Origin of the sequence: Psychrobacter sp. TWR1-1-1 (assembly GCF_049895865.1) — a bacterium.
GTDB lineage: Bacteria > Pseudomonadota > Gammaproteobacteria > Pseudomonadales > Moraxellaceae > Psychrobacter > Psychrobacter immobilis_A.
The window spans coordinates 173,015-230,685 of sequence record NZ_JAFCTE010000005.1 but is presented as its reverse complement, the minus strand read 5'-3'; the positions used below and the strand labels follow the sequence as shown (position 1 = coordinate 230,685).

Here is a 57,671-nt window from a genome sequence, read left to right as displayed (position 1 = left end):
TAGTGGTCAGAATTTTGCACAGTTTCTAGATGATTTAGTAGATAAATTGTTTTTCACAGTTATTACTGTGAACGATGAGCTCAATGCTTTTAAAGTATTTGAGACGCTCAACGCGCGAGGTGTTCGTCTTTCTTCTACTGACCTATTAAAAAATTATTTATTCTCTTTAGCTAGTGCTGACGAATTGCATGATACTCAAATAAAACACTTAGAAGAGCGGTGGGAAAGCATTGTTACGTTATTAGGAAACGAGAGTTTTCCTGAATTCTTAAGAGTCTATTGGAATAGTAGACATAAACTCATACGCAAAACAGATTTATTCAAAACGATTCGTAAACATATTAAAAGTAAAGAGGACGCGTTTAAGCTGGTTAAAGAAATTGAGTTGTCGGCTGACGCTTATACTGCCTTAAAGGATATACAAGATGTTCGATGGTCGGAAGAATCAAAGTATTTGAAACAATTAAGTATGTACAGGGTTAAACAACCTTTCTCGGTACTACTTGCAAGCTATGAAAATTTTTTTGAAAGTGATAGAAAAGGATTTTTATCAATCGTACGTGCGATAAGCATATTGTCATTCCGTTATAATGTAATTTGCAATAATCCACCTAATGAACAAGAGCGATTTTACAACAAAATAGCAGTAAGAATTGAATGCAAAGAGTTAAGCTCTGCAAGCTTAGTAATTAAAGCGTTAGATGAAATCTATCCAAAAGATGAGGTTTTTAAAAGTGCATTTGCGGCCAAGCAACTAAAAACTACAGACAATCGCAATAAAAAAATTGTTCGTCACATTCTATGTGAAATTGAAAAAAATGTTAGTGGAGTTGGTAGAGATGAAAATGATGATAAATTTAATATCGAACATATCTTACCTGAGAATCCCGATGACTCTTGGGAGGATATTGACGATACTAAGATTGACTCGATGACTTATCGATTAGGTAATATGACTCTGCTGGAAACTAGTAATAATCGTGAGGCATCCAATAAGTCATATCAAGAAAAATTAATGATTTATTCTAGAAGTAGTCTAACTATGACTCAAAATTTACCGAAAAATTATACTAAATGGAATTTAAATAGCATTGACAGCCGTCAGAAAAAGCTAGCAAACCTTGCCACTAGTATTTGGAAGATATCAGAATTATCTTAAAACTGTAATAGATATTAAAAATAATCTTATTCAAATAAGATCGACTATTCCAAGTATTTCTAAAGCCTCAAACCAAGTTTGAGGTTAAGCTGCACCCAACTACTCCCCCAAAACCCCATCCAACTCTTCAATCAACTTATGAATACGCACCGCATTTTTGCCCAAATCGCTCCCACCAACCCGTGACTTGCTACGAATATCTACTAGACGTTCACTACTGTTATCCGTAATACGCACGACGACATCATCTTTAAAACCGAACCAAGCAGTCGTATCGGTCGCTTCAATGACACCTTTGTCAGCATCGATATTGACAAGCTCCCAACCTAAATTATCGATGGCTTGTTTGGTTGCCTCAATCAACTGAGATTTTGACTGGCTATAGCGCAATGTTTGTAATTCAGGGTAGGCGGCGCGCTGCTGCGTTGCAGTCTCTACACCTGCATACTCAACTGGGTTTGGTGCATTAGCGCGCAGTGGGGCAATGGCCACAAATTCAGGTGGATTCACTAGGTCGGTTGAAATATCGTGAATGGGCGGTACGTTTTTGGCGGTATTCATCATGCTTAGTGGAATAGCAATGGCAATGATAGCAAGCGCTGCTGATGTTAATACGCTACCAAGGCTAGCCGTGTCTCGTTTAAATAAAAGCTGTATGCCTAATAGTACCAATGCTGCGATACCAGCAAATACACCAAACTTAAACCCTGCAAACGCAGTCGCTAAATCGACTAAGCCAAACTTGTACAGCGGACCTGCGAGCGTGACTAGCAAAATAGAGATTAAACTTATCAGCCCAACGAATATTTTCATTCAATTTCTCCATCATAATTTAGTACTGATTAATCGCTACGCAAACGGGCTTATTAACGACTCATTTCATTTATTAACCACTTATTTCAATAGCCAAACATGCTCCGAGACTGTTAGCTCAGGTGCCGATCCTATAGAAGTAGGTTCACTCGTCAGTTCGCTGATATGATAGTTATCGCCATAATATTGCTGTATTTTCTCGCTACTGATAGAGAACGGCGGTCCCGCTTTTTTGCTTTGGTCATAAGTGAGAGTGATGATAAATTGTGGTGCATGACCACTTATTTTACATATATGCTCGCTATACTTCGTACGCATATTTTCTGGCAGCGCAATCAATGCGGCTTTATCATACACCGCCTTTACAGATCCGATATCCTCAGATAACAGTGCAAAAATATCAGCAACCCATAAGGTAATGGTTTGTCCTGACAACTGACCTTGATAGTATTTAATGGCTGGATTGTCTGTATGCTGGTGCACAGTAGGGGAGATATTCTGCTCAGCAAAAAATGCTTGTACCGCTGTTTCCACCAATTCAACGCCTACAACGTCGTAGCCTTGCGCTGCCAGCCAAGCCATATCAATCGATTTACCGCAAAGAGGAACAAAGACACGGCTACCAGCTGGCACGTTTAACTGCTCAAAGCACCTCATTAATAATGGATTCACCGCAGACTGATTAAAGCCAATGCGTTTCTCTTGCCAGCGGCTGTGCCAAAATTCAGCGTTCATACCTTCGCCTTTATTCGTTGAGGGTTATATTTGAGTTGTTTCTATCATAACTGTTTGAGTGAGAATGCTAAAGATGTTAAAAAGCCAAACGCTAATACAATAAGCGTTTGGCTATAATGAAATACCAAGATGTTTTTTTATTCTAAATAAAAATTATCTTCATTTTGTCGTTTAGCTCACCATATATTGACTAAACTCTTTACGCAATTTGGCAAGCTTTGGCGGTATGGCAAAGTTACAATACCCTTGTCCTGGATTCTTATTAAAGAAATCCTGATGGGTCTCTTCTGCTTGATAAAACTCAACAGCTGGATGTACTTCAGTGACCACATTGACGCCCATATCGCGCAGTTTGTTGATAGTGCGGTCAATCGTTGGTTTCTGATTTTCTTCGGTATAAAAAACCACGCTGCGGTACTGGCTGCCGACGTCATTGCCTTGACGATCCATTGTGGTGGGATCATGGGTGGCAAAGAAAACATCAAGTATCACTTCTAACGGGACGATAGAGTCATCAAACTCGATTTTGATGACTTCAACGTGCCCTGTATTGCCACTACAGACCGCTTCGTAGTTGGCAGAAACAGCGTCACCGCCCATGTAGCCTGAGACGACAGATTGCACACCTTTTACGGATAAAAATACCGATTCAGTGCACCAAAAACAGCCGCCACCCAAAATAATGGTTTGCATAATCTTTCCTATTTTTATAAATATAAAATGCGAGCCAAGTGTTTTTTACTTAGCAATACGTATTTAGCTTAGCAGGGCATCTGACCGCGATAAGTAACAAACAGTAATGTTATAATGGGCTTTTGCTACGTCGTGCCGCTTTCAGCTAATAATGACAAGCAAGACCATCAATTATTTCCTAATTTAAGTTCTATCATCACAAAATGAGTCGCACCATGAGTCAATCTAAGCCTGCTATTGTTAAACACGACACCCTATTTGACAAACCGTTTACCACGCCACTCGATAAAGCGGCTCGCTTCTCCTTTGATGAGCAAGTGGTGGCTTGTTTCCCTGATATGATTCGTCGCAGTGTGCCCGGTTATGGTCAGGTGCTAGCGATGTTACCCATATTTGCCCGACGCCATTGTAAGTATCGTCAACAGAGCGATAATGGTCAGCGCGTCAGTCGAGTGTATGATTTGGGCTGTTCACTTGGCGCAGCAAGCATGACGTTGGCGGGTGAGTTTGAGCCGCAAGATTTGCAGATTAAGGCGATTGATATCTCACCAGCGATGAAGACCGAAGCGACCACGCTACTGAGTGAAAATTATCCTGAGCATGACATCGAAGTGATTACCGCTGATATTCGCGATGTCGAGCTTGAGCCGTGCGATATGGTGATTTTGAACTTAACCTTACAGTTTTTGCCCGCTGCCGATAGAGTCGCAGTATTAGAGAAAATTTATGCAGCGTTAAGTGAAGGCGGGATACTGGTATTAACTGAAAAAACCCATGCTTTTGATGAGCAATATGATGCATGGTTGGTTGAGCGTTATTACGACTTCAAGCGTGCCAATGGTTATAGCGAGATGGAAATCAGCGGCAAACGTAATGCGTTAGAAAACGTATTAATTACTGATACCTTAGACGAGCATCATGCGCGCCTGAGTGATGTTGGATTCGAGCGTCATCTCACGTGGTTTCAGTTTTTAAACTTCGTCTCTATTGTGGCGTTTAAATAATCCTTATTTTTAACACAGTTGTTTTTTGATCAATACGGTAACCTGCTTCTATGCTTAACAACACTATCACCCACGCCGAACGCGCATTATATTTAACCTTGTTTGAGTTAGCCCAGCAACAGCCGAGTGTTTATGAATGGCTGACGCGCTTGCCAACATGGTTAAATGATATCAAGGACAAAGCCAACTACGCGCATGCACCTGCTTATCAAGCCTCGGTAGCACGCTTGCCAACATTAACCGTCAATAATGTCGATCTAAACAGTGATGTCCTGACGATTGAGGCAAATCTTAGTGAGTCTCAGCGCAAACAAACAATGGCATTATTAAAACAGCTGATGCCTTGGCGCAAAGGGCCTTTTCAAATTGGTGGTCAGCTCGAAACTCAAATTGATAGTGGTCAGAATGAAGACCAACAAGCCGCGCCAATATTGATTGATACCGAATGGCACAGTGATTGGAAGTGGCAACGAGTCGCACCGCATTTGGGTAATTTAAAAGGTCGTCGCGTATTAGATGTAGGCGGTGGCTCTGGCTATCACGGCTGGCGTATGGCTGGCGCTGGCGCGGATACGGTCATTATCATTGATCCGTCTTGCTTGTTTTATCATCAGTTTATGGCGATTCGTCATTTTGTCGGGGCTGCTGATAGCTATAAAACGCATTATATCCCCGTACCACTTGAAGCATTGCCCGAGCACAGTCAGCTGTTTGATACTGTATTTAGCATGGGGGTGCTCTATCATCGCCAATCGCCGTTTGAGCATTTACAACAGCTTAAAGGGCAGTTGGTCAAAGGCGGTGAATTGGTGCTTGAAACCTTGGTTATCGAAGGTGATGCCAATACCGTACTGGTGCCCCATGACCGCTATGCCCAGATGAATAACGTGTATTTTTTACCATCAGTCGCGGCATTGATAGGCTGGCTAGAAAAAGCAGGATTCTCAGACGTACGTTGTATCGATGTGGCAACGACTTCTATCGATGAGCAGCGCAAAACAGAATGGATGACTTATCATTCGCTAGCCGACTTCTTAGATCCTAATGATTCTAGCAAAACGCTTGAAGGCTATCCTGCGCCGATGCGTGCGACTTTGATTGCCAAAAAGTAGCGCGTGCGTACTGTATCACTCATAGGGAATATGGACAGTGAAAAAATTAACGATTTTGCTCAGCGCTATGATGGGCTTGCTGCCATTGACGTCCATATCAGCTCATGCTGCCTATGGTACGCCATTTGAAGGGTGGGGCTTTGTGCAGGATGATTGGCAAGTGGTTTGTGATAATACATTGACTTGTCGCGCAGCAGGTTATGCAGAGGAGGATCAGTTAGATACTTCTGCCTCAATATTGCTCACAGTATTACCTAAAGTTTCTTTACCAAGTGCCACAGTACAGTTTTTACCAGAGGTTCCAAAGCAGAATAATACCGAGGCTGAGCTTTGGTTAAATGGTAAGAACTATGGCGAGATACAGGCAGATGCGGACGGTTACGCCTATGATTTAACCACCAAGCAAACTCAGCAACTTCTGAGTCATTCGCGTCAAAATACTAAGATAGAGATAAGAGCGGGTGGTAAAAATTGGTCTATTAGCGACAAAGGTATGAGTGCCGTGCTGCTAAAACTTGATGAGGTACAAGGCAGAGTGGGCACGCCAATAGCATTGGTAAGTCAAAACCACACAAGTAAGCAAATACCGAAATCCGCTAAGCCAAAGCCAATCATCAAAAAGGCATTCTCGTATTCAGAAAAAGAAAATAAGACACTATCTGCATCAAAACAGGCGTACTTTCAGGTCAATATAAACAAGTGGATCGATATTGATGCCAAGGAGCTTATAGGCTCTGAAGATGATATGGGAGACTGTGAGCTGATTAATCCAAAAACCGAAGTGTACCAACGAATGCAAGAGTATGGTTCTGATAGACTGGATTGGACGTTTACACCCGTAGATGCCACCCATACGCTTGCTAGCCATCTGTGCTGGCAAGGCGCATATAATGAGAGTTCGGGTTATTGGCTTATTAATCATGACAAACCAAGCAAGCCAAAACTGATCACTACGGCAGGCAATGACTATTCTGATGGCGAGATTTGGGCTGTGCATAAAGATCGAGGGGTTGGTGATTGCTGGAATCATGCGATATGGGTTTGGAATGGTCAAACATTTGCCAAATCGGGAGATTCCAGCTCAGGAATGTGCCGAGGCTTTGCCGGTGGTGCGTGGGATTTACCAACTTACGTGAGTGAAGTCGTAAAAAATGATAGCAAGGCTCAGTGAGTGATATTCTGATAGGAATGATTGACACACTATAAAGTGAAGCCGTCATGAGCCATGCATTTTTTAATTGATTATTTAACCGTCTATTTACAGTGATAGGCGAGTTATTTATTACCTATCATTGACAGTGAAGACACGGCTTAATTATATAAAAATTATATCAACCACCTTTTAAAAGCGACTTCCAACAATAGCTTGAGTAAGAAGCCCACAAACCCTGCGCCTAGTGCTAAGAAAATCCAAAATGTGCCCGCGCGCCCAGCTTGAGATTCTTTAGAGATATCCCACATAATAAAAAATAAGAAGGCGATGAATATGGGTAGTAAAACATACAATCCCCAACTGGTAACTGTACTGGCAGCAATAGCAAACATGGCATAATCCTATAAAGTAGTAACGCCGTCTTTATTTATTTCTATTATTTTATGGATCTTTTAATAATAATTGCCTTCAAAATGAAGTATCACCATTCATGATATAAGCAGTAATCCATAAAATAAGTCAGAAAAAAGCAGGCAGCAATACAAACCGTTATTATAACGCGGAAGCGAGCAGGTATAAACTGCTGCTAAGTAGGAGACAACAGTAACGCTACAATTTGCAGGGCTGACTGATCGGTAACAGCGCTAAATGCTGATCTATTTAAAATATTTTAATCTGACTTATCGTGAATTAAAGCACAGGCAACGCGTCTGTTAGGACGTGTCTTCAATTAAATCGATTAACCTCTAAATGGGCTAAAAATGGCTAAATTTTGCCAAACATCGTCAAATAGCTTATCAATATCTCGATATTATTTGCATTACTTTCCTTGTTTAGCGGCAATTTATCTCCTTTTTATCACCATTTTTACAATGAGGACACGACCTAGTCACCTAAATTATCAGTGTTAACTGTCATAACCGTAAGATTTTAGTGCTAATTTTGGTGCACATAGTGCAATGCAGGGCAAAGATTGTTATATTTACAGGTTACTTATCTTTTTTGTATTATTTTATCCCCTGCAATGTCGGTCGCTATTATAATAGGCAGTTATTGGCTGCTCGCATTCGCCACATTTTATACCGTTTTTGTTGTTTATTTAACTGAGTTCAAATCCTTATGTCACAAGCCCAAATTGATACACTTGCATCACTATTTAACGATGCGATTCAAACCCTACAAGCAGATGGCACGTTACCAAGCGATTGGCAAAATAATAGCCAAATCACCCGTACTAAAGACTTAAGCCATGGTGATTTTGCCAGTAATATTGCGCTGACAGCGGCCAAAGCTGCTAAGGTCAATCCACGACAGCTTGCCGAAAAAATCGTCAATGCGCTGCCTGAAAACCAAGACATTCGCCAAGTAGAAATCGCAGGTCCAGGCTTTATTAACGTGTTCTTAAATGCGGAAGCCAAGTTTGCGGTATTAGATGATATCTTTGCCTTGCAAGATCGCTTTGGTTTAAGCGATCAGTTTGACGGGCAAAAAATTCAGGTTGAGTTTGTCTCTGCCAATCCAACGTCAAGTTTGCACGTTGGGCATGGTCGCGGTGCAGCGTTCGGTATGAGCGTGGCAAACTTGCTGGAAGCGATTGGTTATGACGTCACGCGTGAGTATTATGTCAACGATGCGGGTCGGCAGATGGATATCTTGGCGACCAGTACCTATTTGCGTTATCTGGAAACCAACGGTGAGGAAATAATCTTCCCAGTCAATGGCTATCAAGGTGATTATGTCAGTGACATCGCCCAAACGTTAAAAGCGCAACACGGTGATCATTACGTTCATAGCTTTGCAGCAATCGCCAAAGATGTGCCAGCAGATGCTGAGTTTGAGATTAATGCGGACGGCGAAAAAACACTGCTATCAGGTGACAAAGAAGCGCATATTGATGGCTTGATTGCCAACAGTAAAGCCTTGCTTGGTGAAGGTTATGAGCTGTTTTTAAATGCGGCATTGAGCAGTATTTTAGCCGATATCAAAGATGACTTAAATGACTTTGGTGTGCGCTACGAGTGCTGGTTTAGCGAACGGTCTATTGATAGCGATATTGAGCCAGTCTTGCAAACCTTAGATGAAAAAGGCTATCTATACGAAAAAGACGGTAATATTTGGTTTAAATCAACCGATTTTGGTGATGAAAAAGACCGTGTTGTGCGCCGTGCCAATGGTCAATCTACTTATTTTGCCTCTGATATTGCGTATCACAAAAATAAATTTGATCGCGGTTTTGATAAAGTGGTCAATGTTTGGGGTGCCGATCACCATGGTTATGTGCCACGCGTAAAAGCCGCTTTATTGGCGCTTGGTATTGATGCTGAGCGTTTAGATGTGGTGCTTGTGCAATTTGTTGCACTATGGCGTGGCAGTGAAAAAGTGCAAATGTCCTCGCGTTCAGGTCAATTTGTCACCCTGCGTGATTTACGTGCCGAAGTTGGTAACGACGCCGCGCGTTTTTATTATGTCGCCCGTAAGCCTGAAGTGCACATTGATTTTGATTTGGCGCTGGCTAAATCACAAAGCAAAGACAATCAAGTGTATTACATTCAATACGCGCATGCTCGTGTTTGCCGAGTATTAGAAAAGCTACAAAACAGTGGTCTTGTGGTAGACGATGCGATTGGTTTAGAACATCAAAACTTACTTAGCGCACCAAACGAAGACGAGCTGATTAAATTATTAGCAGGATATCCAGCGACATTATTACGCGCCGCGACGGGTTATGAGCCACATGTCTTGACCAACTATCTTAAAGAGTTGGCAGCGCTATTTCATGGTTGGTATGACAGCAATCGCATTTTGCCAGTGAGTTTGACCTCAGGTGAGACACCAAGCTTGGATGAGATGGAATTGATGCAAGCCCGTTTGCGTTTGTCTAAAGCCGTACGTCAAGTATTGGTCAATGGTCTTAGTTTGTTAGGGTTGTCGGCACCATCTAGCATGTAGTTTTTTTCTATTATATAGTAACTTTCTAACATGTAGTATGAGTATAGATGACTGCCAGCCATAATTTGATGATAGTTAGATTCAGTAGGGAGAACCAGATCCATGCTAGCCAAAAAACCTAAAGGTGCGACTGAAAAACGCAAAACAAGTAGCGTATCAGGCTTATTGTGGATGTTTGTTGGGGCTGTATTGACCCTTATGATAGGGGTATTTATATACTTGTCACCATTATTTGATTTCAGTCCCTCTGACAGCACCGCTGGTAATGATCCTGATCGTCAGGTACAGCCACGTGTCGACACTGATACTGATAATGGTGATTATGAGTTCTATGATATTTTGCCCAATCAGGAGATGGCGACTATTCCTGATGAAGATATTGCTGAGACAGGCAATGATCGCATAGGGGATATCAGTGCCTTTGAGCCTGATGTAGTGGTGACTCAACCTGAAGATGGTTCAGCCAGTCGCAATGATGATACTGGTAACTTTGGTATCTCTGAAAACACAGTGATTGCGCCCAGTCGTGGTAATAGCGCTGCTACCAGTAATAGCGGCGATGACATTGTGATCGTTGAAGAAGACGCGACCTATGATGGATCGACGCCTGCTAGTAGCAATAATACGTCCACCAATAATGCAGGCTCAGGTACTGCTAGCGTTCAGGCTGCAAAACCTGCGGCAACTTACATTTTGCAGATCAACAGCTTCGGTGATGCGGATGAAGCAGATCGCCGCCGTGCTCAAGTGTTGATGGCAGGTGTAGACGCTCGCGTGGTCAAGAATACGACGGGTAATGGTATGCCAATCTATCAAGTTATTTCTCGCCCGATGAATAACCGCCAAGCAGTAACCACTGCTCAGCAGCGCCTACAGAATAACGGTATTGACTCCATTATTGTTGAACAGCGTCGTTAAGTTGCGCTGTTTAATGACAGTTATAGTTCTTTATGAATAATAAAAAAAGCGTCGCAATGACGTTTTTTTTATCTCTGATTTTTAGCAAAGTTATTTTTCTGTTGGTTTATTACCTTTCATCAAAAATTTTATAAAGAGCATGGCTATGACAGTCTCTCATTTAGCAACACCGCTTACTGGCTTTATTAAAGCATTTTTCCAAAAGTATTTTATTGATGCGTTTACTGGTATGGCTTTAGGGCTATTTGTCACATTGATTGCTGGTCTAATCATCTCGCAAATCGGTGGCTGGTTAGATTTGCCCGCATTGGTTGCGGTGGGCAAGCTTGCCTCAGTACTAATGGGTGCGGGTATCGGAGTAGGTATCGCCTATTACCTTAAAGCACCGACGCTCGTCATGCTCAGCTGCTTGGTGGCGGGTATGCTTGGCGCACACTCTGAAGCATTAATGGCAGGGACGTTATTTACGCCCCAAGTAGGCGGACCTGCGACCTTTGCCGCCTTACCGGGCAATCCGATAGGGGCGTATTTGACCTCGGTATTTGCTTATCGTGCTGGTACTTGGGTCGCTGGCAAAACCAAGCTCGATATTCTATTGGTTCCTTTATTGGTATGCGCGGTAGCATTAGCAGTTTGCGCCCTATTGAATCCACCTATCGTCGCTGCGGTCGCTGCCATTGGTCAAGGTATTCAAGCGGCCACTGAGTTACAGCCTCTGTTAATGGGTATTGTGATTGCAGTGGTGGTGGGTATTTTATTGACATTGCCAACGTCCAGCGCTGCTATTTGTATCGCAATTGGGCTTGGTGGCGTAGCAGGCGGGGCAGCAGTGGTAGGCTGTGCGGCACACATGATTGGTTTTGCCGTTGCAAGCTTTAAAGACAACGGCGTCAGTGGCGTAATATCTCAAGGTCTGGGCACCAGTATGCTACAGATTCCTAATGTATTAAAAAAACCGCTGGTGTTGTTGCCTGCTGTGATTGCCAGCGCCATCGTTGGTCCTATTGCGACAGTAGGTTTTGGACTGGCATGTACAGCAACGGGTGCGGGTATGGGTACCGCCGGATTGGTCGGCGTATTTGGAGTGATTGAAGCGTCACAAGAAATCATGAGTAGTACTCAGTTATGGACAGCGATTATTTTGTTGATGTTTGTATTACCTGCCCTAATTGCAGGGGTGGTCGCTCATGTGATGCGCCGCGTGGGCTGGCTGGTTGATGGTGATATGAAATTGCCTTAAATTAGAGATAAAGGACGCAAATCGTCCTAACTGTCCATAATAAAAAAGCCCAGCTATTAAATAACTGGGCTTTTTTATGGTAATTTTTAAAGGTGCTTAAAACTAGCGGCGTACATCTTTAGGGGCATCACCATTGGGCCAGTCTTTGTCTTTGTTGGCTTTGATAGGTCGCGGCAGATGGGTAAAGTAAGCGGCAATATCGACCGCTTCTTGGTCACTAAGCGAGTTACCTTGACCAAAGGGCATTTTGCCTTTGATAAAGGCCGCTGCTGTATAAGTTCGCGCCATACCTGCACCATCGTTGAAGGACTTGTCTCCAGCTACTGCTGGATAGATATAAGTGCCATCGTCATTATATTGACCTTCGCCATTTTCACCATGGCAAACGCTACATTTTTCAGCAAACAGCTTTTTGCCATTGTCCGTATTTGGCTCTAAAGTTTTGTCTACCTTAACAAAACCGCGACCTTCAGGCGAGACGCCATAAGGCAAGCCCTGTGATAGCCAGCTCATATAAGACACCATCGCATTCATATCATCTGAACCTAGGTCAAGTGCTTTGCCATTCATTGAGCGTTCAAAACAGCCATTGATGCGCTCTTGTATTGAATTAACGCGACCAGCACGTGACCGATAAATAGGATAAATGCCCGGCATGCCATTCCAAGGCGCTGCGTAAGCCTCTGAGCCGTTACCCAAGTGACAGCTGGTACAGTTCAACTGGTTGCCGACATTGTCAGGCATCTCTTTATAAGTATGATTGGCGATTTGTAAGCCGCGACGTACTGCTGCGCCAAACTCATCATCTGGAATAGTGGATTCATCTGGCATGCTAACGGTCAGTTTGGCGCTTGGATTTGCAGCCATCTCGTCTTTAATTTCTGCGGCACGTGCCTCAAGTGACTTAACACGGGCTAATGCTTCAGCTTCTTCGACACGGTCGACAGCCTTAGTATCTGATTCACTACAGCCTGACAGGCTAACTGCACCAATAGCAAAGATAGCAGCCAGTAAAACGGAGGAAGAGGGTTTGACCCTTAAAAGTATTTTCATTGGAATATCCTTATTATCAAAAATAATATGTAATAATATATTTTTATGATAATTTAGCTGTCAAAATGACAGAAGTAATCTTAATTTTTGTGCAAAAAATCTGAATGAGTCATCAATCTGTAAGTTGCTAGAAACATAATTGTACCAAATATTAAATACTTAAAGTATATAAATAGATAAAGTGTTTTGGCTTTAGAGTGATATGAATTAATTTCATACCGTATGAAGAACGATATTGAAAGACAGTATTGAAATTCTATCGATCAAAAAAGCGCTTAAATATTATCAATATTTAAGCGCTTTTTTGTGGGCAAATACTCTTAGAATATATTATTTTGGTGTGCTTGGTTTTTTATGGCGGCGTGGTTTGAGCTTACGAGAGAGCGTATGGACATCGTTCAATATTTGACTGTATGTCGCTGGAAAGACACGCTGTACCGCGTCGATTATTTTGGCATCATTGCCAATCAGACAGCGCGGTTGATTGGTCGCGGCAGCCTGCAAAATAATCAAAGCGGCATGGCTTGCATCAAATTTCAGGAATTTATTAAAGCTCTTAATGGCTTTGGGGCCAGTACGCATGCCAATATCATTGATACTATCATTGCCACGGGCACTATTGGCAATATTGGTTTTAATTCCGCCGGGATGAATGCAGGTCGCTGACACACCGCAGCGCTGAATATCTAGCTCTTGACGTAAGCTTTCGGTAAAGCCGCGTACAGCAAATTTACTGGCGTTATACGCAGATTGTGATGGCTGCGCGGTTAAGCCAAACAGGCTTGAGATATTAATGATGTGACCATGCTCGTTAAATTGGCGCGATCTGTTTTTTTTGCTGCCATTCGTCGATTCGCTTTGTTTGACACTGCTTTTGATTAACGGTAAAAATGCTTTAGTGCCATAGACCACACCCCAAAAATTGATGTCCATCACCCATTCAAGCTCGCTAATGCTACTGCCTTCTACGGTCGAATATAGCGCCACGCCTGCATTATTAAAGATGAAGTTCACTTTGCCATGGTCTGTCATGACGCTATCTGCCCACGCTTCCACGGCTTTATTGTCTGAGACATCAAGTACTGTTATAGTCGCTTTGATGTCATAACCGACGAGCAATTCTTTGGTCTGTGCCAGTTGCGCCGCGTTGATATCGGAGAGCGCCACGTGGCAGCCCATCTTTGCTAAATGAATAGCCAACTCGCGCCCCATACCAGAGCCAGCCCCCGTAATAGCCGCGACATGATTATGATAATAAGGGGTAATATCTTGGTCTGTCGTGGTATGAAAAGGCAAGTGTTGACGTAATGAGGTTGCGATAGAAGTGACATTGTTAAGCATGATAAACAGTCCTTTGTTTCATCAGTGATAGGTGTTGGTAGCACATTTACCTTAGCATGCTTTGTGGTTTTAGCTATGAACGATTGATAGACGCCGCTGTCACTTTATCCATACATTGGCTGTCATAAAAGGATCATAAGTGAGCAGCCATAAAAAAACGTCTAGCATAAGGTATGCTAGACGCCTTTATTTCAATGACAGTTTTAATAAAGCTGATAACAACCGCTAAGCATCTATCGCTATTTGCTCTGAGTCGTCGGTAGAAAAGATGATTTCAGGTGTTTTACCTTCATTAATCACTTGCTCGTCGACGATGACAGTCTTGGCATTCTTCATAGAAGGCAACTCGTACATAGTCTCAAGGAGCGCATTTTCAACGATAGAGCGCAGTCCGCGAGCACCAGTCTTACGCGCCATGGCTTTTTTGGCAATCGCATCGAGCGCTTCTTTGGTAAAGCTAATGTCAGCGCCTTCCATATCGAATAGATACTTATATTGCTTAACCAAGGCATTTTTTGGTTCTGTCAATATCTGAACCAATGCGTCCTCGTCCAGCTCTGTGAGCGCAGCGAGAACAGGAAGACGACCGATGAGCTCAGGAATGAGACCAAATTTGATCAAATCTTCAGGCTCTACTTGTTGCAGTAATTCTGAACTGCGTTTGCTATCATCTTTTGAGCTGACATCCGCATTAAAGCCAATACCGCCTTTTTCTGTACGCTGCTGAATAACCGCATCAAGACCGGCAAACGCCCCGCCGACGATGATTAAGATGTTACTCGTATCAACTTGGATCAGCTCTTGCTGTGGATGTTTGCGCCCACCGTGCGGCGGAATGGCAGCAACCGTACCTTCGATAAGCTTTAGCAACGCTTGCTGTACGCCTTCGCCTGACACATCACGGGTGATAGACGGGTTGTCGCCTTTCTTACTGATTTTATCAATCTCATCGATATAGATGATGCCTTGTTCCGCTTTGCTCACGTCATAATCTGATGCTTGCAAAAGTTTTTGCACGATATTTTCGACATCTTCGCCGACATAACCGGCCTCGGTCAAGGTCGTCGCATCGGCCATCGCAAAAGGCACATCCAGTAAACGCGCCAAGGTTTGCGCCAGTAAGGTCTTACCAGAACCCGTTGGGCCAATCAGCAAGATATTGCTCTTAGCCAATTCAACCATGGCATCGTCAGCGCCAATCTTCGCTTTCTTGCTGTCATTGGCTAAGGTTTGGCTAACTTTTAGGCGCTTATAATGGTTATAGACGGCAACGGCTAGTGCTTTTTTAGCAGCGTCTTGTCCAATGACGTATTCGTCAAGCTTAGCACGCAGCTCTTTTGGCGTTGGTAGCTTTTTATTGACCCAAGACGTATCAATGTCGCTGTCATCATCGCCATCTTCGGCGCTGTCAGCGATTAAATCGGTACATAGCTCAATACATTCATTACAGATATTGGCATCGTCAGCGGCAATCAGCTGCTGTACATCGCTTTTGGCTTTGCCGCAAAACGAGCAATGCGGGGTGTTATCTTCTGCCATAAAAGGCGCTCCTAAAATTTAAAACTTACAAATATTTTGATTTTTACATCAAAGCCAAAACGTATAACGCTCAGGCTTTTGATGCCCATCAAAGCTTTTGCTCTTATGCGGTAATTATAAAGAAGTAGGGCGGCGCTCTAATACTTCATCAACCAGACCGTATTCTTTGGCTTCTTTCGCATCTAACCAAAAGTCACGCTCAACGTCTTTTTCAATTTTCTCTAATGGTTGACCAGTACGTTCTGCCAAAATCTCATTTAAACGGGCACGCGTTTTTAGAATTTCACGCGCATTAATTTCGATATCGGTTGCTTGACCTTGCGCGCCGCCTGAAGGCTGATGAATCATGACACGAGCATTGGCAAGAGAGTAACGTTTGCCTTTTTGACCAGCCGCGAGCAAGAACGAGCCCATGCTATAAGCACCGCCCATACAGATGGTTGACACTTCAGGTTTGATGAAGTTCATGGTATCAAAGATTGCCAAGCCTGCACTCACTGAGCCGCCTGGTGAATTGATATACAAATGAATGTCTTTGTCTGGGTTTTCTGCTTCTAAAAATAGCAACTGTGCGACGATTAGATTGGCCATATGGTCTTCGACTTGACCGGTCAAAAAGATAACGCGCTCACGCAATAGACGAGAGAAAATATCAAACGAGCGTTCACCGCGAGAGGATTGTTCAACGACCATTGGCACTAATGCTGCATGCGCAGCTTGAGGGGCGCTTTGGGTATATTGCATGCCTTGTGCGTCATTGTGCGCACTCATCAGCATATCAAAATGTGGGTTGGCAGTGATGCGATCATAATCTGTCATAAAGATGTCCTGTTTATAAGTACATAAAATAAAGGGATTGAAGCTAGCGAGCGGCTACGCTTGTATGGCTGCTCATCATGCTAGATGTTGCCGCTTTTTAATAATATTCGCTGGCTGAAATAATAAGCGCCAGATATCGCTAAAAATAATTGAGCTAATGGTAACTTTTTTATTGAGGCAATAGTAACTTTTTCATGTGAAAAATAATTTTCTATTTATAACATGAGTGCTATTAATAAAATGATTGACTCACTATTAATAAGGCGTCTGTAACCATTTATCAAGGGGCTTGGTGATAAACTGTCCATAAAGATAGCATATAAATCCCCAATAAAAATGCCCTAACACATATGTTAGAGCATTGCGTTAGAGCATTATGTTAGAGCGTGTTTAGATTGAGATTAGCAATTTGCCATTGAATGGCAAATTGCTAAGTTATCTCACTAAATTACATGCCTTGCTGCTGTTGTTGCTGTGCAGCTAATAGGTCTTGGTAGCTAACTTCTTTGTCAGTTACTTTACCTTGCTCAATTAAATAATCAACTACTTGGTCTTCTAATACCACAGACTCAATGTTAGCGCGCTGCTGCTTGTCATTGGTGTAGTATTCGATTACTTCACTTGGATCTTCGTAGTTTTCAGCCGCTTCTTTGATGAAGGTTTCAACGCGTTCTTGATCGACTTCTAAGCCTTTGGTATCGATAACGCGAGCAACGATGATGCCAAGACGGGCAGCACGTAGCGCTTGCTCTTCAAATAGCTCATTTGGTAGCATGTCTTTATCGAAGCTATCAGCATTGGCACCGAACTGCTGAGAAAAACGTTGCATCATCATGTTGCGTTGACGCTCGATTTCTTGCTCTAGCATGGCGTTTGGTACGTCAAACTCGTTCTTTTCTAGCAATGCGTCAAAAGTCGCTTGCTTAACTTGGCTACGAGCCGCGTTTTTGATTTCGCGTTCCATGTTTTTGCGAACGTCTTCTTTCAACTTCTCAACGCCGCCTTCTTTCACGCCGAATAGCTCAAGGAACTCTTCGTTGATTTCAGGTAGCTTAGATTTTTCAACCAATTTGACATTGATTTTGAACTGAGCTTCTTTACCCGCTAAGTTTTCAGCTTGGTAATCTTCTGGGAAAGTCACGTCGATAACTTTCTCTTCGCCAGCTTTCATGCCTTTGATACCCGCTTCAAAACCAGGAATCATCTGGTTGCTACCGATAACCAGTTTAAAGTCTTCAGCAGAACCGCCTTCGAATTTTTCGCCATCGATAGAGCCTTCAAAGTCAAAAGTTACTTGATTGCCTTTGTCCGCTTTACCTTTTTTCTCAACGAATTCTTCACGTTGCTTTTGAAGGTTTTCGATCATAGTGTCGACGTCTTCTTCGCTTACTTTAGCCGTGTGACGCTCAACTTCGATCTCATCGATACCTTGTACGTCTACTTCTGGGAAGATTTCAACAGTGGCTTGATAAACCAAGAAATCATCTTCAAGTTTTACGTCGTCGATGTTAGGCATGCCAACCGCGCGGATGTCTTCAGATTTGATCGCTTCAAAAACGGTATCACGGATCACATCGTTGATGACTTCTTGTTGAATGCCAGCACCGTACTGAGAGCGGATGTGTGACATAGGGACGTTACCCTTACGGAAACCGTCAATCTTGGCAGTTTTCGCAACTTGGCGAATACGACCTTCGACTTTGTTTTGAATTTTTTCGACAGGTACTTTAACTGTCAATTGGGTTTCTTTATTAGATAACTTGTTGGTTGTGACTTGTAAATCTGTAGCCATGTTAATTACACCTTTAGGATTAAATAGTACGTTTGATTAAATAGTACTTAGGGTTAAATGGTAATAGACAAACCGTGCCTCAAATTACGGGCGTGTACCATGGGTTGCCGTTGGAATAAATAGGGGATAGCGATAGCGCGCAATGTCAAAGTCAGTACCTTGAGCAATCGCCTTTGGTCACCACTGGCGCTGACTGATACTAAAATGTGAAACGGGTATCTTAGTAATAGGCGCTATCAGATATCAATCATAAACCGTTAATGCACCGAATAATAACGCTTTTTGGTGAATTATACAGACAAATAACGGCTTTCAACAAAATTTTAAAAGTAGAACAGTATAATCTATCTGTTTATTAAAGTAAAAATTATCTCTTTATCGTCCATCCCCTTTGAATATGCTACATCGTCAATCTCGCTTAGAGTACGATTTGTACCTCTGCACTAGACTTTCTTGTATCAGCATTAATAGCTAAAGGAATAAATTGAATCGACTATAGCTTTTAGGGGTTATCTACAACGGTAACTGCGCCAATAATTGCTGAATCGCTTGGCCCCGATGGCTAATGCTATTTTTATCAGCAGCACTTAAGCTCGCGGCGCTAGCTTGTAACTCTGGCAACCAAAACAGCGGATCATAACCAAAACCGCCATCACCATGCGCTGTCTCTAAAATCTCACCTTGCCATAGACCTTGCGCGATAATCGGTAGAGGATCATCAGCATGGCGCACCATCGCCAGTACGCAAACAAATAACCCTTTAATAGGCTCGTTAGCTTGCGCATCACGGATAGGCTGCAAGTCAGCGATGAGCTTGGCGTTGTTTTTGCCATCATTGCCATGTTCACCAGCATAGCGAGCGGAGTAAATCCCCGGTGCGTTACCTAATACTGGCACACATAGTCCTGAATCATCAGCAATCGCAGGCAGTCCGCTGATACGGCTGGCATGTCGCGCTTTGATAATAGCGTTTTCTACAAAACTTAAACCATCCTCAACTGCATCTTCGATATCAAGCTGTCCTTGCGGGATGATTGTCACATCCAAATCTGCCTCGGCAAACAGCCTTTTAAACTCAGCCAGTTTGCCTTTATTATTACTGGCGAGCACCCATTGATTATCAGGGGTCGATTGGGTAGAGGATCGTGAGGTATTCGTGGTGCTCATAGGGTTATTCCGTTATGTCATTATTAAGAATATGGTTAGTGAACGTATGATTATTGAAAGTATGATCAGTTTTTAAATTATAGCTGTCTCTTAATACCAGTTTCATCAGTTTATCAGTCAGCTAAGTGCCCTAGTACGATTGGCATGGCAAGGCATTCTGCGCTTAGTCTATAGACAACCAAAGGCTATACTAACAGTGTTATCCATAACATTTGGTAACTGATATTTGTCGCCACTGTTGCTATAATAGCCGCCAAGCTACAGTGAATGATATCTTATGGCTTGTGAATATTAAGTTAATAAATGCTTATAAAGTCAAGTACTTGGCTTTTGAGCAAACTGTAACGAAAGTAAGTTAATTTTGGATTCATAATAATACGTGATACTGTGTTAAACAATAAACGGTATTAAGCAATAACATTCATTTTAAACAATAAACTCAGCCAATTTAGTCCGCCATTTTATCGTGTTTTTTATCATGTAAAAATAGCGTAAAATTCAGTTTCTATAATGAGTTTTTATCAAATGACGGCTAAAAACAGCAAGGATAAAATAACTATGTCAAACATTACTTTACCAGAGCTACCATATGCAAAAGACGCACTAGAGCCACATATCAGTGCCGAGACGCTAGAATACCATCACGACAAGCATCACAATGCCTACGTGACTAAGCTCAACGAATTGCTACCAGGTTCTGGTCTAGAAGACAAAACATTGCCAGAAATCATCGTAGCAACTGCTAAAGATGACAGCAAACAAGGTATGTTTAACCAAGCAGCCCAAGTATGGAACCACACGTTCTATTGGAACTGCATGACGCCCACCAATGGTGGCGGCGAACCTACTGGCGATCTAAAAGCTAAAATCGAAGAAGACTTCGGTAGCTATGATAAGTTCCGTGAAGAGTTCAAAAACGCAGCATTGACTCAGTTCGGCTCAGGTTGGGCATGGCTAGTCGCTGATAAAGTCGGTGGCAAATTGTCTATCGCCAAAACGGCTAACGCTGACACGCCACTTGCACATGACCAAATCGCGGTATTGACTTGTGATGTATGGGAACATGCGTACTATATCGATTATCGTAACCGTCGTCCTGATTATGTCGACACGTTCCTAGACAAGCTAGTGAACTGGGACTACGCAAATGCTAAATACAAAGGTCAAGATGCTGGTGTTGAAGAGTAATCTTTAAGACTTAAGGTTTTGGTTAATAAAAAAAGGACGCTGAGAGGCGTCCTTTTTTTTGGTTGAATGGATTAATATTGTTTATGTGTATTGCTATTTTAATAGTTTGAATTAATCACAATTTATTAGCAATAATGAAGGTGGTTCTGACATTAATTCGCCATCATAGCTTGATTCTAACTGATTAATTAAATCCATTGCTAACAATGATTCGTTATTTGTGATTTCTAAATGACTGTACAATACTGTACGTAACCAGCCTCTAAATATATTTCTGTAGTTTACGTCTTCTCCGCTTACGGTATTTTCCGGTTCGATAGGAGTTCCTACTTCTAAATTGTATAGAGCCTTCGCAAAAGTAAACAAGCAGCACGCATACGTACATTCAGCATATCCATTAATCCTCCTTGAAGATTTTAATGTTTTGGTTTTTAGTTTTGCATATTTATGCTTAGGAGAACTTAATGGTTCAGCAGCATCTGCTGACATATAAAAAAAACCGTAGTTCTTGCTAGAAATCTTATAGAATACGCCTAACGAACCAATCGAAGGTAATATTGCTCCACTTAAAATCTCAGGGTGACAAGCAAAAGGTGTGTATGGAATTACATGTGGCCGTCGAGATAATAAATCCCATTGTTCAAGATTAGCTTTGAAATCGGTATAGGGAATTGAGTTAGGAAAACCATTACATAAATTTAAGTGTTTATCATTTGATTTCTTCGCTTGTAATAGCGTCGCACGAGCTTGAAATTTAGGGTTATTTTTATATGAGATAATTAATAAATCTGATATTTCACACCTAGCAGGTGCACGCCCCCCAGCTACCTTGACCATTAAAAATAACTTGATGTTTCATTCCATGAAACTCTTCAACTTTGAAAGAACTACCTATAGAATGAAAGCTTCTCATTAAAGCCCTAAACTGTTGAATTTCAGAAAAATTAGATTTACTAGATTCAGTATTCCAAGCTTTTTCTAGTTTTGCTGCGAATAGTGAAGCTTGCAATTAAATCTCCTTTAAGGATGATAAGCCTATTAAGCTTTTTATTTAATTTCCACGTTAGAATATATCAAAACTATTCCTACAACACCTCAAACCCAAACTTATCCAACGCTTCTCTTAACATCGCAATATTATAATACGCATGCGAATTGACAGTGTTTTGAAAGAATATATAGAGCGTATCAAAATGCTGACGCTGATTGGCAATCGCTTGCGCCCAATCCTGCATTTCACCTTCGCTATAACGATAATCATGACGGTCGGCAGCGCTCATCGCATCCCACCAGTTTAGATTATTACCATGCATACGCAGGTAGCCAGTACGCTCAGTGAATATCAGCCGTGACGGCGGTAGACCGCTGACTTTGGGATAATCAACGCTACACCAAATCAGCTCTTGTTTGACGAAGCTATCGACCACTTGCGGGGTGTGCCAGCCATTATGACGAAACTCGACGGCTAATGGATAATCCTTAAACCAACTCACGAGGTTAGCCAGATATAAGCGGTGTTCGCGAGTACGATCAAAGCCGTGCGGGAACTGTAATAATAGTGGTGCTAGAGCATTGGCTTCGATAAGTGGCGTGAGCGCAGTAAGGAATGCTTGCGCGTGTTCGGCAGTACCTTTACGTGCATGAGTAAAGTCTTGATGGAGTTTGACAGCAAATTTTAATTCACTATTTGCTTCGGTGTAGGCTTTATTGACCATACCTGCAAAGGCTTTTTGTCCGATGGGCGCATAGAAGGTGCTATTGATTTCTACTGCACCGTATTGTTTGGCGTACTCACGTAAGAAGTCCGTCTTTTTGGTGCCAGTTGGATACAGTGTGCCGAGTAAGTCGGTATCGCTATAGCCGCCAGTACCAAGATAAATACGCGGAGTAGGGACACTATCCATTTTGACCACCCTTTGCTATTTTTGCTGATTAAAAGATTTAGCGTGTTGTATATAAGGCTGTTTTTACACGCCTATTTAATTATTGGCTATTTCTTACGCGCCCAAAGCCATTCGATTAGTGCCATCAGCGCATCATTCTCTGTATTACCACTCAGTTCACGAGTAAGTGCCGCGCGTCCATCGTCAAATAGCGATTGCGCGTAGCTAGTGGCATTATCGACACCCATCAATTTCACATAGGTAGATTTATCTAATTTTTCATCACTGCCCGCAGGTTTGCCAAGCGTATCGGTAGAGGTGGTGACATCCAAAATATCGTCCTGAACCTGAAAGGCGAGACCAATATGCTGCGCACATTCTTGCAATGCCATGCGCTGCGGAGCCGTCGCACCAGCACAGATACCGCCCATTAGCATTGCTGCTTCAATTAAGGCACCGGTTTTATCACGGTGTATAGCTTCTAAATCGCTTTGTGAAATGCCAGTAGTGGCTTCGGCATTGAGATCAAGCATTTGACCGGATACCATATGTCTGGCACGCGGGGCAAATATAGCAAATAGCTGGCTTGCGATTGCTGAATCAAAAGGCGCGAAGGTTGGCAGCTCAGCAGTCAATACTTCAAAAGCTAACGTCTGTAATACGTCACCTGCTAGCAGTGCGGTAGATTCTTCAAAGACGATATGCGCGGTTGGCTGACCACGGCGCAGCTCGTCATCATCCATACAAGGCAAATCATCATGTACTAACGAATAAGTATGCAGCAATTCCACTGCCAACGCAGCGCGTCGACACATATCATAATCTGAATCGCTTTCTAACAGAGTTTCTAAGTCATAATCGCCATCGATAATTTTTTCATTATCAGTGTCATTATGAGCATTAGTACTAGCAAAGGCGCTAGCAACCAATAACGGACGCACCAATTTACCAGTACCTGTCATCACATAACGGCAGGCATCAAGCAATGGGCTTGGCAGCTCAGCATAAGCGAATAATACGTCGATATCTTGGCTAAGTTGCACGCGCACATCGTGATGAAACTGCTTGGTATTATTAAAAGGCATAAAGCTAGCATCTGCAAGGTTTGGCGTAAAAGAAACAGTCATAATCCAACCATCTATCAGGTGAATAGTAAAAATATCGTTAGTGTAGCATGATAGATTATATTCCTTCTGCCACACGTCGCATCCATGAATCATTTTTTACGCTTTAAGGTTAAAAAACGGTTTGAACCACTGAAAGACGATAAACGGCCGTTGTTACGTATTGGTGATGTAACTTAGTGGCTGAATATGTTTTGATAAGAGGTCGCGTTAAGTGTTTGCTTTTCACGCGCTAATTGCACTATACAAACAATCACTTAAGGCAGATTGCTAATCAGGTAAAGGGCTGCTGTCGATTTAAGAGTGACTTGCGAGTATGGTATTAGCTTGTGACAGTCGGGGGCATAATCCCCTACACTAATTGGCGTGAAATTAGTATGGCGATTAATCAGTGATGTTTTACACCATTATTTAATCGAAAAACGACTACCAGACCAAGTCTCAATCAATAGCGACAACGGTAGTAATATAATATAAGTATATAGAACATCAGTACATAGCTATAAATGTACAAGCATAAGCGCTGGATAATAAAGATATCTGCACTGTTTAATCTGGCTGGTTTTTATTAAAGCGATATCACAAGCAACATCACGACGACGTTGCTTGTGATAATTGCGATAAAAGTACAGATTAGCGGTGCTATTACCCATTTTTCTAACAATAACTGGCTATGACCTTTAATTTTAAAACTTTTAATTTTAAAACGTAGCTTTCGTTATATAGCAAGGAGTTTCAAATGGTATACCAAGGAAATCGCATCACGGTGACAATGCTAGAGGATGGCATCGCCAACATGCAGTACAACGCCGAAAATGAGAGCGTGAACAAGTTTGATACTGAAACCAATAAGCAATTTGGTGAAGCGGTTACTGCTTTAGAAAAAGCGGATAACGTAAAGGGTCTTATCGTGACATCAAGCAAAGGCGTGTTTATCGCTGGTGCTGATATCACAGAATTCGTCGGCTCTTTTAAAAAGCCAGAAAGCGAAATCAAAGATTGGGTTGTTAACATCAACGACGCCTTTAACCGTTTTGAAGATTTGCCGTTTCCAAAAGTAGCCGCTATCAATGGCGCAGCGCTTGGCGGTGGTTGTGAGATGACCTTGGTTTGTGAATACCGCGTCATGAGCGACAAAGCCATCATCGGTCTTCCAGAAACCCAATTGGGTATCTTCCCAGGTTTTGGTGGTACGGTTCGTAGTACGCGTATCATTGGTATCGACAATGCGCTTGAATTGATTGCTACTGGTACACCAAAGAAAGCACTTGATGCGTTAAAACTTGGCTTGGTGGATGCGACTGTTCCTGCCGATGATTTACAAGATGCAGCGATTGATTTGGTCAAAAAATGTATCTCAGGTGAGCTTGATTGGCAAGCGAAGCGTGAAGAGAAGCTTGCGCCTGTTAAGCTAAACCAGCTTGAGCAAGCGATGGCATTTAACAGCGCAAAAGGTATGATTTTTGCCAAAGCCAATCCTAAGCAGTACCCAGCGCCAGCAATCGCTATTGAAGCAATTGAAAAGCATGTAAATCTGCCACGTGATAAAGCAATCGAAGTGGAAGCAACTTACTTCGCAAAAGCGGCTAAAACGCCACAAGCAGAAAGCTTGGTTGGCCTGTTCTTAAACGATCAGTTGGTCAAAAAATTAGCTAAGCAGCACAGCAAAAAAGCACATGAAATCAATGAAGCGGCCGTACTTGGCGCGGGTATCATGGGCGGCGGTATCGCTTATCAGGCAGCCAGCAAAGGCTTGCCAATCATCATGAAAGACATCAAGTCTGAGCAATTAGACCTTGGTATGGGCGAAGCCAGCAAGCTACTTGGCAAAATGGTTGAACGTGGCAAGATGACCCCAGCAAAAATGGGTGAAACCTTAAGCCGTATCCGTCCGACTTTGAACTATGGTGACTTTGCTGAGACTGACATCGTTATCGAAGCCGTCGTAGAAAATCCAAACGTTAAGCGTGCGGTACTAAAAGAAGTCGAAGGCTTGGTTAAAGACGATTGTATCCTAGCGTCAAACACCTCAACGATTTCTATTACTTTCTTAGCGGAAGCACTTGAGCGTCCAGAAAACTTCGTTGGTATGCATTTTTTTAACCCAGTAAACCGTATGCCGCTAGTAGAAGTTATTCGCGGTGAAAAATCTTCTGAAGAAGCTATTTCAACGACCGTTGCTTTGGCCACAAAAATGGGTAAAGTGCCTGTCGTCGTGAATGACTGCCCAGGTTTCTTGGTAAACCGTGTGTTATTCCCATACTTTGGTGCCTTTGACTTGCTCCTTAAGCAAGGTGCTGACTTTGCTCATGTCGATAAAGTCATGGAAAAATTCGGCTGGCCTATGGGTCCTGCTTACCTAATCGACGTCGTTGGTTTAGATACTGGCGTACATGGCGCAGAAGTGATGGCAGAAGGTTTCCCTGACCGCATGAAGCCTGATTATAAAGGTGCTATCGAGCATTTATATGAAAACAAACGCCTAGGTCAGAAAAACGGCATTGGTTTCTATAAATATGAGATGGACAAACGCGGCAAGCCAAAGAAAGTCGCTGATGAAGCCACTTATGAGCTACTTAAAGCCACTACTGATAGCGACAAGCAGACCTTTGATGATCAAGCGATTATCGACCGCACCATGCTGGCTTTCTGTAATGAGACTGTACGTTGCCTAGAAGACAATATCGTCAGCACGCCATCTGAAGCCGATATGGCGATGATTATGGGCGTTGGTTTCCCACCATTCCGCGGTGGCCCTTGCCGTTATATCGACCAAATGGGTCTAGATAACTACTTGGCGCTGTGTGAAAAATACGCATACCTTGGCAAAGCCTATGAAGCCCCGCAAAAGATTCGCGATATGGCAGCAGCAGGCGAGACCTTTTACGCCACCGCGTAATGGGTAGTCATTACTAGGATGAAGTGCCGTACGTGTGCTGTTTGAGGGTGAGAGCTATTAATCTATTTATATTTAATGGCACTATTTTTTAATAACAAATCTTTAATAGCACACGTACGATTATAGTTGGCTTCACTTAATGCTAGTACAAGGAAATCGAGCGCAGAGGTACGTATTGTACTTCAAGTGAGATTGACGAAGTAATAGCATTGAAATGGGCTGACTACACTGACAATAAAAATTGAAAAGGAAGTATAGTATGACAATTTTAAGTCCAAAAGACGTGGTCATCGTAGATGGCGTACGCTCAGCGATGGGTAAAACCAAAAACGGTATGTTCCGCCATGTCCGCGCTGATAGCGTGTCTGCTGAATTGGTTCGTGCATTGGTTGAGCGTAATGACTTTGACCCACGTGACGTCGAAGACATCATCTGGGGTTGTGTCAATCAGACCCTAGAGCAAGGTTTGAACATCGGTCGTAACATCGGCTTGCTAGCTGGTATTCCAAAGACTGCTGGTGGCCAAACAGTCAACCGTCTGTGTGGTTCTTCTATGCAGGCGCTTCACACTGCAGCGGCTCAAATCATGACCAACCAAGGTGATGTGTTCATCATTGGTGGTGTTGAGCATATGGGTCACGTCGGCATGATGCATGGCGTTGACCTTAATCCTGAAGCATCAAAGCACTATGCAAAAGCCTCAAACATGATGGGCTTGACCGCTGAAATGCTAGGTCGTATGAATAACATCACCCGTGAAGAGCAAGATGCCTTTGGTCTTGAGTCGCATCGCCGTGCATGGGCTGCGACTACTGAAGGTCGTTTTGATAATGAAATTATCGGTATCGAAGGTCATGACGAAGCAGGTCGCCTGCAACTATGTACCGTTGATGAAGTGATTCGCCCTGATGCGACGATGGAGCAAATGCAAAAGCTACGTCCAGCCTTTGATCCAGTAGGTGGTACCGTGACTGCTGCTACCTCATCTGCATTATCTGATGGCGCATCAGGGATGCTAATCATGAGCGCGCAAAAAGCCAAAGAGCTAGGTCTAAAGCCACGTGCGCGTATTCGTAGCATGGCGGTTGCTGGTTGTGATGCTGCTATCATGGGCTATGGTCCAGTACCTGCAACGCAAAAAGCATTGAAGCGCGCTGGCATGAGCATGGATGATATGCAAACTATTGAGCTAAACGAAGCATTTGCAGCGCAGGGCTTATCAGTACTAAAAGCCTTAAACTTGACGGACAAGCAAGACATCGTCAACATTAATGGTGGCGCGATTGCATTAGGTCATCCACTAGGGTGTTCAGGTGCTCGTATCACGGTTACTTTGCTAAACGCCATGGAGCAGTCAGATACTGAAATTGGGCTTGCGACGATGTGTATCGGTCTTGGTCAAGGTATCGCGACTATTATTGAGCGTGTTTAAGTTTCAGCTAAGCTAATATTTGTTGATTAATATGTTTTAATATCTTGTAAGATGAGCGCCTCTAACTTAATGTTGGAGGCGCTTTTTTGTGCCTACAGTAAAATAATATAAGTAATTATGCTAAACCCCAGCATACCATTATTGGTTGAGTAAAAAAGGCTATCAAAATTAGAGTTTGGTTTACTATAAATGAATGGTGATAGGGCATGGATAATAATAAGCAAAGCCAGTATAGGTATAAAGATAAAAATAGAAGCAGAAACAAAAAAAGAGTAAGCAAAAGGGATAAAAAGAAGCGAACACAAAACCTAAGCGCTAAAGAATCGATCATAATAAAACTAAAGCAAGTATTCTTGCCATATTTAGGTCTTAGTGTCCTGACCATTCTGCTTTTTGGGGCTTTACGCTGGTTGCTTGATATTTATCTAGATATTCTACCTTTAAAGGAAGGCTATTGGGATTTTGGTATTCCTTTTCTGTTATCTGTTTTAGTCGTTAGTATTTGGATGTGGCCGAGGTATGAGCTTTTAACCTTAAAGTGGGTTAAGCGCAGTAGTTCAGGCTACTTTTTTATAACGATGGTTCTAGCATTAGTGATACCGCTCGTTCTCAGCCAAAACTATTTATCCAAAGCGGCTTACGAGGTCATTGAAGTAAATAGCTTGAATGATATTCGTCATTATCCAAAGCAAAAGTATTTCAGAGTAAATGATTTTGAGCCACTCAAATTAGAGAGCGTTTCTTATATAGAAACACAAGTAGTCAGTGGACGATATTTTGACTCAACATTGCATATTGATTATTACATTGCGACGCCATTTATAGCCGCTGATAATATTTGGCTAGGTTCTAGCTACCACACGAAATACGATAATCGCGCAGACCAAAGTATTAAAGACAGTCAATACTCAGCGTTTATTAACGACTCGCACCATAAGTACGAAGCCAACGACCTCTCTACTATCAGCTACTTTAAGAAACTTAAATCATCAAATAGCAGAAATGCTTACTTACACACGATTTCTACGGCTAATAGGCAATCTAATTTGCCACCCTTGATATTGAAGCCAGAAACAGGATTACTTGCTGATAGCTTAGATCGTGATTTTGTTTGGGGATTTGGTTCGTTTTTTATTGGTATGGTGCTGTGCTTGTTGCTCGTTCTCGCAGCAGAGTTTGATAGTCAAGAAAAGAAAAGTACGCAAAAACATATACAAAAGCGAAAACATATACAAAAACAAAAGCCCGTAAAAAAACGAGCACCAGTAAGTGATGTATCAAAGAGCCTAGTAGTTTGGTTTAAAAATAATAAAGAACGACCTGCAACGTTGGTGTTAATACTGACCTGTATAGGTACATTTATACTAACCGTATTCATGGGTATGGATATCATTGACCCTTTATCTAGACAGGTAAATAGTGTAGGTGGGTTGACGATGGACGCGCTGCAAGCTGGTCAATATTGGCGGGTGGTCACAGCACTTTTTGTACATGCAGGAATTATGCATTTAGTAATGAGTCTGGGCATGCTGTTTGCTACAGGTTATATTTTGGAAAAAGTATTGGGTCCTATACGTTTTGCGATTGCGTTTTTTATATGTGGTATTTTCGCTAATGTTTTAGGGGTACTATATTTTGATATGGATATGGCAGGTGTTTGGGGTGCTACATTTGGCTTGTTTGGTATCGCGATACCGTTGGTGGCCTTTAAGGTTTTTAATAAAAAATATCGAGAGCTATTCGGCGGTACTATCGCTGCGATATTAATCATTACTTTAACCAGCATGTTCTTTGCATTTATAAACACGCTCATTTATATGGTGTATTATCTTTTAACCTTATGTTTTGGCGTTGCTTTCGGTGTGGGCATGGTCATGACTCAAAAACAGTCTTTATTACGTAATGCTAGGCGTCATAATATATAGTTATTGGCTATTCATAATCAAAAACCTACGCTAAGCAGTATTAATCAAACGTGATGAATTGTTATTAATCATTATTAGAGACTATCTCCATTGACGCACTCAGCAAACTATGACTAAATGAGCATAAGGCTAATAAAGACAATATCAATGATAAAACTAACATAGCCTTTAACAATAAAGTCAGCCGTACAAGGAGTGTGCCATGTCTACTATGATTACCGATCGTACCTATCGAATCGCTCGCGAAAATACCCAAGCGATGATAATCGATGTTCAAGAACGCTTAACGCCGCATATTTATGACCATGAAAATATCGTCAAAAAGACAGTCACTTTGATCAAAGGTCTACAAGCCCTTAACATCCCAATTATGCTCAACGAGCAGTACAAAAAAGGTTTGGGCGATACGCTACCTGAGATACGTGAAGTATTAGAAGGTGATAATGCCAAAAGCTTTGAAAAAGTTACCTTTAGCGCTTGTGATAATAATGACTCATGGCATTATCTAGCACAGCAAAATCGCAGTATTGTCCTATTATTTGGTGTCGAAGCCCATGTTTGCGTCATGCAAACGGCGCTGGATTTATTGGATAATGGGATGCAGCCAGTTATTATTGGCGATGCCGTTGGGTCGCGCTTTCCTTATGACAAAAAGCAAGCCATTCGCCGTATTCGACGCGCTGGCGGCGTGATTACGACAGTAGAATCCATTCTGTTTGAATTATGCCGCAGTAGCCAAGACCCTGCTTTTAAGACTATTAGCAATTTGATTAAGTAGTGGATGCAATAAAGGGTTGAGAATGAATGACAAACTCTTAGCGTTATTGTTGTTTCAATTATTGTAAATTATTTTCGTGAAAACAGCGTTTGATAAGACAGGCGCTGTATTGCATTTAACCAGAGAGAAATATGTCCTCAAACATACCTATAACATTGACCGATCCAACGCGCGACGCAAATATTAAGATAGATGACGTCACGCATTTTTTATTAGAGCTTGATGCCCTAAAACGTGTCAATCGGCGCAGCTATGTGACGGGGACGACTCGCTTGGAAAACTCTGCTGAGCACTCATGGCATTTAGCAATGGCATGCTGGTCAATCGCTGAATTGTTTGAGTTGGACGTCAATCATGAAAAATTGCTTAAGATGGCATTGGTGCATGATTTGGGTGAGATTGATGCGGGCGATACTTTTTTATATGCTGATACCCGTCGTGATGCGCACCTCGAAGAACGTGAGGGTATTGCTCGATTACAACGCGAGCGTGGTAACGGGATTGTTGATTTAAGTGAGATCTGGGAAGAGCAGGAGACAGGTAATAGCAAAGAGGCTGATCTACTTAGAGTGGTTGATCGTTTGTTGCCATTTTTGCTTAATTTAAATACTGAGGGCAAAACGTGGGTTGAGCTTGGTGTTACACGCTCGCAAGTGGCTGGCGCGCATGGATTTATCAAAGACAGCTTTCCTCCCATCCATGATTGGTTATCACAAAACATTGAATACGCGACCCAGCAAGGGTGGTTGGTTGATAAGTAAATTGATAGCGTCACCTTGTTACTGACTCGCAATGTTTGACGCTGTTTAAAACCTTTATATTGAATAGTGTCAATAATAATAGAGAGGTTCCATGCACTTATTTAAGAACTATAAAACATGGTGCAAATCGCTAGCCTTTGTCAGCATGCTGGGACTAGCGCAAATGGCGCAAGCGCTTGCTCCTATCAGTGATGGCGATAAATTGGCGCACGATGCTAAAAAACAGATCGGTGTCACGGTGAGTTATGATCCTACTTACCGTAAGCTGGACTTTCCGCGTGGTGATGTACCAATAGAGACTGGTGTCTGTACCGATGTGATTGTCCGTGCTTATCGTTTGCAAAATGTGGATTTGCAGCAGTTGGTCAACCATGATATGAAAGGAAATTGGTCCGCCTATCCAAAGACTTGGGGCTTAAAGTCAACGGACAAAAATATCGATCATCGACGCGTGCCCAATCTTGAAACGTTTTTTGCGCGTCATGGACAGACGTTATCTACGACTGATAAAAGCAGTTTTCAAGCGGGAGACGTTGTGTCATGGCGGCTGCAAAAGAGTAACTTGCCGCATATCGGTATCGTCTCAGATAAAGTAGCTGCTGATGGTACGCCGCTGATTATTCATAATATCGGAAGTGGTACGCAGGAGGAAAACATCCTATTTGCTTATCCTATCCATAAGCACTTTCGATATTGATAAAGGCTTTTAGACAAGGTAGCCTAAAGTAGTAAAAACAAGCAATACAAAATCGAAGTAGTACAAACTAACAGCCATTAAAAAGCCCAGTCAAACGTCATTATCTACGTTTAACTGGGCTTTTCAGTATTATGAGTTTCTTACAAATTAAGCTTTCTGAGCTTTTGCTTCACCCAATAACTGTCCCATTTTTACCACGCTATTGGCTTTCATGCTGTCCTGCCAATCTGCTTTTGCGCCTTTTGGTAGAATGACAATTGCGGTTGAGCCTAAATAAAAACGACCCAACTCATCGCCTTTTTCAAAGCTCATATTGTGCTCAGCTTCTTGAATATCATCAGTGCGGGAAATTTTACCAGTTGCCACCGTTTCGATACCAGCGACAATCATCGCCCCAACCATCACCACCGCCGCTTTGCCATATGCTGTATCAAACAGACAAACCAAGCGTTCATTACGCGCAAATAAGTCCGGCACGTTCGCCGCCGTAGTATTGTTGACCGAAAACAGCGTGCCCGGTACATAACGGGTTTTGGTTAGAGTACCGGCGAAGGGCATATGTACACGGTGATAGTTACTGGGCGCAAGATAAACCGTCGCAAAACTGCCATCCGCAAAATAGCGGCCATCTTCGCTGTCAGCAAGCAGTTGACCAACGTCATAATAGCGACCTTTTGCTTGGAGCAATTTATGGTCGTCAATTTGACCCAACTGCGAGATAATACCATCGGCAGGACTGACAATACCATGAGGCGTCATGTCGATAGGGCGCGCGTCTTCTTTTAGCTCACGAGTAAAAAAATCATTAAAGCTCTCATAGGCGTTGAGACTTTGGCGCTCATACTCGTCCAAGCTGACGTTGTAGGCTTTAGCAAAGCTACGGATAAACGTGCGTTTAACATAAGGATGGCGGCTAGCGGCTAGACGCCCAGCAACTTTACTCAGTTGCTGCTGCGGGACAAGCTGTTGTAAAGTAGTGAATACATTCATAATGAGGCTACCAAAATAGGGTGTGATGTAATAATTAATAAGCAAGAGAATGGCCGTATTTTATCATGGACGGCGTATTATTGTATGGGCATAATTGGTAAGGAATCTATAAATGAAAGCACTTATACAGCGCGTACGCCATGCTAGTGTCACCGTCGATGCGCAGTGTGTTGGTACGATTGAGCAAGGCATATTGGCTTATATTGGTTTAGGGCCTGATGACGACATAACAAGCGCACAGCGAATGGTGGATAAAATCCTCACCTATCGTATTTTTGACAATGATGATGATCCTGCCAAGTACGGCAAACTGGATAAAAATGTCCAGCAAGTTGGTGGCGGACTGTTATTGGTATCACAGTTTACGCTAATGGCAAAAACAGACAAGGGTCGTCGCCCTGACTTTGGTGGTGCGATGGCACCTGATGCGGCGCAAGTATTGTTTGCGCAATTGGTCGTCTATGCCAACACGCAACATCCAAACGTGGCAACTGGTCAGTTTGGTGCCAATATGCAAGTGTCGAGCGTCAATGACGGGCCATTGAATTTCTTGTTAGAAGTGAATTGAGTAAACTAAGCATTAGCCGTCACGAGACCTATGAACCGCTTAAAAGTTGAATGTCATTAAACTGTCATAATTACCCCGTTTAATAGGGAGCAGCAGGCGAGCATTTATCGCCTTTTTTGTCAGCTAAATGTTGTCCTCTAACACTGAGAATGCCGTATGTATAATGAGCAAATTTTGATTGTTGAAGATGAACCTGCGATTCGTGAAATGATCGTCATGACACTAGAGATGGCGGGATTTGATAGTCTGCAGGCAGCGGATGTATCTGAGGCGCACCAACAAGTGGTCGATCACCGTCCTGCGCTGATTTTGCTAGATTGGATGCTGCCCGGTGATAAAAGTGGCATTGATTTTTGTCGATTGCTCAAAAACGATGAGCTACTCGCTGAGATACCAGTCATTATGTTGACGGCTAAAAGTGAAGAGGACAGCAAGGTGCATGGCCTTGATGCTGGTGCTGATGATTATATGACCAAGCCTTTTTCGACACGAGAGTTGATATCCAGAATCAAAGCAGTATTGCGGCGTAGTAACGCGCTCAGTAGCGATAAACCTATCGAAATCGGCAATCTGAGCCTTGATCCCAAAAGTCAGCGGGTGACAGCGGCTGGTAAAGTGGTTGATGTCGGGCCTACGGAATATCGATTATTGGCATTTTTTATGAGTCATCCAGAGCGTGCCTATACGCGGACGCAGCTGCTAGACCAAGTATGGGGCGGTAATGTATATATCGAAGATAGAACCATTGATGTGCATATCAAACGTTTGCGGACATTATTACGACCGCATCAATGTGATACGTTGATACAGACAGTACGCGGGACAGGCTATCGATTTTCTAGCTTTATTGAACCAATTTAACAGACGGTTTTTATTCGCTATAAAAGCAGTATGTCAATCGTAGCACAGTGAAAAACGGCGAATAGTGATAAGGATGATGGATGAACACCCTAATATCGGCTCAAGGCGACCAACAAAATAAATCACTGCTAGCAACTCAGCAGAATACAACGGATCAACTCAAAAAAATTAGAAGCGCACTACGCGCATTGCGTGATGCGGTGGTTTTGCTCAATGACGATGATGGGCTTGAATGGTGGAATCAGGCCGCCGAAGATTTAATGTTGTTACAGTTGTCAGATAAAGGTAAGTGCATTTTTGACTTTATTAGTGCGCCTGAATTTCGTCAGTATTATCAGGCGACGACCAACCCTAACGATGGTGCTCAGGATGGTGTACACATTGTCTCGTGGCGCGCGCCCAAGCGTTATCTAAAGTGTGAGCTCACGCCTTTTGGCGATGAGAAGCTGCTCATTATTTATGATGTGACGCGCTTGCATCATTTGGAGGAGATGCGCCGCGATTTTGTGGCGAATGTCTCGCATGAGTTACGCACACCGTTGACCGTCATGATGGGCTATCTAGAAAATTTTTCGGATCAGCCAGATATGCCGCCGCATTGGAAGCGCGGGTTTGAGCTGATGAGCCAACAGACTGCGCGTATGAATAGAATTGTGAATGACTTATTGCTGTTATCTCGCATCGAAATCGAAGAAACCCATGAGCTCAGCTATATTGATATGACCAAGCTGCTGACCCATGTTTATGATGATGCGCAAGCGTACAATCAAGAATATGGGCATACCATTCACTTGCAGATAGACACTTATGACGGACTGTATGGCTCAGAGATGTATCTAAATAGCGCGCTTTCTAATCTGGTGATTAATGCCATCAAATACACGCCCAAGGGCGGTAATATCGCCATTAGCTGGACAAAAACGTCAGAAGGTTGCCGATTTGCCGTCGAAGACAACGGTATTGGTATTGCACCTGAGCATATCGCACGGTTGACGGAGCGTTTTTATCGTATTGATAAAGGTCGTAGTCGGGCGACTGGCGGCACAGGGCTAGGTTTGGCAATCGTTAAACACGTTTTATATCAGCATGAGGCTAACTTACAAATTGAATCAGTAGAAGGGGTAGGCTCGACGTTCAGTATGGTATTTCCAGCTGCCCACATTAGATCAGCTGCGGTACCCTAATCTTTTTGTAAAAGTGGATAGGGGTTCACTGCACTGCCGCTGATATAAATACCGTAATGTACATGTGGCGGCGTACCTTTTGCATTGCCACTGTCGCCGACGTAGCCGATGATATCGCCGGCATTAACCCAGTCGTTTGGACTAATATCTGCATAATCTTCTAAATGCGCATAATAATGCCCTGCGCCGCCTGGTCCAACCACCACCACCACACGACCGCCTAACGTATTTTCACCAACTTTGCTGACGATGCCTTGTGTCGTGGCTCGTATTGGTGTGCCTCGTGCGGCAAAGATATCGATACCTTCATGACTGCGACCTTGACTGCGTGCAGCGCCCCATGTATCTGTTAGATGTTGCTCTGGAAGTGGACTGGGTAAGCTGTTTTCCGTCGGTAGTTCCTGCTGTAATAAACTGAGCTGTTGCCATTTTGCCATCACAAATGACTGAGTTTGTTGGCTGATACTGGGTAAGAGCCTATCAAATACAAATAATAGCATCAACAATACGACCGCTTTAATAAGCACACTGAGTACACGATTTAAAAGGGTTGGCTTTTTCTTTTGTTTTAATTGCGGATTATTATCATCTGCTAGCATCGTTCTCTCTTTAGTTTTTTAAATTAGTTTTTCTTATTATTATATAAGTGAAGTTATCTACTCTTTGTATGCCATTGTTATCTCTAGTTTTTATCCCCATAAACATAGCGTTTCTTTTAAAGTTTACGTATTTTTAAAACGTTACATAAAATATCAATGTTGTTATCTATTATTGTTATCCATGGCTGAACTTTTATGACTGACACTGCGCTGATTATCGATACCGAAACCGACCAAGGTCGTGATCCGCGTCCGATTCAAGTGGCGACTATTAATGCGATGACGGGCTTTGAGTGGATGAAGTATTTTAATAGTGGTCGTTCGATATCACCAGCTGTCACTAGAATTCATGGTATCACCGATGAGGATGTCGCTGGTCTTGAGCGCTTTGATTTAGAGTCGTTTGAGTTGCCACAGTATTTGATTGGTCATAATGTCCGCTTTGATTGGCGGGTTATTGGCAGTCCGTCTACTAAGTTGATATGTACGGTTCGGCTGGCGCGTGTGGCTTTTCCAGAGTGGAGTGCTTATGGTCAGTCCAAATGTATCGAGCAATTATTAGGCAAAGAGGAAGCAAGTAGGATGACGATTGCCGCTCATGATGCGCTGGGTGATGCACGTATGTGTTATCTGCTTTATCAGGCGTGTTGTGAGCGCCTAGCCATAGCACCGACGGATTTTGCTGCTGTCCATGCTATCGCCAATAAAGCCAATCCAGTGAGCAAAATGCCCTTTGGCAAACATAGAGGCACGCTGATTAAAGACGTGCCAATCAGCTACGTAAAATGGATGCTGGGTAATATCCATAATATGCAGCCGTCGCTTTATTCTGCATTGACCAAACGCATCAAGGCAGAAAACATGAAAGAATCAATAGACGAATCCGTAGTTAAATAGGCTCTGAAGTCTATTGATTCTTTAGCCAATCAACCGCCATTTGCCAAAGCTGCGGTGCTTTAGCGTTGGTTCTGCTACTAAAATAGCGCATATGACCGATGCTTTTTAGACCAAAGTCTTTGGGATCTAAAAAGTGCTTTTCGACTGGCATTTTAGTAAAAACACGAATCATATCATCCATATTTTTGCTATTGGCAATGTCATCATCACTAAACCCCAGCCATAATGATGGCATAGTAATGTCATTGTAAAAGTGCGTTTGTATACTTTTGCCAAAGGCTGTTTTGATATAGCCTGCGCCATTACACCATTCGCGCCACTGCCGAGACACGCCCCGTGGTAGCGGTTCGCCCATACCAATTTTATCTGACGGCGTGTACCCTAACGTCAAGTTGGTGAGTGGAATAAAGGCATCCATAAAACCCATCGCCTTGAGTTTATAGGGCATGCTCATATTTTTAATACGACCTGATGAGCAGGCGACATTGAACACTGAAGCGAGCGCACTATAATTTGGCATCAAACCAATCAGCTGACCGCCTGCACTATGCCCAATTAAATGATAGGTGGCGTTGGCAAATTCATCTTGCAACGCATCAAGGACGGCTGGCATATCATGGCGACCCCAGCTAATCAGCGATGCATCGCATTTAGCCAATGCAGACGACAGCGATTCACCGATGCCTTTATTGTCAAAGGTTAGTACACCAAAGCCATTTTCTGCTAAGTGAGTGGCAAAATTGTGATAAAACTGGCGCTTGATACCCGTTGCTGGCGCGAGCATAACCGCTTTTTTTACCTCATTTTTAGGGCGATAGACAGTCGCTGCCAATGTCTGATTGCGCTCAGTCATGATACTCAGTGAATAAATATCCGTCTGATACTGTTTATTTTCCATGCTTTAACCTTCATATTGTTAGGGTTCTATGCGGTGTGGAGTAGTTATTTATTTGCAATTATTTATCAATAATCTGCTCTTAAAATGTAGTCATTACGTAGTGATAAACCGCTTAAATTAGCTGATAGCCATCTGATAGCATCGCTTATGTTAAGATAAATGCTGGCAAGCAAGGCGTTCAATTGTGACTTTCAAGTTCTATGCTATTTATCTGGGGTGGTATTATCCATTAGGGTTTTAACGAGTATTTAACAAAAACAATCGATATAAAAATTAAGGAAGCTATATGCAAATGAAAATTAACAATGACACTTATGAAGTCATTACCAGTCAAGACATTACCAATATTGAAAAAGCAGTGGATAAATCAACGTTAACGATGCCGTTGGTAGCGGTTTATTGTGGTTCGCGTTTGGGCAATAATGAAGTCTACGAGCAGGCAGCCCGCGAGTTGGGTAGTGCGCTTGCCGACAATGGCATGGGTTTGGTCTACGGCGGCGCGAGCATCGGGCTGATGGGTGCCGTTGCAGATGAGGTGATTCAAGGCGGTGCGCAAGCGGTCGGTGTGATTCCAACCTTTATGCTCAAGCACGAAATTGCTCATGAGCAGCTGACTCGTCTGCATTTAACCGATACCATGCACACCCGTAAAACCGTGATGGCAGAGTACGCGGATGCTTTTATTACCTTGCCGGGCGGGCTTGGTACCTTAGAAGAAATTATGGAAATCGCTACGTGGCGTCAGCTATATCAACATGAAAAACCGATGATTATTCTGAATATCAATGGTTTCTATGATCGTATGATCGAGCACTTAAAATATACGGCTGACCAAGGTTTTATGAAACAAGAAGATCTGGAGCGTTTGGTAGTATGTAACACGATTAATGAAGCCATTGAGCTATTAAAAACAGTCGTAAAAATAGACGATGCAGTCGATACCGAAAAAATGGCTGGTAATTAAGAGTACATATTCTTATTTATAAATGCTTTGATCTGTACATGCTTTTATATATAAATGTTTTTATCTATAAAAAAAGAGAGAAGGGCTGATCGTTAGCCATTCTCTCCTTTTTTTGTTCAATTTTTAATAGAACGCTTTTTATATCTCAGTAGCACTTGCATCATTAGCCGTGTTGAAACCCTTTAAAGTTGTCTCGCCAATACCGTGATTCACATCAGCCATTGCTAATGGAAAGCCTCGTTGCTCAGCCAGTGTACGCGCGACTTTATCAATCGCCATGCTATCGTGTTTTGTCAAATACGCCCAATTATGAGCATAACGATTGCGGTTGGCTGGCGTGTCATGATCGATTAAGCCAAGTTCAGTCAATTCATCAACGATTTGATCGGCAGCAATCAAAGTCGAGGATGCTTTGACGTTTTCCGCTCGAGCATAGCGAATATTAGAGTACAAGCTTACATCAGCCACTCGCAGCGTATCGTCCTCACCGGGTATTTGCTGCCCACCATATAGCGCGTTACCGACCGTACGTGCGCTATGGAAGGTCGGTACAAACTCCGCTACATAATCAATCGCTTGCTGACTACGCGCTTGTAAAGGTGCCTTATCCCAACCATCTTCGATGTAGTGTACATACTGCGGCGGCAGCTTAGGTTGGGCGCTGTCTTTGCTAGAGGCGACCAAGCCATCATCGAATAGCGTGATAAATTTGCTCATGCCATGTATTTGAAAATAACCGCCGGGATAAGGCGTGAGTTGAGCCATGCCTTCTGGTGTGCCGCGACTGCCATAAACGATAATCTCTGGTATCTGTCCACCGGTATTATCCCAGTGGGTGATATAAGACGATTTAAACTCGACCATACGCGTGACTTTGACCCCGACCATATCGTCGATGACGCCAGTACGAAAACCGCAAGCATTGATTAAGTAATCCACTTCGATAGATTCGGTTGTATTTTTGGTCTCAGATTCGATTGTAAGCTGAGTTTCAGAGCTGGCAGCTCGCTGATAATCAATACGCCATTTAGTGACGTGGTGGTCTGCGTTTGAGCAATTTTCACAATCAACAGGCATTACTTGCTTAACCTGCGTATCGGTAAAGACGTGAGCATGCTCATAATCTGCTAAGGCCAATTGCGCAGAGGCCGCCAAGCGAAAAATATTCCAGCCGTACTCTTGCACGACAATCAGTGGAAACTTGACTTTATTTAAGTCCAAATACTTAGCGACTGGTATCATCCATTCATCAACCGACCGCGGCACAGTGACTTGTTCACGTTCTGACAGCGCAATGAGTTGCTCATGACTATAAAGCTGATAGTAGTTTTCAGGTTCGCCCAACACTTTGTTATTAGCATCTTCGTCGATAAGCTTACGATACGCATCAGTCAAGATATCAAGACGTGGTAGCAAATCTTCTGGCAAGCCTTCATCGCGAGTTGGTACGGCAAATACTGTTGGGCGAACATCGATGGTATAAGGATAAAGGCGCAATATATCGATACATTGTTTGAGGAGAGCCACACAATCTTCATCAGGAATTTCGCGGTATAGATTGCCGCCAGCATGCAAGTGACACATCGGTGGACCATCAATCAGCGATTTGTTTTTTTCAAATACATAAGTTTCAAGCCCTAATGCCGCAAGGCGAATAGCAATGGTTGCTCCTGCCGTACCACCACCAAGAATACCGACGCGTTTGGCAGAGTGCGCTTGGTTTTTCACTGGGTTTTTAATGAAAGAGTGAGTCATTGTCGTTGTCATATCCTTAATAGCAGTTACAGCAGGTCATGCTCGGTGTATTTGTTAAATGTTTTATTCTAAAATCTTATTTTAAAAAATTTGTCCTAATGGATGTTGTTCTAAGCCGTTTATAACTATTGATATGCGTGCAAAGGACGTCAAGTTCAATATGCATATGAAGCCGCAAGAGTCATATTTGTCATTGTGTAGTAATTCTTAATATGTATAGGGTATTCTACGAAAAATGACAACCAATATGATGACAAATACGTAAGTAGATAGGTGAGTTTTGTCAATGAATGGCTATGGCGCTTGATAGCAATGGCTATGCCAGTTTACCCAATTTGCAAATACATAAGCTTTTGTAAATTTATATAGGGATAGAAACGACTGCGCTGTTGCATATGCTATATTAAAACTGCTTGAAGTCAGCGATAGGTTTTTTTGCTGCTTAAATAGTCTGACGATGAGAAAAATCCAAATAGAAATTTATGATCATAATCACAATCACAATCAAAATGACAAGGAAGTTATTATGAAACGTATGCTTATATTATCGGCTCTCACTGGTGTTTTAACGCTTACTGGTTGTACTACGTTAAACAATGTATTCGGCAATGATGATTCTGGCATGCATGATGTACAAGCCACCAATAAAAATACCGCGCCAGTCGCGAGTAAAAACGGCATGTTAGTCGATGCAAGCAATCACATGACCTTATATACCTTTGACAAAGATGGGATGAACAAATCAGAGTGTGGTAGTGCCTGTCTAATTGCTTGGCCCGCATTTATGGCACCGAGTAATGCCAAAGCGTCAGGGCAGTTTGCAGCATTTCAACGCGAAGATGGCAAGTATCAATGGGCGGTAAATGGTAAACCGTTATATTTCTATGCTAATGATACAAAGGTGGGCGATAAAAATGGCGACAATAAACTGGGCGTTTGGCATATCGTCAAAACCAAGTAAAGTAAGCCCGTTGTCTACCGAAATGAAAGACAATTAGCATCAAAAAAGCAGCCATCGTAATGGCTGCTTTTTTATTGGCTTGACTGATTAGAATCGTAAAATAACGCGATCAAATATCTGCCAAAGCTTCAGCTTGTTCAGTCTCCAAGATACGTTCTTTAGTAGGCTCTTTTCTATATAAAGGGAAAAAGTCGGAGCGTAAATCATTTTCGGTGAACCAGCTATCAGCGACTAATGCTTCGTATTTTGCTGGATTAACGACGAGTCTATAAGTTTTGAATAATAACTCTTGTGAGCTAAACCCTTTTTTATACTCGTATAAAGAATCTAGATTAGAGCCTACGCCGCCGCCAAGATGGAGTAATTTGTAATGATTGGTTCGGCCCCAATCACGAGCCACATGGGTAATGAGTTTGGAAGGTTGTAGATGGGTATAGGCGTTGAGCGTGCCTCCGAGATGAAATTGCATAATGCCCGATTCTTTACAGATTGTGTAGATAGAGGAACCAATGGCTTTATTATCCTGATAGGCAGTTATCAGTAGTATTCTGTCTTGCAGATTTTCGAGCAAATTAAAGAAGTAATCATCATCAAAGAAGTAGTACTGATCTGCCTTCACCTGCGCCATCGTTTCTTTGTAAATATTGGAAAACATCACTGCATTCTCTCTGGTTAAACGCTCAATTTTTGTCACGACATCCATTTTTAAGGCTTTTTTAATGCCTCTACGATGACGATTTTGAGTCTCGCTCCAGTGCTCCTCTTCAGATTTACTCAAGTCAGACATCAATGTCAATCCATGAGTGAGTGCTTTGCCGACCGTTGGTAGCCATTCTTTATTGATGATTGGATGCAGTCGCATAAATAAAGACACACAGCCTTTTGCTAAGAGAAAACCCCTTACTTCTGCCAATATTATGTCTAATTCGGCATCAGTGAGAGACTTATCCATGACAGGACCGCCGTAACCATAAGTAGAAGTCGCATCCCAATGCTCTGAGTCGAGTTCTCTTATAATGAGAGGCAAAAAGATCTTTTTATTGTTATAAGTGGCAATCACTCCTTGAGGAGTGCCTTTATCGACAATAGCTGACGCAGCAATCCAACCAGATAAGTGATAAATATCAAAGTGATAATCAGCGATGTTTTTATCCCATTCAGTATTTATCTCGGTAAAGTCTACCTGTACTGTATCCATCTTTCTGCTCCCTCAGCGTTATGTTTTATATTCGTAAATCCGTATATATGAATATAAAAATAAAAACTGAGGTTAACAAGCAAATGGAAAGTATTTATGCGATTTATTGAATATATAAATGTCGAGTGAGTTGATTCATTATTGTCAAAAAAGCAGCCACTATGATGGCTGCTTTTTTTTAGAGTATGTAGAGGAAGTAGCGATTTGTGCTTGGCTAAAAATTAGACTTATTTAGATTTTTTGTTGGTTTGCGCTTTTTTCTCTATCAACTCACCATCGATTTGGATCGGGACATTGGTGGTAATGCCATCTGCGAAAGCTGTCATACCATAGGCTGCGCGATCAATATTACCCGTTGCACGGAAGCCAATAACTGGCTCTTTGGTAAGAGGGCTGTTGGCGATTTTATTCAAAGTCACATCCAAAGTTAATGGTTTGGTTTGACCCAGCATAGTAAAGTCACCTGTGACCTTGGCTTGTTGCGGATTTATAAATTTTACGCTGGTTGATTTAAAGGTCATGGTTGGATATTTAGTGACGTTAAAAAATTCAGCCTTTTTTAAATGCTCATCACGTGCATTCCAATTGGTGTCAATGCTATCGGTTGCAATGGTGAAGCTCATATTGGTTTTACTGGGTGCTTTAACATCGTAATTAACGACCCCTTTGACGTCGTTAAAATGACCCATGGTGGTCGAAAACCCTAAATGATTGACAGAAAATCCCACACGGGTGTGCGAGTCGTCTAATTGCCATTGACTAGGCAATGCCGCACCTGCAACAGTAGTGAGTGCCAGTGCTGAGCTGATAAGCAGGGCTTTTGCGCTATTCTTCATAACAGTATTTATCATTATATTGTCCTTAGTGAGTGTTTATAAATAGTGGGTGCTTGATTAATGAGGCGAAATAAGACGGTATCCATCATTATTAACAAATGATGAATATCAAAAATAATTATCAACTAAATCTAAACATAAAATATATATTGATTATTTAAACTAAAATATTATTATACTAATATAGCGTATACTTCTCAACAAAATAGAGATCTTGGTGACAACTTAGCACATATATCACTCACAACTGCTGCTTGCGTCTAGCGGTAAAAACCGTTAAAATCGCGTTTTGATTTTCCCGCTGGGGAAAGGCTAAGTGAGCAGAGGAATGGTGTTGGGTGCTGGAATAAGCCAGTGACGCAGCTGCCATACTTATCAATGTCCCTTAGTGCCTCAGTTACGTATGTCATGACTTGCTTGACACATCGTCTAAGATGGTGTTCAAGAGTGCTATACATACATCGGACATAGAGAGTTTATTATGCGTAAAGATATCCATCCTAATTACCAAGAAGTTTTATTCCATGACACTAACGCTGACGTTTTTTTCTTAACTCGTTCAACCGTTAAAACCAAAACCACTCGTGAATACGAAGGGTCAGAATATCCATACTACCCGCTTGATATCTCAAGTGCGTCGCATCCATTCTATACTGGCGAACAACGCAAAACTTCTACTGAAGGCCGTGTTGCTAGCTTCAACAAACGCTTTGGTGCATTTGGTGGCCGTAAGAAAGCTGCTGATACTGACGCTGCAGAATAATTCACACGTATTGCGTGATATTATTTTGAGCATGTGTTTTCTCAAACATGCACAGCTATAGTATTAAGAACATAAAAAAACCGCTGACTATTCAGCGGTTTTTTTTGTTTAGATTTTTAGAAGTAACGCCTCAATGGTTTTTAATCAGTCAACTCAGCATCGGAAAGGGAAGGATTCAGTAACTGTATAATCAACTCTGACAATTGCTGCGCCCAATAGCCATACATGAGGCTGCTAGGATGAAAACCGTCACTGGCAAACATCACTTTGATATCGATTGGAGTACCGTTCGAATGCTCTGCTATCATTCTTGGAAAGTCAGTGGCCATGTAGGTAACACTATCATGAGCGGCGCAAACTTGCTGCAACGTGTTATCAAGGATAGAGGCTTTAGCACCCACAAAGTTACTTAGCGGGGCAGGTATCGCAGGCATTTGTGCCATCGGCGGCAGGCTTAAAAAAATCAACTCTCGCACGCCAAATTTACGCTGAGCGATAGCGATAATACTTTCAATTTGCTGTTGCCATTTATCCACCGAGACTTTGGATGTGGTGTCGTTAACGCCGACACTCAGCACCATCACATCAACAGGCTGGCTAGGCGCGGTTAGAACATAAAGCCTACGCAAGATATCAAAGCTGGTATGCCCCGTCGTCGCTTGCAATGACCAGTTCAGTATATCAAACTGATTTTGAATAGCGGACTGCTGCGTCAAAACAGGAATTAAGTTACCGACAAGCGCCTCTTGCTGCGTCTCACTACCGACGCCAGCCGCCGCCGAATCGCCAACGACCATTAGGTTTAATGTCCGCTTGTGCGCTTCTTTTAGCGACTCAATCGCGTCATTTAATTGAACTCGCCCGTGCCTTTCGCCATTTGGCTCAGGTAGACGTACCGTATCACGCTTAATTTTGCGCCCTTGATAAAGATAAATAGGAGCAAGCAGTACATCTCTTGCCACCGAGGCGATTTTATTGCTATTTATCATATTGCTACCATCCTGCACGCTTCCGAATAGTTGTGAGATTGTCTTCAATTAATAATTTACCATCGACATAAATATCACGCAGTAGGTTATCTGCGTCTGCAGCTAGGTCTTCAGCCTTGATGGTTTTTAGCTGTCCATTGCTGTTTTTGACCAGCGCCAAACGTCCCTTCTTTGAGCGTTTTGAGCGGCTGGTAATCGGGTCTTTATAGATGTCTGTCCATGTGCCATCGATAGAGATAGCGCTGGCTTTCATCGCCCAGCTCATGGTGTCGCGGTTGACTTGTTGTAATAGACCACCGCCCATACCAAAGGTCACGTTATCTGCGCTAAAGCCTGCTTTCATGATCACCTCAATGATCTTAGTTAAGCTTTGTGGGCTGATACCATCCCCTTGGATGACACGTACATAATCAGGCAGCACTTTATAACCTTTACTATTAATCGTCGTTCCAAATTTTACTGCCAAGCGCTCTAAGGCTTCGCGAACCACTTTGGCAGGCTCACCACTATCGGGTCGGATGACTAAGGTGCCGCCCATGTTTTTGACGTCGTCTTTCAGGCTGCCGCCCCAAATATTATCAATGGCGTTCCATAAGTCATAGCTGTCAGAGACCACTGAGAAGCTTTTACCTACGCCGCCAAACTGCTCAATCATATTGGCAAAAGCAGCGGTTTCGCCGTCACGACCCCACGCGGTCATGGTGCTATGCTCAGCGGCAGGAATAGAAAACGCGGGCATGTCTTTATCCATGTGGTACCAGCGGCTGGCAGCGACTAACGCCGTCATCGAATCGGTTCCAGCAAAGTTCACTAAATGCGCTAGGCTGCCGAGCGCGACAGACTCTTGACTAGATGCCCCGCGCGAGCCGAAATCGTGCAAACGAAAAGTGAGCGATTCGGTATTGTCTGCTGATTTTTCTAACGCCTGACGAATAATGCCTTTGCAATAATGCGAGACACTAGCGACGGTTGATGGATACCAAATGGCACGGAGTAGCGCCGTTTCGATATAGCTTGGCAGCCAATAAAACTCAGGATCGGTATTGATAACTTGGCAGACTACATTGGATACTGGCACGATGCTACCCTCAGGTATGGCTTCGATGCGCAGTGGCATGTAGCCGCCATGTTTATCAACCAAACGCTCCCAGCCAGCACGGTTAAAGGTCAAACCATGTGCTTGAATGACCATTTCGGCTTCATCAATGTCTTGATGAGTGATTGGCGTGCTTAGATATTCTTTAATAAAGGCTTGCAAGCCAAAGAACACCACATCGTAGTCACCTTTACGCGCCTCAATGTAGCTGGACAGATACTCACTACCTTTTGGGTATTGCACCCAATGTGAGGTTTTGTAGCTGTCACTATTTAGAATTAAATTATTTAAATTGCTGGTATACATCACAGAACTCCTCTGCTTTGAGTTGCCGTAGCTGCGTTAATGAAAGAACAGTTACGGCAGTTAGCCCTTGCTGTCTATCAGCTTGGGCGTGGAAAATTGTTAATGAAAAATCGGATAATCGTCTGATAAAACCTACAAACCAACCATTTTAGTAATAATTGCATAATGGTCTTCAAACATCATGGTAGCGTCAAGCTCAGCGAGTGGTAACCAAAAAGCCGTGGCTGCATCGTCGCCGCCTTTTACTTTTGGCAAGCCTTTTGGGTCATTTTTAAGTTGAAAATAAAAGGCTTGGGTAATCGTCCGACCACGTGCTGAGCGATATGGGTCATCAAAGGTATGCTGACTATGACAAGAGCCGCGCAATACTGGCTCAGGGACTTTTAGGCGAGTCTCCTCACGTAGCTCACGGATACAGGCATCGAATAAGGTCTCTTTTGGATTTAAAAATCCGCCTGGTAATGCCCAAAGTCCGCGCCCTGGCATACTGCGGCGCTCAACCAATAGAATATGTCCTGACTGGACAATCAGAGCATCTGCTGTCATAAAGGTTGGTGGATAAGGCGCTGATTCCCACTGTCTTTTATATTTATCAATAAAGTCGGCTTCTTCGTGCAGATTTTGATATTCGTCTGTCTTTTTGAAATCGTTCAGAACCTTGCGCGTCGATTCAGGTGTGCGTTCAGGAGTCGGGGTCGCACCCATTAGATAGCTATCGCGAATCGGGGTAGCGGATAGATTGTGATAGCTCGGTACTGAGACGGACGCCCAGTTGGGGAATAGCGATAAATAATACGAGGAGCTGTCTTTGGAATGACCAATCAAGCCGATATCAGTTTGCAAATCACCAGTGACAGACTTCACGCCTGCTTGCACGTACTGTAGCCAGCGCGTGTCGTTGTAGAGTGCATCATCTAGAGCAACGCAGTGAATACGTGCTGCTTCTGCTGCTGAATATGCGCCTTTAATCATGGCAGCACGCTCAGCGACGCTGAATGGATTGCGTAAACTACGCGGTAAGTTAGCAGAGCCGATCAACATAATGACATTATCAGCACGCTTCAATGCTTCGTCGATGACCGCCTTATGTCCACGATGGAAGGGCTGGAAACGCCCGATAAAAACCAAATAACGATAGTGTTTATTATCTTTAGCTGAACTTTGCTCTGATGATTCGCTCATATACGCCACTTTCCTACTACGGATATTTCATTGGTTAAAATTTATTGAGTAAAAAGTAATGACGCCAATACTGACACAGCCTATCACTCGCTGACAAGTATAAAGATGTTTAGAGGTGTGCGGTTTCTGATTATAGTCCGTACCATGCTGTAGTTAGGCTACAACTGCACCGCTATTTTAACGGGCATGCTGCTCAATCCACGCGGTAACTGTGGGCCAAATCTCGTGAGCGGCGTTACGACTGATCATAATGCGGCTGTGCGTATAATCGTCCAAATCCCCATGGCTGAGGGAGTATTCTCGAAAAATATTGGCAGGGTTTTTAAAGGGTTCAAAAAACAGCTGACAACCACGAGTAGGGGAGATGAAATTATCGCCTTTTGCGCTGATAGCATAGATAGGTATCGTGATTTTTGGCATCTGTTGCCGGTAGTCTAAAGGTGCATCATCAGCGGCGAATGTATCCATGCTGGCTGTATTAAATGTACGTTGTTTAAGAAAACTGCTGTTAAAGTTTTTTTGTAGATTCCAGTCGTACCATTGGTTCATCATATGATAGCTTTCATTAAAAGGCCCTAGCTTAATTTTTTTAGCAGGGATATAGCCAACCAGCCGCGTGAATAATTTTGCTACAAGAATTTTAGTATGATTTATCGGATTTATTGCAGCGCCATAAGCTTGGCAGGCAAACATGCTGGCGCTATTAATCTTATCGATATAGCAGGGATGCTGGATCAAAAACATCGTTAAGCCAACCCCGCCGCCGCTATGGGTGACGCAATGTAGATTATCGAGTTTTAATTCCTCAAAAAGGTAGCGAAAAGTCGCTTCATAGTCATAGGTTGCAACCGTTTCAAAGTTGAATTTTTCTTTGGGTATTGAGCTTGCGCCATGACCGCGCCATTCCATGATGTAGCAATGATGACCGAGGCGAGCTAGATACTCAGCGATTTTCAAACAGGTTTGTTTGTCCGAAAACGTGCCGTGCGTCAAAAATATGTTTTGCGCTTTTATCGCAAGTGTATTGGTGGTAGGGGTATCGCTCTTTGTTTCGTCTTTTGTATTATCCACAATCTTCCAAACGGCTACTTGTTCGTCGTCTTTGGTCGTTACTAGATTCAGTGTTTGTGTCATCATAAGATTGATTCAACTAAAATATGAAATTTCTGCTAGCTTAAATGTAATGTTTAACAATGAAAATTATAGTAATAAATATAAAGATGCTAAAAAATTGCGTTATAAAATAGCGTTTGAACATCCTCTTTTCTTCGATATCTAAGCGATCTCTATAGTCAATATAAAAGAATATCAACTGGAGTAATGGATTGCGAAAAAATACCAACGCTACATGAATTTTGATATAGCGGGACATAATTTCTTTTACAGCTTTGGTATAGTCAACACCCTCCGGTACTAAAAGCGCGACGACTATAATAAGGGCAACAAGAATGCCTAATATAATGATCAATAAGTAAACCTATAAAAAGGTATTTAGGACAATACACTTTACCTTGTAAATAGATCTAAAACTAGCGCTAGAAAATAGCAAGCATGATAAGTGGGTTGGTTGTATGGTCTCACACAGTGTTAGACATGCCGTAGCATTCGGAAGAAAGTAGGTGGTTAGTTAGTGTTCTAGGTGCTTGATAATCACGGTAGCTGTCTTTATATAGTAGGGGATATATCAATCATTAGATAAGCGCTATTTGTCGTCTCTATTTCGTCATTGTTAATAAAGCATTAATAAAACCGATAGCAGTCATTTGTGAGCATTTTGGTTTAATTCACAGTAGCGCAGTCGGAATTGTCGTCTGAGTACGTTATAATAGCTGCTATAAATTGAGCAAAATGTTATAACAACGGCAGTCCGCATTTTAAGACAACAGACCGTAATGATTGATAACCCGCATAACTTATACCCGCTACCTAATTTTAAATTCACGACACAGTAGCCATGACAGATATAGCGTTTGTGTCATAACGCATAGGACATATTATGAGTGAGCACAACCAAGCTGAGAGCCAACTAGACCAGTCAGCAGACTATGAATCAGCGCTAGATACTGAGCAAACTGTAGCAAAGAGCAATATTACTATTACTGAGTCAGCCCAAAGCTACTTAGCAGATTTGTTATCCAAGCAGGATACCGATGGTATCGGCGTGCGTATTTTCGTTGAGCATCCAGGTACGCCGCGTGCAGAGTGCTGTATGGCTTATAACCAACCGGGTGAAGAGGATAGCGCTGACCTGCGTTTTACGTATGAAAGCTTTTCTGCCTTTATCGAAGCGGCGTCTGTTCCTTATTTAGAGGATGCGGTGATTGACTATAATAAAGACCGTTTTGGTGGTCAGCTGACCTTCCGTGCGCCAAATTCTAAAGTGCCTAAAGTGGGTGCGGATGCCAGTGTCGAAGAACGTATCAACTACGTATTGCAGTCAGAGATTAATCCCGGCTTGGCGGCGCATGGTGGCGACGTACAGTTGCTTGAGCTGATTGATGAAGAAGGCGTTGGGCTGACTGCGGTATTGAAGTTTGGTGGTGGTTGCCAAGGCTGTTCAGCCGTTGACATGACCTTACGTCAAGGCGTTGAAGTGCAGCTGAAACAACAAATTCCAGAGCTGACCCAAGTGATTGATGAAACCGATCATACCCGTACCGAAAACGCTTACTATAAATAGAAATCTCAGTAAAAGCCAAAGCGTTAAGTAATATCTGAAGAGTTATTTTAATTAAAAAGCCAAGTTTTGATGAACTTGGCTTTTTTTATTGCTATGATTTGGTAAATTGTTTTTTAGCTGAATTTTCAGTGGTAGATTGTTAATTAATAATTTGTTGATTAGTCATTTATTGATTAATAACTTTTATCGAAATAAAGGAATATATAATGAGTGACGAACAAGCAGCCCAGCAAACAGCCCAAAAATCAGCGACGCCTCAACGTCTTGAGACCTTGGCGATTCACGCTGGTTATAGCGTTGAGCCAACGACCAAAGCGGTCGCAGTGCCTATCTATCACACCAGCTCGTATGCGTTTGATAATACCCAGCATGGTGCTGATTTGTTTGATCTAAAAGTTGCAGGTAATATCTATACCCGTATCATGAACCCGACCAATGCCGTGTTGGAGGAACGCGTCGCGGCGCTCGAAGGCGGTATCGGTGCCCTTGCAGTAGCATCTGGCATGGCAGCCATCACTTATGCGATCCAAACCATCTGTGAAGCGGGCGATAATATCGTTGCTGTGTCGACCTTGTACGGCGGTACTTATAATTTGTTTGCCCATGCATTGCCGCGTCAAGGTATCGAAGTCCGCTTCTTTGATCACAAAAATCCTGAGGCGATTCGTGATTTGATCGATGATAAGACTAAGATGGTCTTTGCAGAAAGTATCGGTAATCCATTAGGTAACATCGTTGATATTCAAGCGCTGAGTGATATCGCACATGAATATGGTGTGCCAGTGGTGATTGATAGTACGGTTGCCACGCCTGCGTTATGTCGTCCTTTTGAGTTTGGTGCGGATATCGTGATTCATTCATTGACTAAATATATGAGTGGTACGGGTACCTCGATTGGTGGGGCGATTGTCGATAGTGGTAAATTCGCATGGGGCGACTATCCTGAGCGTTTTCCCTTATTGAATACGCCAGATCATAGTTATCACGGTGTGAACTTTGTCAAAGACGTGGGTGCAGCAGCCTTTATCGCTCGTGCTCGTGTGGCACCGCTGCGTAATACTGGCGCGGCACTTAGCCCATTGAATGCCTTTGGTATTTTGCAAGGTATGGAGACATTGAGTCTACGTATGGAGCGCCATGTACAGAATGCCCAAGCCGTTGCAGAATATCTACGTGACCATGATAAAGTTGCTTGGGTGAAATATGCAGGGTTACCGGATCATCCTGAGCATGAGCTTGCCAAAAAATATATGAAAGGCACGCCTTCTGCTATTTTGACCTTTGGAGTCAAAGGTGGTCTAGAAGCAGGTGCGCGCTTTATCGATGCGCTGCAATTGATTACTCGTTTGGTCAATATCGGTGATGCCAAATCACTAGCCTGTCATCCAGCGACGACCACGCATCGCCAGCTCAATGAGCAAGAGCTCGAAAATGCAGGTGTAAGCACTGATATGGTTCGTTTATCAATTGGTATCGAGCACATCGAAGATATCAAAGCGGATCTTGCGCAAGCATTAGCCTCGGCTTAGTATTAAACGCTTTTTATTGAACTGAGCCATGTGAGCTGAGCAATGTGAACTGAATAATTTGTCTCATAATTAATAATAAAAAAGCCCATATCAATCGATATGGGCTTTTTTATTATCAGCAATGACAGATTTTTATAAGTTAAGCAGATAGTACACGCTTTGCAATATCTCTATAATCTTGTGAGGCTAATCGTGGTCCAAACTGTTGAATCACCTGCGCCGCCACTTCGCTGGCAAGACGACCACATTCAGGCAAGCTATAGTGCTGCGACAACGCGTATAAAAATGCTCCTGCATAATTATCACCGGCACCATTGGTATCAATGACATTAGTAACGATTGGTGTAGCAACTTCATAAATCTCAATCTCTGATTTATCATCAGCTTTATGAGCGATTGTTGCACCATTGGCACCATCAGTGACGACTGCCGTCTGGCAATACTCAAGCAGTGCGCGTGCGGCTGCCTTGACTTGTTTTTTGTCCGTAAAGAGTTTGGCTTCCTCACTATTACAGAATATCACTGCCACTTTATTGCCCAGCATATTGAGTAAACCGTCTTTGGCAAACTTCACCACGGCAGGATCAGCAAAACTTACGGCAATTTTTGCAGAATGAATCCCTGCTTGGTGACGCAACTGAGTCATAGCAGGCTGAATACTCTCAGTCATGGCCAAGTAGCCTTCTATATATAGCCAGTCAGCTTGTGTCAGCGCATCAAAATCGACATTTTCTGCGGTGATTTCGCTTGAAGTACCAAGATAAGTTTGCATGGTGCGCTCGCCATCTTCAGTGACTGCGACCACACATGAACCCGTTACTCCGCCTGCATGGATAGATTTCTCTGAAGTTGCAACACCTGCTTCATGTAAGTCTTTGAGATAAAACTCGCCTTGTTGATCGTCACCAACGCGGCACGCATAAAATGGCTTGCCGCCTAAACTGGCAAAGGTATACATCGTATTAGCCGCTGAGCCACCACCAGCCTGCTTTGATGGTGCAATTTCTGCCAGTTTAAAATACGCCAATAATTGCTGTTGCTCGTCGATACCTGCCAGCGTCATATTGCCTTTGGTCAAATCAGTCTCTTCTAGCGCCGCATCTGACAGCACATATTCATGGTCAACCAATGCGTTGCCTATCGCCATTACATTGTACATTGCTCACTTCTCCTCAATGGTTTTATAACTGTCTTTAATATTAATATCCAAAAATTATTCAGCTTGTAGCTCAAGTAAGCGCTGATATAGCGCATTCTTTTTGACGCCAGTGATATCAGCGCCCAATGCAGCGGCTTTTTTAACCGATAAGTCTTCAAGCAAGCGCTGCAATAATTTATCATGAATACTGATGTCATCCGCATCCTGCGCCACATTCACGCCAGCGACGACCACGACTATCTCACCGCGCTGTTGATTGTCATCAGCTTTGACAAATTCCACCAAATCCCCAAGGGTGCTTTTATGGACAGTTTCAAAGGTCTTAGTCAATTCACGGCAAAACGTCACTTCACGATCTGCGCCAAATACCGCCGCCATGTCTTCTAAACTGGCGATAATACGGTGCGGTGCTTCATAAAATATCAGCGTTTCAGTACGTGTGTTTAGAGCGGTAAGCTGTTTTTGGCGACCGTGGGTTTTGGCGGGTAAAAACCCAATAAAGCTAAAGCGGTCTGAGGGCAATCCTGCGACTGACAGTGCAGCAATGGCAGCAGAGGCACCAATGATAGGAGAGACTCTAACGCCTGCGGCATGAGCGGCCTGTACCAGTTGATAACCTGGATCACTGATGAGTGGCGTACCGGCATCACTAATCAAAGCAACCGAATGACCTTGCCCGATCATCTCGATAATTTTGGGTGTTTGAATGGCACTATTGTGTTCATGATATGCCCAAAGCTTGTTATGACCTTTTTGCTTGGTCGCGGTATCAGCGTCTGTCACGTTATTATCGGTATTATTTTTAGTGTTGGGAGCTTCTGACTCTTTTTCGTCGTCGGTTTTACTGCCTTTGGTATCAATGCCAAAATGAGACAATAGCTTACCTGAGGTACGGGTGTCTTCACAGGCAATGATGGCGACTTGTTTTAAAACATCGATGGCATGCGGCGTCATATCGCTCATATTGCCAATCGGCGTGGCAACGATATATAGACAAGCTGGCATCGCGGTAGGGCTAGACATGAAAACCTCGGAGTATTAAAAGCGGGAATTAAAATATAATGTGGCGCGCTGACTGACAAAACTGGTCAAAAATAGAACTTAAGCAAAGCATAAAACACCATGCCAGCATCTGCACGCGAAAGTGGCTAGTTTAGCATGATGTGCTATGATAATTCTGAAATGTTAACCAGACCCATCGACCTTATGTCCAGTCATAAACCTTTGAACCTCACTTCACCAAAGCAGCGCCAAGGCAGTCTGTTCGAGCAGCAGGCGTGTGAGTTTTTACAATCGCAAGGATTGATTTTGATTGCCCAAAATTGGCAGCAGCCCAAAGTGGGTGAGCTGGATTTGATTATGCTGGAGACAGGTTCAGCATGGTCGACATTGGTATTCATCGAAGTGCGTCAACGGCAGCGTTCAGGTTTTGGTGGTGCTGCACTGAGCGTGACGGCAAGCAAACAACGTAAAGTGATTAAAACGGCGCAATATTTTTTGCAACAGCATCCTGAGTATGAGGATTATGACTGTCGGTTCGATGTCATCGCTTATGATACGGTAGGTAATCATATTAAGACCAGTGGTCAAAACACAGCAAATCAACCACAATGGCTCAAAGGTGCTTTTATAGCAGATACGTGATAATAGGATGTAAAAGCAATCCAACTAGAAGGTAGTAAGTACTTATCATCAAATAAGCGTTACCAAAAACCTAACCGCTGATAGTAAAAATTAAGTAAAGTAGCTAAGTTGTTATTAACTGAATTAACAGTTGTCAAAACAAATGTTATTAGATTAAAACTGGCTCAATCAATTGACTTTATACGATCGTCACACTCATGTTCTAAGAGGTAAATCATGACACGGATGCATTTGCGCACTGCTATTTTTGGCTCATCACGCCGCACCGCGATAGGCGTTATGCTAATGACCAGCATCGTCACTACGGGCTGTACCACCAATTATTTGACCAACAGTACAGAAGGTACGTATGGTGTGCCAATGACAGAGCGTACCATTCCGCAGCGACTACTGGATCGCAGTATTGAACATACCGTCAAAATCAATGTTTATGGGTTAAAAGAAGACCTGCAACAAACCAGCCGTATGGGTATTGATAGCTTTAATAGTGAAGTGTTATTGACAGGCGAAGTACCCACTGAGGCCATCAAAGTAGAAGTCGAAAAAGTCGTTAGCTCTATGCCAGATGTGCGTCATGTCTATAATGAGCTAAACGTCAGCGCGTCTAAAGGCTATAGCTCGACGGTTCATGATGGCTATATCACCTCAAAGCTGCTGGCAAAAGTCGCCGCGAGTGATGGTGTCAAAGCCTCACAGATCAAAGCCGTGACCAATGATGGCGTGGTTTATATCATGGGACGTATGACACCGACTCAGCAGAGTCACCTAATCGATATTGCCAATAGCACCGTTGGTGTGACTGAGCTGGTACTGCTGACGACCGTCGTTGATGACAGGGGCGTAAAGATAAGTAAAGACGACATTATGTCTGAAAATAACTTGGTAAATCCTGCTTCAGCGCCAGTCGTTGTGGATGCTGCTAGCGTTAATAATTCTGAAGCGCCAGCGTCCGTTGCTACATCGACTCCTATCGTCGTGACCGAAGATGGCACAACCGTTGAGCAACCGTCATCAAGCCCATATATAGACCTGTATCAAGATCCGTAAAAAGTGTTCTAAAATACAGCTGTTATTTATCAATGAAACAAAAAAACAGTGGCTAAATAGCTTGTAGGGTAAGCTATTTGCCCCGTCAGTTTAAACCGTGTTTAATGACAAGAAACCTAAACACGGTTAACAGGAAAAACACGAGAACTTCTGAGCCAGCCAGTAAGATATAAAAAGCGAAGAAATAGACAAGACAGGATTAGTGCTTATTTTATAAAAGGACTATCGCAGTGCTGTTAATTTTGATCCATGTATAAATATAATAGGGATACTGGCAATGAAGGATGCAAACAAGCGCTTAGAATATAATAAAAGCCGTCAAAAAATAAATAATAAAAGCATGATTAATAATACTGCTAGCAAAGTAGGCATTCTAAAATTCACAGGTGTTGCCGCCTTAGCACTGGGTAGCGTTGCGCTAGCCACCCAGAATGCGCAAGCCTTATCGCCACTCGCTATCGTCAATGGCATTACTGCTAGTGGCGGCGTTGGCGTCAGCAAAAACATTCTCTATGGTGATGAGCCCGATCAAGATTTGGATATTTATTATCCCAAGCCATTAGCACAAGCGATGAAAGCCCAAAGCGCCATCAACGATGGTGCGATTAATGATAGCTATCCGATGGTGGTGTTTGTCCACGGTGGCTCATGGGAGAGTGGTGATAAAGAACAGTATGCCTTTGTTGGTCAGAGTTTGGCGCAAGCAGGTTATGTCACCGCCGTAATTAATTATCGTAAAGCGCCTGAGCATGTGTACCCTGATTATGTCAAAGATACGGCGCAAGCGATTGCTTGGAGTATCAATAATGCTCCGAGCTTACATGCTGATCCTAAACGCTTGGCGGTAATTGGACATTCTGCTGGTGCATTTAACGCGGTAGCAGCGGTCGCCAATGAAGATTTTTTAGCGCCTTATGGTATTAAGCCAAAAGATATTACCGCGGTCGTGGGTATTGCTGGTCCTTATAGTTATGACTTCCGTAAATTTGATAGCGCCACCGCCTTTGCTGCTGATGCCACGCCAGACGACGTTATGCCAGACCGTCAAATCAAAGGCGAGCAGCCCCCGTATTTATTGTTGACTGCCGAAAAAGACAAAGTGGTGTATGCGACCAATACGATTAAAATGACCAAAGCGTTGCAAGAGGCGGGCGTCACCGTAGAAAACGGTGAAATAAAAGGTGCCAGTCATGCGACCAGTATTGGTGCGATGGCCCCGCCGTTACGTTGGGTCAATGATGTACGCGCGCAAGTACTGACGTACTTGGATAAAATGCTCAAATAATGGACGGCAATCAGAAGTTAGGTGCAGTTGCGTAAGACAGTACTGTAAGATGCTTAAACTCTTGTTATAATGTCGTCACTTTAAATCTATACCCTATCTGACACTT

The 57,671-nt window shown here is 42.9% G+C and carries 52 protein-coding genes (1 of these 52 cut by a window edge); 26 read left to right on the top strand and 26 right to left on the bottom strand.

What is annotated here, in order from left to right; genetic code table 11:
• On the top strand, nucleotides 1-1,159 hold the 3' portion of the coding sequence (locus tag ACP69U_RS07330; RefSeq protein ID WP_201502596.1) for a DUF262 domain-containing protein. It extends 557 nt beyond the left edge of the window; 1,159 of the gene's 1,716 nt are visible here — the last part of the coding sequence; its start codon lies beyond the left edge, outside the window; the stop codon is at nucleotides 1,157-1,159.
• 99 nt (nucleotides 1,160-1,258) lie between these two features.
• Here ACP69U_RS07330 and ACP69U_RS07325 read toward each other — a convergent pair whose 3' ends face one another.
• The 3 genes from ACP69U_RS07325 to msrA form a co-directional block, all read right to left on the bottom strand.
• Entirely contained in the window at nucleotides 1,259-1,972 is a 714-nt protein-coding gene (locus ACP69U_RS07325; RefSeq protein ID WP_426138226.1) for a DUF1499 domain-containing protein, read from the bottom strand.
• An 81-nt stretch (nucleotides 1,973-2,053) separates the two neighbouring features.
• The gene (gene tmpT / locus ACP69U_RS07320; protein WP_045455567.1) at nucleotides 2,054-2,707 is read right to left on the bottom strand and encodes a thiopurine S-methyltransferase; all 654 of its coding nucleotides are present in this window, start codon (nucleotides 2,705-2,707) and stop codon (nucleotides 2,054-2,056) included.
• A gap of 171 nt (nucleotides 2,708-2,878) precedes the next feature.
• A complete protein-coding gene (gene msrA, locus ACP69U_RS07315) occupies nucleotides 2,879-3,400 on the bottom strand; it encodes a peptide-methionine (S)-S-oxide reductase MsrA (protein ID WP_045448022.1) in 522 nt (173 codons plus the stop codon).
• A gap of 203 nt (nucleotides 3,401-3,603) precedes the next feature.
• Here msrA and cmoA point away from each other — a divergent pair, with 203 nt between their 5' ends.
• The 3 genes from cmoA to ACP69U_RS07300 are packed head-to-tail and all read left to right on the top strand — an operon-like array spanning nucleotide 3,604 to nucleotide 6,687.
• Nucleotides 3,604-4,404, top strand: coding sequence for a carboxy-S-adenosyl-L-methionine synthase CmoA (gene cmoA, locus ACP69U_RS07310; RefSeq protein ID WP_426138225.1), 801 nt, complete (start codon nucleotides 3,604-3,606; stop codon nucleotides 4,402-4,404).
• 50 nt (nucleotides 4,405-4,454) lie between these two features.
• The gene (cmoB, locus tag ACP69U_RS07305) at nucleotides 4,455-5,516 is read left to right on the top strand and encodes a tRNA 5-methoxyuridine(34)/uridine 5-oxyacetic acid(34) synthase CmoB (RefSeq protein WP_426138224.1); all 1,062 of its coding nucleotides are present in this window, start codon (nucleotides 4,455-4,457) and stop codon (nucleotides 5,514-5,516) included.
• A gap of 37 nt (nucleotides 5,517-5,553) precedes the next feature.
• Nucleotides 5,554-6,687 (top strand): DUF1176 domain-containing protein, encoded by a 1,134-nt coding sequence (locus tag ACP69U_RS07300; protein ID WP_426138223.1) that lies wholly within the window; start codon nucleotides 5,554-5,556, stop codon nucleotides 6,685-6,687.
• A gap of 155 nt (nucleotides 6,688-6,842) precedes the next feature.
• Here ACP69U_RS07300 and ACP69U_RS07295 read toward each other — a convergent pair whose 3' ends face one another.
• Nucleotides 6,843-7,061 carry a DUF2788 domain-containing protein gene (locus ACP69U_RS07295; RefSeq protein WP_045448016.1) on the bottom strand — a complete coding sequence of 73 codons (219 nt, stop codon included), beginning with the start codon at nucleotides 7,059-7,061 and terminating at the stop codon, nucleotides 6,843-6,845.
• Nucleotides 7,062-7,788: 727 nt separating this feature from the next.
• Between ACP69U_RS07295 and argS the strand changes: the two genes are divergently transcribed.
• The 3 genes from argS to ACP69U_RS07280 all read left to right on the top strand — a co-directional run bounded on the left by argS (nucleotide 7,789) and on the right by ACP69U_RS07280 (nucleotide 11,776).
• Nucleotides 7,789-9,618, top strand: coding sequence for an arginine--tRNA ligase (gene argS / locus ACP69U_RS07290; protein WP_426138222.1), 1,830 nt, complete (start codon nucleotides 7,789-7,791; stop codon nucleotides 9,616-9,618).
• Between the two features lie 102 nt (nucleotides 9,619-9,720).
• Nucleotides 9,721-10,536, top strand: coding sequence for an SPOR domain-containing protein (locus tag ACP69U_RS07285; RefSeq protein ID WP_426138221.1), 816 nt, complete (start codon nucleotides 9,721-9,723; stop codon nucleotides 10,534-10,536).
• Between the two features lie 145 nt (nucleotides 10,537-10,681).
• Entirely contained in the window at nucleotides 10,682-11,776 is a 1,095-nt protein-coding gene (locus tag ACP69U_RS07280; RefSeq protein WP_193008519.1) for a PTS transporter subunit IIC, read from the top strand.
• A 102-nt stretch (nucleotides 11,777-11,878) separates the two neighbouring features.
• Here ACP69U_RS07280 and ACP69U_RS07275 read toward each other — a convergent pair whose 3' ends face one another.
• The 6 genes from ACP69U_RS07275 to rdgB all read right to left on the bottom strand — a co-directional run bounded on the left by ACP69U_RS07275 (nucleotide 11,879) and on the right by rdgB (nucleotide 19,487).
• Nucleotides 11,879-12,829 carry a c-type cytochrome gene (locus ACP69U_RS07275; protein WP_087814797.1) on the bottom strand — a complete coding sequence of 317 codons (951 nt, stop codon included), beginning with the start codon at nucleotides 12,827-12,829 and terminating at the stop codon, nucleotides 11,879-11,881.
• 330 nt (nucleotides 12,830-13,159) lie between these two features.
• A complete protein-coding gene (locus ACP69U_RS07270) occupies nucleotides 13,160-14,170 on the bottom strand; it encodes an SDR family oxidoreductase (RefSeq protein ID WP_314885090.1) in 1,011 nt (336 codons plus the stop codon).
• A gap of 225 nt (nucleotides 14,171-14,395) precedes the next feature.
• On the bottom strand, nucleotides 14,396-15,709 hold the full coding sequence (gene clpX / locus ACP69U_RS07265) for an ATP-dependent protease ATP-binding subunit ClpX (protein WP_087814795.1): 1,314 nt from the start codon (nucleotides 15,707-15,709) through the stop codon (nucleotides 14,396-14,398).
• A gap of 114 nt (nucleotides 15,710-15,823) precedes the next feature.
• Nucleotides 15,824-16,453: an ATP-dependent Clp endopeptidase proteolytic subunit ClpP gene (clpP, locus tag ACP69U_RS07260; RefSeq protein WP_045448048.1), complete on the bottom strand. Its 630-nt coding sequence runs from the start codon at nucleotides 16,451-16,453 to the stop codon at nucleotides 15,824-15,826.
• Nucleotides 16,454-16,976: 523 nt separating this feature from the next.
• Nucleotides 16,977-18,320 (bottom strand): trigger factor, encoded by a 1,344-nt coding sequence (gene tig / locus ACP69U_RS07255; protein WP_193008522.1) that lies wholly within the window; start codon nucleotides 18,318-18,320, stop codon nucleotides 16,977-16,979.
• Between the two features lie 513 nt (nucleotides 18,321-18,833).
• On the bottom strand, nucleotides 18,834-19,487 hold the full coding sequence (gene rdgB, locus ACP69U_RS07250; RefSeq protein ID WP_426138220.1) for an RdgB/HAM1 family non-canonical purine NTP pyrophosphatase: 654 nt from the start codon (nucleotides 19,485-19,487) through the stop codon (nucleotides 18,834-18,836).
• Between the two features lie 558 nt (nucleotides 19,488-20,045).
• Between rdgB and ACP69U_RS07245 the strand changes: the two genes are divergently transcribed.
• Complete coding sequence (locus tag ACP69U_RS07245) at nucleotides 20,046-20,675, top strand: superoxide dismutase (RefSeq protein ID WP_045448006.1); 630 nt, start codon at nucleotides 20,046-20,048, stop codon at nucleotides 20,673-20,675.
• A 111-nt stretch (nucleotides 20,676-20,786) separates the two neighbouring features.
• Here the strand turns inward: ACP69U_RS07245 and ACP69U_RS07240 are convergent, their stop codons facing one another.
• The 4 genes from ACP69U_RS07240 to ACP69U_RS07225 form a co-directional block, all read right to left on the bottom strand.
• Nucleotides 20,787-21,512 carry a hypothetical protein gene (locus ACP69U_RS07240; RefSeq protein ID WP_426138219.1) on the bottom strand — a complete coding sequence of 242 codons (726 nt, stop codon included), beginning with the start codon at nucleotides 21,510-21,512 and terminating at the stop codon, nucleotides 20,787-20,789.
• Nucleotides 21,478-21,684 (bottom strand): hypothetical protein, encoded by a 207-nt coding sequence (locus ACP69U_RS07235; protein WP_426138218.1) that lies wholly within the window; start codon nucleotides 21,682-21,684, stop codon nucleotides 21,478-21,480. The genes ACP69U_RS07240 and ACP69U_RS07235 overlap by 35 nt, the downstream gene beginning before the upstream one ends.
• Before the next feature lie 76 nt (nucleotides 21,685-21,760).
• Complete coding sequence (locus ACP69U_RS07230; protein ID WP_426138217.1) at nucleotides 21,761-22,579, bottom strand: DUF72 domain-containing protein; 819 nt, start codon at nucleotides 22,577-22,579, stop codon at nucleotides 21,761-21,763.
• Nucleotides 22,580-22,665: 86 nt separating this feature from the next.
• On the bottom strand, nucleotides 22,666-23,685 hold the full coding sequence (locus ACP69U_RS07225) for a polyprenyl synthetase family protein (protein WP_426138216.1): 1,020 nt from the start codon (nucleotides 23,683-23,685) through the stop codon (nucleotides 22,666-22,668).
• Nucleotides 23,686-24,421: 736 nt separating this feature from the next.
• Between ACP69U_RS07225 and fadB the strand changes: the two genes are divergently transcribed.
• The 6 genes from fadB to ACP69U_RS07195 all read left to right on the top strand — a co-directional run bounded on the left by fadB (nucleotide 24,422) and on the right by ACP69U_RS07195 (nucleotide 32,174).
• Nucleotides 24,422-26,581 carry a fatty acid oxidation complex subunit alpha FadB gene (gene fadB / locus ACP69U_RS07220; RefSeq protein WP_426138215.1) on the top strand — a complete coding sequence of 720 codons (2,160 nt, stop codon included), beginning with the start codon at nucleotides 24,422-24,424 and terminating at the stop codon, nucleotides 26,579-26,581.
• Between the two features lie 259 nt (nucleotides 26,582-26,840).
• The gene (gene fadA / locus ACP69U_RS07215; protein ID WP_426138214.1) at nucleotides 26,841-28,013 is read left to right on the top strand and encodes an acetyl-CoA C-acyltransferase FadA; all 1,173 of its coding nucleotides are present in this window, start codon (nucleotides 26,841-26,843) and stop codon (nucleotides 28,011-28,013) included.
• Between the two features lie 206 nt (nucleotides 28,014-28,219).
• Nucleotides 28,220-29,938: a rhomboid family intramembrane serine protease gene (locus ACP69U_RS07210; protein WP_426138213.1), complete on the top strand. Its 1,719-nt coding sequence runs from the start codon at nucleotides 28,220-28,222 to the stop codon at nucleotides 29,936-29,938.
• A gap of 202 nt (nucleotides 29,939-30,140) precedes the next feature.
• A complete protein-coding gene (locus ACP69U_RS07205) occupies nucleotides 30,141-30,716 on the top strand; it encodes an isochorismatase family protein (protein ID WP_189586717.1) in 576 nt (191 codons plus the stop codon).
• Between the two features lie 131 nt (nucleotides 30,717-30,847).
• A complete protein-coding gene (locus ACP69U_RS07200; protein ID WP_426138212.1) occupies nucleotides 30,848-31,477 on the top strand; it encodes an HD domain-containing protein in 630 nt (209 codons plus the stop codon).
• Between the two features lie 91 nt (nucleotides 31,478-31,568).
• On the top strand, nucleotides 31,569-32,174 hold the full coding sequence (locus ACP69U_RS07195; protein ID WP_426138211.1) for a DUF1287 domain-containing protein: 606 nt from the start codon (nucleotides 31,569-31,571) through the stop codon (nucleotides 32,172-32,174).
• A 147-nt stretch (nucleotides 32,175-32,321) separates the two neighbouring features.
• Here ACP69U_RS07195 and asd read toward each other — a convergent pair whose 3' ends face one another.
• Complete coding sequence (gene asd, locus ACP69U_RS07190; protein ID WP_426138210.1) at nucleotides 32,322-33,164, bottom strand: archaetidylserine decarboxylase; 843 nt, start codon at nucleotides 33,162-33,164, stop codon at nucleotides 32,322-32,324.
• A gap of 112 nt (nucleotides 33,165-33,276) precedes the next feature.
• On the opposite strand from asd, the gene dtd reads away from it, so the two are divergent.
• The 3 genes from dtd to phoR all read left to right on the top strand — a co-directional run bounded on the left by dtd (nucleotide 33,277) and on the right by phoR (nucleotide 35,777).
• Nucleotides 33,277-33,732, top strand: coding sequence for a D-aminoacyl-tRNA deacylase (gene dtd, locus ACP69U_RS07185; protein WP_372815487.1), 456 nt, complete (start codon nucleotides 33,277-33,279; stop codon nucleotides 33,730-33,732).
• 156 nt (nucleotides 33,733-33,888) lie between these two features.
• Complete coding sequence (gene phoB, locus ACP69U_RS07180; RefSeq protein WP_055125876.1) at nucleotides 33,889-34,593, top strand: phosphate regulon transcriptional regulator PhoB; 705 nt, start codon at nucleotides 33,889-33,891, stop codon at nucleotides 34,591-34,593.
• An 80-nt stretch (nucleotides 34,594-34,673) separates the two neighbouring features.
• Nucleotides 34,674-35,777, top strand: coding sequence for a phosphate regulon sensor histidine kinase PhoR (phoR, locus tag ACP69U_RS07175; protein WP_201502572.1), 1,104 nt, complete (start codon nucleotides 34,674-34,676; stop codon nucleotides 35,775-35,777).
• Here phoR and ACP69U_RS07170 read toward each other — a convergent pair.
• Nucleotides 35,774-36,376, bottom strand: coding sequence for a M23 family metallopeptidase (locus ACP69U_RS07170; protein ID WP_426138209.1), 603 nt, complete (start codon nucleotides 36,374-36,376; stop codon nucleotides 35,774-35,776). The two genes, phoR and ACP69U_RS07170, sit on opposite strands and share 4 nt — an antisense overlap.
• 195 nt (nucleotides 36,377-36,571) lie before the next feature.
• On the opposite strand from ACP69U_RS07170, the gene ACP69U_RS07165 reads away from it, so the two are divergent.
• A complete protein-coding gene (locus ACP69U_RS07165; RefSeq protein ID WP_426138208.1) occupies nucleotides 36,572-37,273 on the top strand; it encodes a putative quorum-sensing-regulated virulence factor in 702 nt (233 codons plus the stop codon).
• Nucleotides 37,274-37,283: 10 nt separating this feature from the next.
• Here the strand turns inward: ACP69U_RS07165 and ACP69U_RS07160 are convergent, their stop codons facing one another.
• A complete protein-coding gene (locus ACP69U_RS07160; protein ID WP_426138207.1) occupies nucleotides 37,284-38,171 on the bottom strand; it encodes an alpha/beta fold hydrolase in 888 nt (295 codons plus the stop codon).
• Between the two features lie 286 nt (nucleotides 38,172-38,457).
• Between ACP69U_RS07160 and ACP69U_RS07155 the strand changes: the two genes are divergently transcribed.
• Nucleotides 38,458-39,135: a TIGR00730 family Rossman fold protein gene (locus tag ACP69U_RS07155; RefSeq protein ID WP_045455284.1), complete on the top strand. Its 678-nt coding sequence runs from the start codon at nucleotides 38,458-38,460 to the stop codon at nucleotides 39,133-39,135.
• Nucleotides 39,136-39,273: 138 nt separating this feature from the next.
• Here the strand turns inward: ACP69U_RS07155 and ACP69U_RS07150 are convergent, their stop codons facing one another.
• Entirely contained in the window at nucleotides 39,274-40,890 is a 1,617-nt protein-coding gene (locus ACP69U_RS07150) for an FAD-dependent oxidoreductase (RefSeq protein ID WP_426138206.1), read from the bottom strand.
• Nucleotides 40,891-41,416: 526 nt separating this feature from the next.
• Between ACP69U_RS07150 and ACP69U_RS07145 the strand changes: the two genes are divergently transcribed.
• The gene (locus tag ACP69U_RS07145) at nucleotides 41,417-41,851 is read left to right on the top strand and encodes a COG4315 family predicted lipoprotein (RefSeq protein ID WP_198330264.1); all 435 of its coding nucleotides are present in this window, start codon (nucleotides 41,417-41,419) and stop codon (nucleotides 41,849-41,851) included.
• A gap of 109 nt (nucleotides 41,852-41,960) precedes the next feature.
• On the opposite strand, the gene ACP69U_RS07140 is transcribed toward ACP69U_RS07145, so the two are convergent.
• Both ACP69U_RS07140 and ACP69U_RS07135 read right to left on the bottom strand, forming a co-directional pair.
• Nucleotides 41,961-43,049, bottom strand: coding sequence for a peptidoglycan bridge formation glycyltransferase FemA/FemB family protein (locus tag ACP69U_RS07140; protein WP_198330263.1), 1,089 nt, complete (start codon nucleotides 43,047-43,049; stop codon nucleotides 41,961-41,963).
• A gap of 227 nt (nucleotides 43,050-43,276) precedes the next feature.
• Nucleotides 43,277-43,900 (bottom strand): YceI family protein, encoded by a 624-nt coding sequence (locus tag ACP69U_RS07135; RefSeq protein ID WP_198330262.1) that lies wholly within the window; start codon nucleotides 43,898-43,900, stop codon nucleotides 43,277-43,279.
• Between the two features lie 466 nt (nucleotides 43,901-44,366).
• On the opposite strand from ACP69U_RS07135, the gene ACP69U_RS07130 reads away from it, so the two are divergent.
• Nucleotides 44,367-44,648, top strand: a complete 282-nt coding sequence (locus ACP69U_RS07130; protein ID WP_011281173.1) for a type B 50S ribosomal protein L31 — start codon at nucleotides 44,367-44,369, stop codon at nucleotides 44,646-44,648.
• A 140-nt stretch (nucleotides 44,649-44,788) separates the two neighbouring features.
• Here ACP69U_RS07130 and ACP69U_RS07125 read toward each other — a convergent pair whose 3' ends face one another.
• The 4 genes from ACP69U_RS07125 to ACP69U_RS07110 all read right to left on the bottom strand — a co-directional run bounded on the left by ACP69U_RS07125 (nucleotide 44,789) and on the right by ACP69U_RS07110 (nucleotide 49,358).
• On the bottom strand, nucleotides 44,789-45,637 hold the full coding sequence (locus tag ACP69U_RS07125; RefSeq protein WP_198330261.1) for an SGNH/GDSL hydrolase family protein: 849 nt from the start codon (nucleotides 45,635-45,637) through the stop codon (nucleotides 44,789-44,791).
• Nucleotides 45,638-45,641: 4 nt separating this feature from the next.
• Nucleotides 45,642-47,039: a nicotinate phosphoribosyltransferase gene (locus tag ACP69U_RS07120; protein WP_198330260.1), complete on the bottom strand. Its 1,398-nt coding sequence runs from the start codon at nucleotides 47,037-47,039 to the stop codon at nucleotides 45,642-45,644.
• Between the two features lie 132 nt (nucleotides 47,040-47,171).
• Nucleotides 47,172-48,221, bottom strand: a complete 1,050-nt coding sequence (locus tag ACP69U_RS07115; RefSeq protein WP_055125886.1) for a bifunctional nicotinamide-nucleotide adenylyltransferase/Nudix hydroxylase — start codon at nucleotides 48,219-48,221, stop codon at nucleotides 47,172-47,174.
• Nucleotides 48,222-48,398: 177 nt separating this feature from the next.
• The gene (locus ACP69U_RS07110) at nucleotides 48,399-49,358 is read right to left on the bottom strand and encodes an alpha/beta fold hydrolase (protein WP_426138205.1); all 960 of its coding nucleotides are present in this window, start codon (nucleotides 49,356-49,358) and stop codon (nucleotides 48,399-48,401) included.
• An 859-nt stretch (nucleotides 49,359-50,217) separates the two neighbouring features.
• Between ACP69U_RS07110 and nfuA the strand changes: the two genes are divergently transcribed.
• Both nfuA and ACP69U_RS07100 read left to right on the top strand, forming a co-directional pair.
• A complete protein-coding gene (gene nfuA, locus ACP69U_RS07105) occupies nucleotides 50,218-50,901 on the top strand; it encodes a Fe-S biogenesis protein NfuA (RefSeq protein WP_198330258.1) in 684 nt (227 codons plus the stop codon).
• A 206-nt stretch (nucleotides 50,902-51,107) separates the two neighbouring features.
• On the top strand, nucleotides 51,108-52,430 hold the full coding sequence (locus tag ACP69U_RS07100; protein ID WP_060491886.1) for an O-acetylhomoserine aminocarboxypropyltransferase/cysteine synthase family protein: 1,323 nt from the start codon (nucleotides 51,108-51,110) through the stop codon (nucleotides 52,428-52,430).
• Nucleotides 52,431-52,569: 139 nt separating this feature from the next.
• Here ACP69U_RS07100 and ACP69U_RS07095 read toward each other — a convergent pair whose 3' ends face one another.
• The gene (locus tag ACP69U_RS07095; protein ID WP_198330257.1) at nucleotides 52,570-53,589 is read right to left on the bottom strand and encodes an adenosine kinase; all 1,020 of its coding nucleotides are present in this window, start codon (nucleotides 53,587-53,589) and stop codon (nucleotides 52,570-52,572) included.
• A 54-nt stretch (nucleotides 53,590-53,643) separates the two neighbouring features.
• A complete protein-coding gene (rsmI, locus tag ACP69U_RS07090; RefSeq protein WP_198330256.1) occupies nucleotides 53,644-54,612 on the bottom strand; it encodes a 16S rRNA (cytidine(1402)-2'-O)-methyltransferase in 969 nt (322 codons plus the stop codon).
• 135 nt (nucleotides 54,613-54,747) lie between these two features.
• On the opposite strand from rsmI, the gene ACP69U_RS07085 reads away from it, so the two are divergent.
• From ACP69U_RS07085 to ACP69U_RS07075, 3 genes are all read left to right on the top strand, one after another.
• Nucleotides 54,748-55,233, top strand: a complete 486-nt coding sequence (locus tag ACP69U_RS07085; RefSeq protein ID WP_426138204.1) for a YraN family protein — start codon at nucleotides 54,748-54,750, stop codon at nucleotides 55,231-55,233.
• 216 nt (nucleotides 55,234-55,449) lie between these two features.
• Nucleotides 55,450-56,280 carry a BON domain-containing protein gene (locus tag ACP69U_RS07080; protein WP_426138203.1) on the top strand — a complete coding sequence of 277 codons (831 nt, stop codon included), beginning with the start codon at nucleotides 55,450-55,452 and terminating at the stop codon, nucleotides 56,278-56,280.
• 277 nt (nucleotides 56,281-56,557) lie between these two features.
• Nucleotides 56,558-57,565: an alpha/beta hydrolase gene (locus ACP69U_RS07075; RefSeq protein ID WP_426138202.1), complete on the top strand. Its 1,008-nt coding sequence runs from the start codon at nucleotides 56,558-56,560 to the stop codon at nucleotides 57,563-57,565.
• Nucleotides 57,566-57,671: the final 106 nt, after the last annotated feature.

Excerpts from the sequence above, each read along its gene's own strand:
- ACP69U_RS07125 (WP_198330261.1), bottom strand. The coding sequence starts at position 45,637 with ATGATAAATAGCAATAAAATCGCCTCGGTGGCAAGAGATGTACTGCTT.
- ACP69U_RS07150 (WP_426138206.1), bottom strand. The coding sequence starts at position 40,890 with ATGACTCACTCTTTCATTAAAAACCCAGTGAAAAACCAAGCGCACTCT.
- ACP69U_RS07325 (WP_426138226.1), bottom strand. The coding sequence starts at position 1,972 with ATGAAAATATTCGTTGGGCTGATAAGTTTAATCTCTATTTTGCTAGTC.
- ACP69U_RS07245 (WP_045448006.1), top strand. The coding sequence starts at position 20,046 with ATGTCAAACATTACTTTACCAGAGCTACCATATGCAAAAGACGCACTA.
- ACP69U_RS07160 (WP_426138207.1), bottom strand. The coding sequence starts at position 38,171 with ATGGAAAATAAACAGTATCAGACGGATATTTATTCACTGAGTATCATG.
- ACP69U_RS07200 (WP_426138212.1), top strand. The coding sequence starts at position 30,848 with ATGTCCTCAAACATACCTATAACATTGACCGATCCAACGCGCGACGCA.
- phoB (WP_055125876.1), top strand. The coding sequence starts at position 33,889 with ATGTATAATGAGCAAATTTTGATTGTTGAAGATGAACCTGCGATTCGT.
- ACP69U_RS07100 (WP_060491886.1), top strand. The coding sequence starts at position 51,108 with ATGAGTGACGAACAAGCAGCCCAGCAAACAGCCCAAAAATCAGCGACG.
- msrA (WP_045448022.1), bottom strand. The coding sequence starts at position 3,400 with ATGCAAACCATTATTTTGGGTGGCGGCTGTTTTTGGTGCACTGAATCG.
- asd (WP_426138210.1), bottom strand. The coding sequence starts at position 33,164 with ATGAATGTATTCACTACTTTACAACAGCTTGTCCCGCAGCAGCAACTG.
- ACP69U_RS07230 (WP_426138217.1), bottom strand. The coding sequence starts at position 22,579 with ATGGATAGTGTCCCTACTCCGCGTATTTATCTTGGTACTGGCGGCTAT.
- clpP (WP_045448048.1), bottom strand. The coding sequence starts at position 16,453 with ATGCAATATACCCAAAGCGCCCCTCAAGCTGCGCATGCAGCATTAGTG.
- ACP69U_RS07155 (WP_045455284.1), top strand. The coding sequence starts at position 38,458 with ATGCAAATGAAAATTAACAATGACACTTATGAAGTCATTACCAGTCAA.
- nfuA (WP_198330258.1), top strand. The coding sequence starts at position 50,218 with ATGAGTGAGCACAACCAAGCTGAGAGCCAACTAGACCAGTCAGCAGAC.
- ACP69U_RS07275 (WP_087814797.1), bottom strand. The coding sequence starts at position 12,829 with ATGAAAATACTTTTAAGGGTCAAACCCTCTTCCTCCGTTTTACTGGCT.
- ACP69U_RS07285 (WP_426138221.1), top strand. The coding sequence starts at position 9,721 with ATGCTAGCCAAAAAACCTAAAGGTGCGACTGAAAAACGCAAAACAAGT.
- fadB (WP_426138215.1), top strand. The coding sequence starts at position 24,422 with ATGGTATACCAAGGAAATCGCATCACGGTGACAATGCTAGAGGATGGC.
- ACP69U_RS07295 (WP_045448016.1), bottom strand. The coding sequence starts at position 7,061 with ATGTTTGCTATTGCTGCCAGTACAGTTACCAGTTGGGGATTGTATGTT.
- ACP69U_RS07165 (WP_426138208.1), top strand. The coding sequence starts at position 36,572 with ATGACTGACACTGCGCTGATTATCGATACCGAAACCGACCAAGGTCGT.
- argS (WP_426138222.1), top strand. The coding sequence starts at position 7,789 with ATGTCACAAGCCCAAATTGATACACTTGCATCACTATTTAACGATGCG.
- ACP69U_RS07130 (WP_011281173.1), top strand. The coding sequence starts at position 44,367 with ATGCGTAAAGATATCCATCCTAATTACCAAGAAGTTTTATTCCATGAC.
- ACP69U_RS07210 (WP_426138213.1), top strand. The coding sequence starts at position 28,220 with ATGGATAATAATAAGCAAAGCCAGTATAGGTATAAAGATAAAAATAGA.
- dtd (WP_372815487.1), top strand. The coding sequence starts at position 33,277 with ATGAAAGCACTTATACAGCGCGTACGCCATGCTAGTGTCACCGTCGAT.
- ACP69U_RS07110 (WP_426138205.1), bottom strand. The coding sequence starts at position 49,358 with ATGATGACACAAACACTGAATCTAGTAACGACCAAAGACGACGAACAA.
- ACP69U_RS07205 (WP_189586717.1), top strand. The coding sequence starts at position 30,141 with ATGTCTACTATGATTACCGATCGTACCTATCGAATCGCTCGCGAAAAT.
- ACP69U_RS07140 (WP_198330263.1), bottom strand. The coding sequence starts at position 43,049 with ATGGATACAGTACAGGTAGACTTTACCGAGATAAATACTGAATGGGAT.
- ACP69U_RS07075 (WP_426138202.1), top strand. The coding sequence starts at position 56,558 with ATGAAGGATGCAAACAAGCGCTTAGAATATAATAAAAGCCGTCAAAAA.
- cmoA (WP_426138225.1), top strand. The coding sequence starts at position 3,604 with ATGAGTCGCACCATGAGTCAATCTAAGCCTGCTATTGTTAAACACGAC.
- ACP69U_RS07115 (WP_055125886.1), bottom strand. The coding sequence starts at position 48,221 with ATGAGCGAATCATCAGAGCAAAGTTCAGCTAAAGATAATAAACACTAT.
- tmpT (WP_045455567.1), bottom strand. The coding sequence starts at position 2,707 with ATGAACGCTGAATTTTGGCACAGCCGCTGGCAAGAGAAACGCATTGGC.
- tig (WP_193008522.1), bottom strand. The coding sequence starts at position 18,320 with ATGGCTACAGATTTACAAGTCACAACCAACAAGTTATCTAATAAAGAA.
- rdgB (WP_426138220.1), bottom strand. The coding sequence starts at position 19,487 with ATGAGCACCACGAATACCTCACGATCCTCTACCCAATCGACCCCTGAT.
- fadA (WP_426138214.1), top strand. The coding sequence starts at position 26,841 with ATGACAATTTTAAGTCCAAAAGACGTGGTCATCGTAGATGGCGTACGC.
- ACP69U_RS07195 (WP_426138211.1), top strand. The coding sequence starts at position 31,569 with ATGCACTTATTTAAGAACTATAAAACATGGTGCAAATCGCTAGCCTTT.
- ACP69U_RS07225 (WP_426138216.1), bottom strand. The coding sequence starts at position 23,685 with ATGACTGTTTCTTTTACGCCAAACCTTGCAGATGCTAGCTTTATGCCT.
- phoR (WP_201502572.1), top strand. The coding sequence starts at position 34,674 with ATGAACACCCTAATATCGGCTCAAGGCGACCAACAAAATAAATCACTG.
- ACP69U_RS07095 (WP_198330257.1), bottom strand. The coding sequence starts at position 53,589 with ATGTACAATGTAATGGCGATAGGCAACGCATTGGTTGACCATGAATAT.
- ACP69U_RS07080 (WP_426138203.1), top strand. The coding sequence starts at position 55,450 with ATGACACGGATGCATTTGCGCACTGCTATTTTTGGCTCATCACGCCGC.
- ACP69U_RS07120 (WP_198330260.1), bottom strand. The coding sequence starts at position 47,039 with ATGTATACCAGCAATTTAAATAATTTAATTCTAAATAGTGACAGCTAC.
- ACP69U_RS07240 (WP_426138219.1), bottom strand. The coding sequence starts at position 21,512 with ATGGTCAAGGTAGCTGGGGGGCGTGCACCTGCTAGGTGTGAAATATCA.
- rsmI (WP_198330256.1), bottom strand. The coding sequence starts at position 54,612 with ATGTCTAGCCCTACCGCGATGCCAGCTTGTCTATATATCGTTGCCACG.
- cmoB (WP_426138224.1), top strand. The coding sequence starts at position 4,455 with ATGCTTAACAACACTATCACCCACGCCGAACGCGCATTATATTTAACC.
- ACP69U_RS07280 (WP_193008519.1), top strand. The coding sequence starts at position 10,682 with ATGACAGTCTCTCATTTAGCAACACCGCTTACTGGCTTTATTAAAGCA.
- ACP69U_RS07170 (WP_426138209.1), bottom strand. The coding sequence starts at position 36,376 with ATGCTAGCAGATGATAATAATCCGCAATTAAAACAAAAGAAAAAGCCA.
- ACP69U_RS07145 (WP_198330264.1), top strand. The coding sequence starts at position 41,417 with ATGAAACGTATGCTTATATTATCGGCTCTCACTGGTGTTTTAACGCTT.
- ACP69U_RS07135 (WP_198330262.1), bottom strand. The coding sequence starts at position 43,900 with ATGATAAATACTGTTATGAAGAATAGCGCAAAAGCCCTGCTTATCAGC.
- clpX (WP_087814795.1), bottom strand. The coding sequence starts at position 15,709 with ATGGCAGAAGATAACACCCCGCATTGCTCGTTTTGCGGCAAAGCCAAA.
- ACP69U_RS07085 (WP_426138204.1), top strand. The coding sequence starts at position 54,748 with ATGATGTGCTATGATAATTCTGAAATGTTAACCAGACCCATCGACCTT.
- ACP69U_RS07270 (WP_314885090.1), bottom strand. The coding sequence starts at position 14,170 with ATGCTTAACAATGTCACTTCTATCGCAACCTCATTACGTCAACACTTG.